The 57,515-nt window shown below is 65.1% G+C and carries 48 protein-coding genes (2 of these 48 running past the window's edge); 26 read left to right on the top strand and 22 right to left on the bottom strand.

The window, feature by feature from the left end; all coding sequences use genetic code 11:
• The 3 genes in view from BMI86_RS02945 to tkt are tightly spaced (at most 41 nt apart) and all read right to left on the bottom strand, a layout consistent with a single transcriptional unit that may run on beyond the window.
• Positions 1-301, bottom strand: the 5' portion of a protein-coding gene (locus tag BMI86_RS02945) for a lysophospholipid acyltransferase family protein (RefSeq protein WP_078539684.1). 575 nt of this gene lie to the left of the window's left edge; only the first 301 of its 876 coding nucleotides appear in the window; the start codon lies at positions 299-301; the stop codon falls past the left edge of the window.
• An 11-nt stretch (positions 302-312) separates the two neighbouring features.
• A complete protein-coding gene (locus tag BMI86_RS02940; protein WP_158522073.1) occupies positions 313-1,200 on the bottom strand; it encodes a DMT family transporter in 888 nt (295 codons plus the stop codon).
• 41 nt (positions 1,201-1,241) lie between these two features.
• Positions 1,242-3,260, bottom strand: coding sequence for a transketolase (gene tkt, locus BMI86_RS02935; protein WP_078539682.1), 2,019 nt, complete (start codon positions 3,258-3,260; stop codon positions 1,242-1,244).
• A 200-nt stretch (positions 3,261-3,460) separates the two neighbouring features.
• On the opposite strand from tkt, the gene BMI86_RS02930 reads away from it, so the two are divergent.
• Genes BMI86_RS02930 through BMI86_RS02920 form a run of 3 tightly spaced genes read left to right on the top strand, consistent with a single transcriptional unit; the run spans position 3,461 to position 4,834 of the window.
• Positions 3,461-4,045, top strand: a complete 585-nt coding sequence (locus tag BMI86_RS02930; protein ID WP_143594667.1) for a hypothetical protein — start codon at positions 3,461-3,463, stop codon at positions 4,043-4,045.
• Positions 4,038-4,415 (top strand): cell division protein ZapA, encoded by a 378-nt coding sequence (locus BMI86_RS02925; RefSeq protein WP_078519610.1) that lies wholly within the window; start codon positions 4,038-4,040, stop codon positions 4,413-4,415. Before BMI86_RS02930 ends, BMI86_RS02925 begins: the two co-directional genes overlap by 8 nt.
• Positions 4,412-4,834, top strand: a complete 423-nt coding sequence (locus BMI86_RS02920; protein ID WP_078539680.1) for an MliC family protein — start codon at positions 4,412-4,414, stop codon at positions 4,832-4,834. Before BMI86_RS02925 ends, BMI86_RS02920 begins: the two co-directional genes overlap by 4 nt.
• 68 nt (positions 4,835-4,902) lie before the next feature.
• Here the strand turns inward: BMI86_RS02920 and purF are convergent, their stop codons facing one another.
• From purF to BMI86_RS02895, 5 genes are all read right to left on the bottom strand, one after another.
• A complete protein-coding gene (gene purF / locus BMI86_RS02915; RefSeq protein ID WP_078539679.1) occupies positions 4,903-6,381 on the bottom strand; it encodes an amidophosphoribosyltransferase in 1,479 nt (492 codons plus the stop codon).
• A 105-nt stretch (positions 6,382-6,486) separates the two neighbouring features.
• On the bottom strand, positions 6,487-7,098 hold the full coding sequence (locus tag BMI86_RS02910; RefSeq protein WP_078519607.1) for a CvpA family protein: 612 nt from the start codon (positions 7,096-7,098) through the stop codon (positions 6,487-6,489).
• A gap of 22 nt (positions 7,099-7,120) precedes the next feature.
• Positions 7,121-8,485, bottom strand: a complete 1,365-nt coding sequence (gene radA / locus BMI86_RS02905; RefSeq protein ID WP_078539678.1) for a DNA repair protein RadA — start codon at positions 8,483-8,485, stop codon at positions 7,121-7,123.
• Positions 8,486-8,489: 4 nt separating this feature from the next.
• Positions 8,490-9,305, bottom strand: coding sequence for an alpha/beta hydrolase (locus BMI86_RS02900; protein WP_078539677.1), 816 nt, complete (start codon positions 9,303-9,305; stop codon positions 8,490-8,492).
• Positions 9,306-9,905 (bottom strand): 2-hydroxychromene-2-carboxylate isomerase, encoded by a 600-nt coding sequence (locus BMI86_RS02895; protein WP_078539676.1) that lies wholly within the window; start codon positions 9,903-9,905, stop codon positions 9,306-9,308.
• A 111-nt stretch (positions 9,906-10,016) separates the two neighbouring features.
• On the opposite strand from BMI86_RS02895, the gene BMI86_RS02890 reads away from it, so the two are divergent.
• The 5 genes from BMI86_RS02890 to BMI86_RS02870 all read left to right on the top strand — a co-directional run bounded on the left by BMI86_RS02890 (position 10,017) and on the right by BMI86_RS02870 (position 13,765).
• Positions 10,017-11,036: a ribose-phosphate pyrophosphokinase gene (locus BMI86_RS02890; protein ID WP_078519603.1), complete on the top strand. Its 1,020-nt coding sequence runs from the start codon at positions 10,017-10,019 to the stop codon at positions 11,034-11,036.
• Positions 11,037-11,386: 350 nt separating this feature from the next.
• Positions 11,387-12,232 (top strand): DMT family transporter, encoded by an 846-nt coding sequence (locus BMI86_RS02885; protein ID WP_078539675.1) that lies wholly within the window; start codon positions 11,387-11,389, stop codon positions 12,230-12,232.
• Between the two features lie 102 nt (positions 12,233-12,334).
• Positions 12,335-12,934 (top strand): superoxide dismutase, encoded by a 600-nt coding sequence (locus BMI86_RS02880; RefSeq protein WP_078539674.1) that lies wholly within the window; start codon positions 12,335-12,337, stop codon positions 12,932-12,934.
• Positions 12,935-13,082: 148 nt separating this feature from the next.
• A complete protein-coding gene (locus tag BMI86_RS02875; RefSeq protein WP_078539673.1) occupies positions 13,083-13,310 on the top strand; it encodes a hypothetical protein in 228 nt (75 codons plus the stop codon).
• Positions 13,310-13,765 (top strand): host attachment family protein, encoded by a 456-nt coding sequence (locus BMI86_RS02870; RefSeq protein WP_078539672.1) that lies wholly within the window; start codon positions 13,310-13,312, stop codon positions 13,763-13,765. Before BMI86_RS02875 ends, BMI86_RS02870 begins: the two co-directional genes overlap by 1 nt.
• 216 nt (positions 13,766-13,981) lie before the next feature.
• On the opposite strand, the gene BMI86_RS02865 is transcribed toward BMI86_RS02870, so the two are convergent.
• Positions 13,982-14,824, bottom strand: a complete 843-nt coding sequence (locus BMI86_RS02865) for a DUF1206 domain-containing protein (RefSeq protein WP_078539671.1) — start codon at positions 14,822-14,824, stop codon at positions 13,982-13,984.
• A gap of 133 nt (positions 14,825-14,957) precedes the next feature.
• On the opposite strand from BMI86_RS02865, the gene rarD reads away from it, so the two are divergent.
• Positions 14,958-15,899 carry an EamA family transporter RarD gene (gene rarD / locus BMI86_RS02860; RefSeq protein WP_078539670.1) on the top strand — a complete coding sequence of 314 codons (942 nt, stop codon included), beginning with the start codon at positions 14,958-14,960 and terminating at the stop codon, positions 15,897-15,899.
• Here the strand turns inward: rarD and BMI86_RS02855 are convergent.
• The gene (locus BMI86_RS02855) at positions 15,885-16,439 is read right to left on the bottom strand and encodes a TIGR00730 family Rossman fold protein (protein ID WP_078539669.1); all 555 of its coding nucleotides are present in this window, start codon (positions 16,437-16,439) and stop codon (positions 15,885-15,887) included. The genes rarD and BMI86_RS02855 overlap by 15 nt on opposite strands.
• A gap of 135 nt (positions 16,440-16,574) precedes the next feature.
• Between BMI86_RS02855 and BMI86_RS02850 the strand changes: the two genes are divergently transcribed.
• Positions 16,575-18,047, top strand: coding sequence for a LysM peptidoglycan-binding domain-containing protein (locus tag BMI86_RS02850; RefSeq protein ID WP_078539668.1), 1,473 nt, complete (start codon positions 16,575-16,577; stop codon positions 18,045-18,047).
• A gap of 137 nt (positions 18,048-18,184) precedes the next feature.
• Positions 18,185-20,032: an ABC transporter ATP-binding protein/permease gene (locus tag BMI86_RS02845; protein ID WP_078539667.1), complete on the top strand. Its 1,848-nt coding sequence runs from the start codon at positions 18,185-18,187 to the stop codon at positions 20,030-20,032.
• Between the two features lie 170 nt (positions 20,033-20,202).
• Here the strand turns inward: BMI86_RS02845 and BMI86_RS02840 are convergent, their stop codons facing one another.
• Positions 20,203-23,757: an efflux RND transporter permease subunit gene (locus tag BMI86_RS02840; protein WP_078539666.1), complete on the bottom strand. Its 3,555-nt coding sequence runs from the start codon at positions 23,755-23,757 to the stop codon at positions 20,203-20,205.
• Complete coding sequence (locus tag BMI86_RS02835; RefSeq protein ID WP_078539665.1) at positions 23,754-24,932, bottom strand: efflux RND transporter periplasmic adaptor subunit; 1,179 nt, start codon at positions 24,930-24,932, stop codon at positions 23,754-23,756. The genes BMI86_RS02840 and BMI86_RS02835 overlap by 4 nt, the downstream gene beginning before the upstream one ends.
• A 197-nt stretch (positions 24,933-25,129) precedes the next feature.
• Here BMI86_RS02835 and BMI86_RS02830 point away from each other — a divergent pair, with 197 nt between their 5' ends.
• The 3 genes from BMI86_RS02830 (at position 25,130) to der (ending at position 28,767) form a co-directional block, all read left to right on the top strand.
• On the top strand, positions 25,130-25,807 hold the full coding sequence (locus BMI86_RS02830) for a hypothetical protein (protein WP_078539664.1): 678 nt from the start codon (positions 25,130-25,132) through the stop codon (positions 25,805-25,807).
• Between the two features lie 73 nt (positions 25,808-25,880).
• Entirely contained in the window at positions 25,881-27,203 is a 1,323-nt protein-coding gene (locus BMI86_RS02825; RefSeq protein WP_078539663.1) for a PQQ-binding-like beta-propeller repeat protein, read from the top strand.
• A 49-nt stretch (positions 27,204-27,252) separates the two neighbouring features.
• Complete coding sequence (gene der / locus BMI86_RS02820; RefSeq protein WP_078539662.1) at positions 27,253-28,767, top strand: ribosome biogenesis GTPase Der; 1,515 nt, start codon at positions 27,253-27,255, stop codon at positions 28,765-28,767.
• Between the two features lie 84 nt (positions 28,768-28,851).
• On the opposite strand, the gene BMI86_RS20840 is transcribed toward der, so the two are convergent.
• The gene (locus BMI86_RS20840) at positions 28,852-29,064 is read right to left on the bottom strand and encodes a hypothetical protein (RefSeq protein WP_143594666.1); all 213 of its coding nucleotides are present in this window, start codon (positions 29,062-29,064) and stop codon (positions 28,852-28,854) included.
• A gap of 84 nt (positions 29,065-29,148) precedes the next feature.
• Positions 29,149-30,438 (bottom strand): serine--tRNA ligase, encoded by a 1,290-nt coding sequence (serS, locus tag BMI86_RS02815; RefSeq protein WP_078539661.1) that lies wholly within the window; start codon positions 30,436-30,438, stop codon positions 29,149-29,151.
• A 199-nt stretch (positions 30,439-30,637) separates the two neighbouring features.
• Here serS and BMI86_RS02810 point away from each other — a divergent pair, with 199 nt between their 5' ends.
• Both BMI86_RS02810 and BMI86_RS02805 read left to right on the top strand, forming a co-directional pair.
• Positions 30,638-31,627 (top strand): efflux RND transporter periplasmic adaptor subunit, encoded by a 990-nt coding sequence (locus BMI86_RS02810; protein ID WP_078539660.1) that lies wholly within the window; start codon positions 30,638-30,640, stop codon positions 31,625-31,627.
• Entirely contained in the window at positions 31,617-34,874 is a 3,258-nt protein-coding gene (locus BMI86_RS02805) for an efflux RND transporter permease subunit (RefSeq protein WP_078539659.1), read from the top strand. Before BMI86_RS02810 ends, BMI86_RS02805 begins: the two co-directional genes overlap by 11 nt.
• Positions 34,875-35,064: 190 nt before the next feature.
• On the opposite strand, the gene BMI86_RS02800 is transcribed toward BMI86_RS02805, so the two are convergent.
• The 4 genes from BMI86_RS02800 to BMI86_RS02785 form a co-directional block, all read right to left on the bottom strand.
• A complete protein-coding gene (locus BMI86_RS02800) occupies positions 35,065-35,826 on the bottom strand; it encodes an ABC transporter permease (RefSeq protein WP_078519584.1) in 762 nt (253 codons plus the stop codon).
• On the bottom strand, positions 35,826-36,614 hold the full coding sequence (locus tag BMI86_RS02795) for an ABC transporter ATP-binding protein (protein ID WP_078539658.1): 789 nt from the start codon (positions 36,612-36,614) through the stop codon (positions 35,826-35,828). The genes BMI86_RS02800 and BMI86_RS02795 overlap by 1 nt, the downstream gene beginning before the upstream one ends.
• Before the next feature lie 73 nt (positions 36,615-36,687).
• Positions 36,688-37,701: an ABC transporter substrate-binding protein gene (locus BMI86_RS02790; protein ID WP_078539657.1), complete on the bottom strand. Its 1,014-nt coding sequence runs from the start codon at positions 37,699-37,701 to the stop codon at positions 36,688-36,690.
• A 174-nt stretch (positions 37,702-37,875) separates the two neighbouring features.
• Positions 37,876-39,792 carry a 5'-nucleotidase C-terminal domain-containing protein gene (locus BMI86_RS02785; protein WP_078539656.1) on the bottom strand — a complete coding sequence of 639 codons (1,917 nt, stop codon included), beginning with the start codon at positions 39,790-39,792 and terminating at the stop codon, positions 37,876-37,878.
• Positions 39,793-40,026: 234 nt separating this feature from the next.
• Between BMI86_RS02785 and nudC the strand changes: the two genes are divergently transcribed.
• Together nudC and BMI86_RS02775 are read left to right on the top strand one after the other, a co-directional pair.
• A complete protein-coding gene (gene nudC / locus BMI86_RS02780; RefSeq protein ID WP_078539655.1) occupies positions 40,027-41,058 on the top strand; it encodes an NAD(+) diphosphatase in 1,032 nt (343 codons plus the stop codon).
• A gap of 64 nt (positions 41,059-41,122) precedes the next feature.
• Complete coding sequence (locus BMI86_RS02775; protein ID WP_078539654.1) at positions 41,123-41,590, top strand: SRPBCC family protein; 468 nt, start codon at positions 41,123-41,125, stop codon at positions 41,588-41,590.
• Positions 41,591-41,601: 11 nt separating this feature from the next.
• Here BMI86_RS02775 and BMI86_RS02770 read toward each other — a convergent pair whose 3' ends face one another.
• Positions 41,602-42,459 (bottom strand): prephenate dehydratase, encoded by an 858-nt coding sequence (locus BMI86_RS02770; RefSeq protein ID WP_078539653.1) that lies wholly within the window; start codon positions 42,457-42,459, stop codon positions 41,602-41,604.
• A 204-nt stretch (positions 42,460-42,663) separates the two neighbouring features.
• On the opposite strand from BMI86_RS02770, the gene BMI86_RS02765 reads away from it, so the two are divergent.
• The 8 genes from BMI86_RS02765 (at position 42,664) to BMI86_RS02730 (ending at position 55,395) form a co-directional block, all read left to right on the top strand.
• A complete protein-coding gene (locus BMI86_RS02765; protein ID WP_078539652.1) occupies positions 42,664-43,212 on the top strand; it encodes a cytochrome c family protein in 549 nt (182 codons plus the stop codon).
• Between the two features lie 152 nt (positions 43,213-43,364).
• On the top strand, positions 43,365-45,281 hold the full coding sequence (locus BMI86_RS02760) for an extracellular solute-binding protein (protein WP_078539651.1): 1,917 nt from the start codon (positions 43,365-43,367) through the stop codon (positions 45,279-45,281).
• 32 nt (positions 45,282-45,313) lie between these two features.
• The gene (locus BMI86_RS02755) at positions 45,314-46,471 is read left to right on the top strand and encodes an ABC transporter permease subunit (protein WP_078539650.1); all 1,158 of its coding nucleotides are present in this window, start codon (positions 45,314-45,316) and stop codon (positions 46,469-46,471) included.
• Entirely contained in the window at positions 46,471-47,583 is a 1,113-nt protein-coding gene (locus BMI86_RS02750; protein WP_078519574.1) for an ABC transporter permease, read from the top strand. Before BMI86_RS02755 ends, BMI86_RS02750 begins: the two co-directional genes overlap by 1 nt.
• Positions 47,580-49,190, top strand: coding sequence for an ABC transporter ATP-binding protein (locus BMI86_RS02745; RefSeq protein WP_078539649.1), 1,611 nt, complete (start codon positions 47,580-47,582; stop codon positions 49,188-49,190). Before BMI86_RS02750 ends, BMI86_RS02745 begins: the two co-directional genes overlap by 4 nt.
• Positions 49,187-50,413 (top strand): glycosyltransferase, encoded by a 1,227-nt coding sequence (locus BMI86_RS02740; protein ID WP_078539648.1) that lies wholly within the window; start codon positions 49,187-49,189, stop codon positions 50,411-50,413. Before BMI86_RS02745 ends, BMI86_RS02740 begins: the two co-directional genes overlap by 4 nt.
• Positions 50,414-50,509: 96 nt before the next feature.
• Entirely contained in the window at positions 50,510-51,985 is a 1,476-nt protein-coding gene (locus tag BMI86_RS02735) for a DNA polymerase Y family protein (protein WP_078539647.1), read from the top strand.
• Positions 51,982-55,395, top strand: a complete 3,414-nt coding sequence (locus BMI86_RS02730) for an error-prone DNA polymerase (protein WP_078539646.1) — start codon at positions 51,982-51,984, stop codon at positions 55,393-55,395. Before BMI86_RS02735 ends, BMI86_RS02730 begins: the two co-directional genes overlap by 4 nt.
• 12 nt (positions 55,396-55,407) lie before the next feature.
• On the opposite strand, the gene BMI86_RS02725 is transcribed toward BMI86_RS02730, so the two are convergent.
• The 3 genes from BMI86_RS02725 to BMI86_RS02715 all read right to left on the bottom strand — a co-directional run.
• The gene (locus BMI86_RS02725; RefSeq protein ID WP_146683994.1) at positions 55,408-55,662 is read right to left on the bottom strand and encodes a hypothetical protein; all 255 of its coding nucleotides are present in this window, start codon (positions 55,660-55,662) and stop codon (positions 55,408-55,410) included.
• Between the two features lie 289 nt (positions 55,663-55,951).
• A complete protein-coding gene (locus tag BMI86_RS02720; protein ID WP_108722301.1) occupies positions 55,952-56,863 on the bottom strand; it encodes a glycosyl hydrolase in 912 nt (303 codons plus the stop codon).
• Between the two features lie 32 nt (positions 56,864-56,895).
• Positions 56,896-57,515, bottom strand: the final stretch of a protein-coding gene (locus BMI86_RS02715) for a glycosyltransferase (RefSeq protein WP_246831658.1). Its footprint extends 1,090 nt past the window's final position; only the last 620 of its 1,710 coding nucleotides appear in the window; its start codon lies beyond the right edge, outside the window — the gene reads right to left on this strand; it ends in the stop codon at positions 56,896-56,898.

Below are 57,515 nucleotides of genomic sequence, written 5' to 3'. Positions count from 1 at the left end.
GCAGATCGTGCACGCGGGCCACGAATTCCTCGCCGGAATAAATCTCCGCCAGCATCCGGCCCAGATTGTCGGGCATCTCGCGCTGCAGCCGCTTGATTTCGTCTTCGGACAGATCCGGGCAGGCGATACGTAGGTTCTCGCGGATTTTGCGGGTGAAGCCGAGGATCGGGGCGAGCCGCGCGACCATCCGCCCCGCTGCGGGGATACGCCGCTCGTAGGGCAGGCGCTGGACCAGCCGCATCACCGCCACGAAAAGGGCATTCGAGGCGCGGTCGGACAGGGTGGGTTCGCGGTTCTTCATCGTGTCGAGTGTCAGGCTCTGGCTTGGCGCGCGGCACGGCGCTCACGCGACCAGACATAGAGGCCAGCCCCCACGATCACAAGCGCCCCGGCAATCGTGAACCCGTCGGGAAACTGCCCAAACATCAGCCAGCCCCAGAAGGACGCGAACAGCAGCCCCGAGTAACCGAAGGGTGCGAGCGTCGAGGCTTCGGCCAGCGCGAAGGCGCGGATCAGCAGAAACTGAGACAGGCTGCCCGCAAGCCCGAGACCGAGGAAAACCCAGAGATCGGACAGCGCGATCGGCTGCCAGATGAAGGGCAGGGCGAGCGACGAAAGCGCAAGCCCGGTAAAGGCGGACCAAAGCTGCGAGGTGGCCGCGCTATCGCCACGCAGGTGGCGCGTCAGCAGCACCGCGCCCGCGAAGCTGAAGGCGGCCAGCAGCGCCAGAAACGCCGCCGGATGCAGCCCGCCGAAACCCGGACGCAGGATGATCATCGCGCCCATGAAGGCCGCCAGAATGCCGAAAATGCGGTGCGGGCCCAGCCGCTCGCCCAGAAACAGCGCCGCGCCCAGCGTCACGATCACCGGGTTGAGATCGCCAAGCGCGGTGGCGGTGGCCAGCGGCACATGTTTCAGCGCGTAGAAGAAGGCCACGATCGCGCCCATCTGGAACAGCGCCCGGCCCAGCTGGAACTTCGGCTGCGCGCTGCGGAGCCTGCGCGGCAGGCTGCCGCGATAGATGAAGGCGAGCACGGCGGCATTCACCGCGAAGCGCGCCCAGACGATCAAGAGCGGGTGATAGCCTTGCCCGAGAAGCTTCGCGAAAGCGTCCATCAAAGTCAGCATAGAGAACGCGCCGAGCATCAGCGCGATCCCCATCCCGGGACGATCGCCCTCGGGATGTGAAGAGGGGGCCACGCCGGGCCCCCTCGCAGTCGCTTTCAACCCGGGCAGAGCCATCAGAGGAGGCTCTTGACCTTCTCGGCCACGGCCTCGGGGGTGATCCCGAACTTCTCGTAAAGCTCACCTGCGGGGGCGGAAGCGCCGAAGCCCTCCATGCCCACGAAGCCGGCTTTCGCCTCGCGGCCACGCTCGCCCAGAAGCCAACGGTCCCACGGCTGGCGCACGGCGGCCTCGACGGCCACACGGACCGAGTTCGGCGGCAGCACGCGCTTGCGGTAGGCCTCGTCCTGCTCGTCGAACAGCTCCATGCAGGGCATCGACACGACACGGGTGCCGATCGCTTCCTTCTGCAGCAGCTCGCGGGCTTTGATCGCGATTTCCACTTCCGAGCCGGTCGCCATCAGGATCACCTGACGCTTGCCGTCGGCTTCGGCCAGAACATAAGCGCCGCGCGCGGTGAGGTTCTGCGGCTTGTACTCGGTGCGCAGCGTCGGCAGACCCTGACGCGACAGCGCCAGAACCGAGGGCGTGCCCTCCTGGTTCATCGCGATTTCCCACGCCTCGGCGGTCTCGATGACATCGGCGGGGCGGAAGGTCAGCGTGTTGGGCGTCGCGCGGCAGATTGCCAGATGTTCGACCGGCTGGTGGGTCGGGCCGTCTTCGCCCAGACCGATGGAGTCATGGGTCATGACATAGACCGTCGGCACTTTCATCAGCGCCGAGAGACGCATCGCGCCGCGCGCGTAGTCGGTGAAGCAGAAGAACGTGCCGCCATAGGGGCGCACGCCACCATGCAGCCACTGGCCGTTCATCGCAGCCGCCATGCCGTGCTCGCGGATGCCGTAATGGATGTAGCGGCCCTTGCGGTTCTCCGGGTTGAAGACCGTCATGTCCTTCGACTTGGTCAGGTTCGAGCCGGTGAGGTCGGCCGAGCCGCCGATGGTCTCGGGGCAGGCGGCGTTGATCACGCCCAGCACCATCTCGGACGCCTTGCGGGTCGCGACTTTCGGCGCGGCTTCGGCCTGCTCTTTCTTGAACTTGCGGATCGCGCCGGTCAGCTTCTTCGAGACGCCGCCTTCCATGATGCGGGTGAACTCGGCCTGCTTGTTGGCCGAGAGCTTGCCGAAGCGCTCGTCCCATTCGCCGCGCTCAGCCGCGCCGCGGGTGCCGATGGCCTCCCATTGCGACTTCACGTCGGCGGGGATTTCGAACGGGCCGTGATCCCAGCCGTAGATCGCCTTGGTGCGCGCGATCTCCTCGTCGCCCAGCGGCGAGCCGTGGGCCGAGTAGCTGTCCGCCTTGGTCGGTGCGCCGAAGCCGATGATGGTCTTGCAGTCGACAAGAACCGGACCCTTGGCTTTCTTCGCCTTGGTCAGCGCCTCGTCGATGGAGGCCGGATCGTGGCCGTCGCAGGCAAACACGGTCCAGCCCGACGCTTCGAAGCGCTTGCGCTGGTCGGTCTTATCGGACATCGACACGCGGCCGTCGATGGTGATGTCGTTATTGTCCCACAGCACGATCAGGTTCGACAGTTCCTGCATCCCGGCAAGGCCGATGGCCTCCTGGGAGATGCCTTCCATCAGGCAGCCGTCGCCTGCGATGACCCAGGTGCGGTGATCGACGAGCTTCTTGCCCCATTGCGCGCGCAGCGCCTCTTCGGCGATGGCCATGCCGACCGAAGTCGCGAGGCCCTGGCCGAGCGGGCCGGTCGTGGTCTCCACTGCGTCGAGCAGGAAGTTCTCGGGGTGGCCGGCGGTCAGAGCGCCCGACTGGCGGAAGTTCTTGATTTGGTCGAGCGTCACCTGCTCGTCGCCGCAGAGATAGAGCAGCGAGTAGATCAGCATCGAGCCGTGGCCGGCCGACAGGATGAAGCGGTCGCGGTCAGCCCATTTCGGGTTCTTCACGTCGAATTTCAGGTGGTTCTGGAACAGAACGGTCGCGACATCGGCCATGCCCATCGGCATGCCGGGGTGACCGGAATTTGCGGCCTGTACCGCATCCATCGCCAGTGCGCGGATCGCGGAGGCAAGTTTCCAATGCTCAGGATGGGCGGCGCGCAGCTCTTCGATTTCCATGAAACGTCCTTTCGCAGGGCAGCAGTTGGATGGGTCCGCGCCCCTGATAGCAGGGATCGGCCCAAGATCAAGCGCGGCCCACAAGTGCTTGGGGCAAAAGGGTGGGCTTGCCCTGTCGCAAAAGGTTAGACTTAACGAAACTCGCAGTCGGCCGCGATTCGGTCATGGCAAGCGAAAAACATGAGGACGAGGAGGCGCGTATGAGTGACATAGCCGAATACGAACGCCGCATCGCTTTCGCGCTAGAGCGGATCGGGCGCGGGGTCGAAGCGCTCAAGCAGCGCGAAGCATTGCAGGCGCAAGCGGCGCAGGATGCCACGCACCAGCTCGAGCCGGAGACCGCAGCGCCTGCCGAGGCGGAATTGCCCCCCGTGCCGGAGGCACCACCCGAAGCGATTGCCGATCCGGCGGAAGTGGCCGAGCTGAAAGCCGCGCTCGCCGCCGAGCAGGAAGCCAATGCGCAGCTCTCCGAACGCGTCCGCGCGATCCGCGAGAAACAGGACACCACGCTGGGCGCGATGGAGCGCAAATACGGCGCCGCCGTGCGCGCACAGGAAGCCGCTTTCAAGGAAGTCGCAGCGCTCAAGCAAGCCAACGCGGCGCTGGTCGCGGCCAATCGCAAGCTGATGGACGAGGGCGTGGCCTTCTCCGAGGAGGCGCTGATGGCCGAGCTGCAAAGCCTGCGCGCCGCGCGCGACGGCGAGAGCGCCGAGCTGGAGCAGATCATCGCGGGTCTCGACCCGATCATCGAAGCGGCGAACCGCGAGGAGGAGACCGATGCCTGAGGTGACGATTTCCATCGGCGGCCGCGATTTTCAGGTCGCCTGCCAAGAAGGTGAAGAACATTTCCTGCGCTCTGCTGCCGGGATGCTCGACAGCGAGGCGCAGGTGCTTCTGGGCCAGATCGGGCGGGTGCCCGAGAGCCGGATGCTGCTGATGTCGGGGCTGATGCTGGCGGACAAGGCCGCAGGCATCGAGGATCAGCTGCGCGACGCAATGAACCGTCTGGGCGAATTGCAGGCGAAGATCGACGAGCTGCAGTCGAACCCGGCGCATGTCGAAGTGCCGATCGTGCCGCCCGAAGTGACCGAAACGCTGGCCGAGATCGCCGCGCGCGCGGAGTCGCTTGCCGACCGGGTCGAGGACGACGCGTGAGGCGGGGGCTCTTTGGCGCGGCGCTCGTAGGTGTCGCGCTGGCGGGACCGGTCGCGGCGCAGGACGCGGTGCAGGGCACAGCCCCGGATGACGGGTCGGTGGAGCGGTTGGAGCCGCTCAATCCGATTGTCGGCGACGGCCCCTCGGCGGTGGTGAACGCCACCTATCATTGCGAGCGCGGCGCGGAAGTGCACGCGGCTTATCTCAACGACACCGATCCGCAGCGCGTCGTCGTGTTTCTACAGGGGCGGCAGGTTGTGATGAGCCATATCCGCTCGGCCGATGGTGCGAAATATGCCGAGGATGGCGAGGGCGAAGCCGGTTATGTCTGGTGGACGCGCGGCGCGCAGGCGATGCTCGACTGGATCGCCGAGGATGGCGAGGTGCAACCGCTGCTCAGGGCCTGCCGCCAAGAATAAGGGCCGCAACGCGGATCAGCGCGGCGGCCCTTGTCTTGTTGGTTCGGGAAACCTGAAGCGTCGCGCGCTTACTCGGCCGCCTTCATCTCGAAACCCTTCTCCAGCTGATCCGACGGCGTGATCGGATACTCGCCCGAGAAGCAGGCATCGCAATATTGCGGGCAGGAATTGTCGCGGCCCTCGGCCTCGCCCACGGCGCGATACAGCCCGTCGAGCGAAATGAATTTCAAGCTGTCCACGCCAACCCAGTCGCGCATCTCTTCTTCGGTCATCTGCGCTGCCAGCAGCTTGTCGCGGTTGGGCGTGTCGACGCCGTAGAAGCACGGCCATGCGGTCGGCGGCGAGGCGATACGGAAATGCACCGACTTCGCGCCCGCATCGAGGATCATGTCCTTGATCTTGCGCGAGGTGGTGCCGCGCACGACGGAGTCGTCGACAAGGACCACCCGCTTGCCCCGAATGAGCGACTTGTTCACGTTGAGCTTGAGGCGCACGCCCATGTTGCGGATCTGCTCGGTCGGCTCGATGAAGGTGCGGCCCATATACTGGTTGCGCGTGATCCCGAGCGCGAAGGGAATGCCGCTTTCCTGACTGTAGCCGATCGCCGCCGGGGTGCCGCTGTCGGGCACGGGGCAGACCAGATCGGCCTCGACCGGGGCCTCGCGGGCCAGTTCCACGCCGATCGCGCGGCGAGTCTCATAGACCGAGCGGCCACCGATCATGCTGTCGGGGCGCGAGAAATAGACATGCTCGAAGATGCAGAAACGGCCGGTGGAGGGGCCGAAGGGGCGCGAGCTTTCGATATGGCCGTCCTGAATGACGACCATCTCGCCCGGATCGATCTCACGGACGAAGTCCGCACCGATGATGTCGAGCGCGCAGGTCTCCGAGCTCAGCACATAGCCATGCTCGCCCAGCTTGCCCAGCACCAGCGGGCGCACGCCCAGCGGGTCGCGCACCCCGATCAGCTTGGTCCGCGTCATCGCGACGATGGAGAAGGCGCCTTCCACGCGGCGCAGCGCATCGGCGATCCGGTCGGCATGCTTGCGCTGGATCGAGCGGGCCATCAGGTGGATGATGCATTCGCTGTCGGAAGACGACTGGAAGATCGCGCCGCGCTCGATCAGCTCACGACGCAGCGCGTCGGCATTGGTGAGGTTGCCGTTATGCGCGACCGCGCAGCCGCCCATCGAGAACTCGCCGAAGAAGGGCTGGATGTCGCGGATCACCGCACCTTTGGAGCCTGCGGTGGAGTAGCGCACATGGCCGATGGCGACATCGCCCGGCAGCGTTTCCATCAGGCTCGACTTGGTGAAGTTGTCGCGGACATAGCCGAAACGGTGGGCCGAGTTGAAGCCGGTGGCGGCGTCATGGGCGACGATGCCGCCTGCTTCCTGACCGCGGTGTTGGAGGGCGTGCAGACCGAGGGCCACGAAATTCGCGGCGTCGGAAATGCCGACAACACCGAAGACGCCGCATTCTTCCTTGAGCTTGTCGTCGTCGAAAGGGTGGGCGTAGTGGGTCTTCTGGGCGGCGGGGCAGGACATGTCATCAGCTCCGTGTGACGCTAGGGGAGGGCGCTTTGGCCCATTTATAGACAAACGCGAGAGGTGTTAACCCCTCGCGCCTGTAAAACCGTCATGTGACTGACATCAATTGTCGGTCGCCGGAGGCAGTTCGTCCGTCCGGGCCGGGGCATCCGCGCCCGGAGGAGCGGGGCAGGCGGCCACAAGTTGTTCGTAACGCTGCACGATCCAGCCGGGTGCATCGGCGGGCATCGATTCGTCGAGTTGGCCCGAGGCGCGCGAGAACACTTTGGCCGAACGCGAGTCATCGACCACCGGCACGGGGTCGTTGCTCATCACGCGGTCATAGACCACGAAGGCCACCGCCACGAGGACCACCCCGCGCAGCACGCCGAACAGGAAGCCCAGACCCTGGTCGATCCCGCCAAGCGCCGAGCGTTGCACGGCCGAGGCGAAGAGCGGCGTGAGGATCGAGAACACGACCAGCGCCACGGCGAAGACCACCGCGAAGCCGCCGATCATGCCCAGCTCGCAGCTTTGGCCGATGAACTTGTCGAGGCCGGGGATCTGCTGCACCAGAGGGCGTGCCTCGTTGGCGAAGATATAGGCGACGATCGCCGCTGCGATCCAGCCGACGATGGCCAGCGCCTCGCGCACGAAGCCACGCGAATAGGCGAGGATCGCCGAAAGAATGATGACGACCGCCACGATGGCATCGACAATGGTGAACCCGTCCATTTGCGCTCCTGTGTTCTCGGCGTTAACCGGCGCCGAACATCTCCCCGGTAAATGTCACGAGATCGCCCAGCTTGCGCAATGCCATCCCGCTCGACCCTTCGGCTTTCGTTCCCGAGGGTGCGATCGCCTGTGAAAAACCAAGTTTCGCCGCTTCTTTCAACCTGTTTTCCGCCTGACCCACGGGACGCAGAGCGCCTGACAGGCTGATTTCCCCGAAAATCACCATGTCTGCAGGCAGTGCCACATCTTCGCGCGCGCTGAGAAGCGCGGCGGCGGCGGCGAGGTCCGCTGCTGGCTCCACCACTTTCATGCCGCCCGCCACATTGAGGAACACGTCGAGCCCCGCAAACGGGATGCCACAGCGCGATTCCAGCACCGCGAGAATGGTCGAAATCCGTCCGCTATCGAGCCCGACCACGGTGCGCCGCGGCGAGGCGAGCGTGGACGGCGCAACCAGCGCCTGAATCTCTGTCAGCACAGGCCGCGTGCCTTCGATTCCTGCGAAAACCGCCGAGCCCGGTGCGGGTTGGCCGCGCTCGGACAGGAACAGCGCCGAGGGGTTGGCGACCTCGGCCAGACCCGCGCCGGTCATCTCGAAGACGCCGATCTCGGAAGCCGGGCCGAAGCGGTTCTTCACCGCGCGCAGGATGCGGAACTGGTGGCCGCGCTCGCCTTCGAAATAGAGCACCGTGTCGACCATATGCTCGATCACGCGCGGGCCGGCGATCTGGCCTTCCTTGGTCACATGCCCCACGAGGATCACGGCGGTGCCGCGCTTTTTGGCGAAGCTCACCAATTCGTGTGCGGCGGCGCGCAACTGGCTCACCGATCCCGGCGCGCTGTCGACATTGTCCGACCACATGGTCTGAATCGAATCGATGATGACGAGGTCGGGGCGCTCGGTTTCCAGCGTCGTCAGGATGTCGCGCAGGGATGTTTCTGCGCCCAGACCGACCGGAGCATCGGCGAGGCCAAGACGTTGCGCGCGCATCCGCACCTGGCTCGCCGCTTCCTCACCCGAGATATAGAGCGCCTTCACGCCTTTGCGGGCGAAGCTGGCCGTCGCTTGCAGCAGAAGCGTCGATTTCCCGATGCCCGGATCGCCGCCCACGAGAACCGCCGAGGCCGCGACCAGACCGCCGCCCAAGACACGGTCCAACTCCTCCATGCCCGATTTCACGCGGGCCGGCGGGGTTTCCTTGGTGTCGAGAGCGGTGAGCGGGATCACCTTGCCCTTCGCGCCCTTCATGCCAGAGCCGGGCGTGGTCGAGATCGGCGCTTCCTCGTGGATCGAGTTCCACGCGCCGCAGGCGTCGCAACGCCCGGACCATTTGGCATGCGTTGCGCCGCATTCGGCACAGCGGAAGATCGCGGATTGCTTGGCCATAAAGTCAGCTGCGGTCCAGATTGGCGGCGATCAGGCTCGCGCATTGCTCGGGATGGGTGGCGGGCAGCATATGGCCCGCGCCCTCTACGCAGGCGACGCCCACGTCCGGAAGACGCGCGGCGATCGCCTCGGCAACCTTCGGCATCGTCGCGGGCGAGCGGTCGCCATGGATGATCATCGCGGGCGCGTCGATCTGCTCGATCCCGTCGGGCCGCGCGATCCGTGCCGGATCTTCGAAATTGGCGCGGCTGATGTTCTCGACCATCGGCATGCACGCGGTGAAGCGCTCGCGCTGCGTCTCGGAATAGCTGTCCCACGGTTGACCGGTGCCCCAGTCGCGCATGAAGCCGCGCGCCGCCGGCTCGTAATCGCCCGCTTCCATCAATTGCTCGAAATGGTCCTGCTTGGCCCGCAGGTCCTGCCAATCTGGGTCGTGCTCGGGGAGCGCCGCGAACAGGACCGGCTCGATCAAGGTCAGCGAACGGACGGCTTCCGGCGCGCCCACCGCGATGCGCAGCGCGACCGAGGCGCCGAAGCTATGCCCGATCAGGTCCACGGGGCGCTCTATGAAGCTGGCCGCGATCCGCGTCACCAGCGTCTGGAAGCTGCCCGGCTCGCTCGTGTCGCCGCGCCAAGGGGCGGATTGCCCGTGGCTCGGCTGATCGAAGGCGACGGCGTGGATCTGCTGGCCCAGCGGTATCAGCGCCTTCGCCCAGAGGTTCGAACTGCCCAAAGTGCAGTGGATCGCGATGGCGGGGCGCTCGCCCTGACCGAAGCTTTGCCAGAATACTTCCGCCCCTTGTCGTTGATCACGCGGCATTCAGAGCGTCCCCAGATAGTCGTCGAGCAGCTCCAGATGGTCCTGACCCCAGAACCGCTCGTCGGTATCGGTCACGATATAGAAGGGCGAGCCGAAGACACCGGCCTCGACCGCGTCCTCGAGGTTCTTCTCGTAGGTGACCGCGCCATCGAAGAGACCGGTGGTCGCCAGATTGCCGTCAAAGCCGTTGGCTTCCAGCGCCGCGCGGATCACCTCGTCCGAGGCGATATCCTTGTCCTCGGCCCAGCAGGCGCGCAGGATCGCGTTGACCAGACCGCCCACATCGCCGCCACCGGCTTTTTGCGCCGCGATGATCGCGTAGGAGGACGGTGCGGGGTTCGGCGGATAGCCGGGCGGGGTGGTGTTCATCTCCATCCCGAGCCGCGCCGACCAGCGCTTGAGCTCCTGCATCCGGTATTCCATCCGGCTCTGGTGGCGCTGCGCCGGGCGCACCCCGCCGGTGCGGTCGAACAGGCCCAGAAGGTCGAGCGGTTTATAGGTGACTTCGGCTCCGTGACGCGCCGCGATTTCTTCGAATCGCGGGCCGCCGAGGTAGGCCCAGGGGCTGAACGTGCCGAAATAGTAGTCGATCCGTGCCATTCATAACACTTTCTTGACAGTCGAAATTGCCGCCACGCTACCCCGGTGCTAAGGCAGGCGCAATCAAGCGAATCCCGCCGGCACTGACCGGCGTCACGAAGGAACTGGCCCATGTCCGTCGTCACTGAACCGAAGCTCATCTCCGGAAATTCCAACAAACCGCTCGCGCAATCCATCGCGCGGCGCATGTCGATGCATCGCGGCATGTCCGTCGGTTTGGTGGATGCGCGGGTCGAGCGTTTCAACGATGGCGAGATTTTCGTCGAGGTTTTCGAGAACGTCCGCGGCGAGGATATGTTCATCATCCAGCCGACCTCGAACCCGGCCAATGACAACCTGATGGAACTGCTGATCATCACCGATGCGCTCAAACGCTCCTCGGCCGATCGCATCACCGCCGTGATCCCCTATTTCGGCTATGCCCGTCAGGACCGCCGCACCAAGGCCCGCACGCCGATCTCGGCCAAGCTGGTCGCGAACCTGCTGACCGAAGCCGGGGTCGACCGCATCCTGACGCTCGACCTGCACGCAGCCCAGATCCAGGGCTTCTTCGACATTCCGGTGGATAACCTCTACGCCTCGCCGGTCTTCGCGCTCGATATCCTGCACAACTTCAAAGGCCAGACCGACGATATCATGGTCGTCTCGCCCGACGTGGGCGGCGTGGCCCGCGCGCGTGAGCTGGCCAAGCGGATCGACGCGCCGCTCTCCATCGTCGACAAGCGCCGCGAGAAGGCGGGCGAGGTTGCGGGCATGACCGTGATCGGCGACGTGAAGGGCCAGAAATGCATCATCGTCGACGACATGGTCGACACGGCAGGCACGCTGTGCAAGGCCGCCGATCTGCTGATGGAGCACGGCGCGACCGAGGTTCACGCCTATATCTCCCACGGCGTCCTGTCGGGTCCGGCGGTTGAGCGCGTGACCAATTCGGCGCTGAAATCGCTGGTCATCACCGACTCGATCGAGCCGACCGACGCGGTGAAAGCTTGCCCGAACATCCGCATCGTGCCGACCGCGCCGATGTTCGCGCAGGCGATACTGAACACTTGGTCGGGCACGTCCGTGTCGTCGCTCTTCGAGACCGACACGCTCGTTCCGATCTACGAGGGCATGTACACCCGCGACTGATCCGCGGTTCGCCCGAGACAGGAAAAAGGCCCGGATCAGAGCGATCCGGGCCGTTTTTCATTGCGCCCGATCCCGAGCGCCGGGTTACGAGGCTTTCTTGAGCGCCTTCTTCGCCTCTTTTAGCTTCTTTTCCTGACGCTCGACCTTGGCCTTGCGCGTCTTCACTTCCTGTTTCAGCTCTTTGAGCTTCGCTTTCTTCGCCATGATCAGGCTCCTCCGTGTCAATCCCTAGCAATAGCATGGTGCGGCAACGGTCCCGCGATGTATAGGGCCGGGCGTCGAAGGCGTTGTTTTCGCGTCGGACAAAGGTCGGGCTGGACAGCGCCGCGTGGCGCGGCGATGACTTGAGCATGCGCCTTTTCGCCCTCACCGCCCTCGTCATGGTCGCCTTCGCGGCCAATTCGGTGCTCAACCGGATGGCGGTGCATGATGCGGGCTGGGGGCCCGCCGCGACGGGCTTCGTGCGGCTCGCCTCGGGGGCGCTGGTGCTGCTGATCCTTGCGATCCGGGCGAAGGGCGTACGCGGACTGCGCCTGCCGGGCGCGGTGCTGGGCGCCGGCGTCGCGACGCTGGCGCTTTATATCTTTGGGTTTTCCATCGCGAGCGGGCTGATCGACGCGGGCGTCGGCGCGTTGACGCTGTTCGGGATGGTGCAGATCACCATGTTCGCGGGCGCCCTGTGGCTGCGCGAGGCGATCTCGCTCTGGCGCTGGATCGGGGCGGGGCTGGCCTTCGCGGGGCTGGCTGTCCTGCTGCTGCCCGCCTCGGGTGCCGCCCATATCGACCCGAGGGGCTTCGCAATGATGGCTCTAGCTGGCGTTGGCTGGGGGCTCTATTCGCTCAACGGACGACGCGCCGGCGATCCGCTGGTCGCGACCGCGCTCAACTTCGCACTCGCCACGCCGCTTGCGCTGATCTGGATGCTGAGCGCGGGCGATTGGGGGCAGGGGGAAAGCTGGGGCTGGACGCCTGCGATCCTCTCGGGCGCGGTGACCTCGGGGCTGGGCTATGCACTGTGGTATCGCGTGATACCGCAAATCCCCGCGAGCCTCGCCGCCATCGCTCAACTCTCCGTGCCCTTGATCGCGGCGCTGGGCGGGGCGGTTTTGCTCGCGGAGACGCCTTCGGCACGCTTCTGGCTGGCCGCGGCGCTGGTGATCGGCGGGATCGCCCTCTCGCTGAGGCGAAAAACCTGAGCGCATCTCTCGGATTTTCGGGCCGGAAACGGCTTGACCTCGGAACCTCCAGCGCTTCTTTAGTGTTTGACACACGTACCTTCGAACTAATGAGAGGACATCATGGCTTTTGAACTTCCCGATCTTCCCTATGCCCACGACGCACTCGCGGATCTCGGCATGTCGAAGGAAACCCTCGAATACCACCACGACATTCACCACAAGGCCTATGTCGATAACGGCAACAAGGCGATTGCCGGTACCGAATGGGAAGGCAAGTCGGTCGAAGAGATCGTGAAGGGCACCTACCAGCCGAACGCGGTTGCGCAGAGCGGCATCTTCAACAACGCTTCGCAGCATTGGAACCACACCCAGTTCTGGGAAATGATGGGTCCGGGCGCCTCGGCCATGCCGAGCGAGCTGGAAAAGGCGCTGACCGAAAGCTTCGGCTCGGTCGACAAGTTCAAGGAAGACTTCGCCGCCGCAGGTGCGGGCCAGTTCGGCTCGGGCTGGGCATGGCTCGTGAAGGATACCGACGGGTCGCTGAAAGTGACCAAGACCGAGAACGGCGTGAACCCGCTGTGCTTCGGTCAGACCGCGCTTCTGGGCTGCGATGTTTGGGAGCACTCCTACTACATCGACTTCCGCAACAAGCGCCCCGCCTACCTGTCGAACTTCCTCGACAAGCTGGTGAACTGGGAAAACGTCGCCTCGCGCATGTAATTTCCGCGCGCGATACGAATTGGAAGGGCGTCCTGCGGGGCGCCCTTTTTCGTTTGGTTTTTCCGCGACGGAACGACCCTGCGCAGGAACCGCAGGGCAGACGAAATGGTTTTCTCCTCAGTGATACGAAAACGAAGAGGAGGACGACATGGCCGAGCGCATTCGCTCCAACGATGGCAGACGCGAGACCGAAGAGGTTCTTGGCGAAAAGCCCGAGAACATCGAAACCCCGGACGGGCAAGGCAGCTCGGGCGGGAACCTCAATCGCAAGGTCGGCACGCGCGACGAGAAGAAACGACTGGATGAAACCTCCGCTGGCGCCACGCGCCCGCTCGGTGGCGACGAGCGTGACAGCGGCGAAAAGGAGAAGATGTAATGACCAAACTCTCCAAGGGCACTTGGGTCGTCATCGCAGATGGTGAGAAGGCGCTGTTTCTGGAAAACATGATGGATGACGAGGATCCCAACCTCGTCGTGCGTCGCGTTGACGAGCAGGAAAACCCGCCGGATCACGAGCAGGGCACCGACAGCCCCGGCCGCATGGCCGATGACGGTCCCGGCCATCGCTCAGCTTTCCAGGAGACCGACTGGCACGAGCTGGCGAAGATGCGCTTCGCCGACGATCTGGCCGAGCGGCTCTACAAGATGGTCCACAAGGGCCGGATCGAGCGGCTGGTGATCGTTGCGGCCCCGCGTGTCTTGGGCGAAATCCGCTCTGCACTGCACAAGGAAGTCTCCGACGTGGTGGTGGCCGAGATCGACAAGACGCTGACCAATCACCCGCGTGACGAGATCGAGAAGCTGGTGAAGGAAGAGCTCGCGACCGCCTAATTCGCGCCGCGATGCGATGACAGGAAAAGCGCCGTGCGGGTCTCGTACGGCGCTTTTTCATTGGGGATTTGGGAGGCGAGTAGGGAGCTTTGCGCTGGCGGTCCGAGCGCCACAGATCGCTCAACCCGCCATGCGTCTCCGGCCGTCTGTCGCGCAACGCAAAAACGCCGCGCGAGACCCGCGCGGCGTTCGTTGGATGAGAAGGATCGAGGCGGCTCAGTCGTCGCTCTCGAGGCTCTGCTTGAGCGTCTCGATATCCGGGTCGCTGGCGCGCGGCACGATCCGATAGACCGCGTTGACGAAGCAGAACACCGCGAACCCGAGAAGCCCCACGCAGATCGCCCCGGTCAGGAACTGCCCGAACGGGTGTCCGCGCAGCCAGTCGAAGACTTTGCCGAGACCGCCCGCGCTCGAGGGATCGTAGCTGTAAGCCGCATAGACGATCAGCGCGCCCATGATCGCAATCACCACGCCCTGCGCCACAAGCCCCGCTTGCAGCACGATATTGGCGCGCCGCGTAACCTCGTTGGCTTGCAGATGTTTCAGATAGGCCTTGGTGATCCCCTTATAGAGATAGTAGCCCCCCGCGCCGATCACGATCAGCCCGATGACACCAAGTGCGATGCGCCCCATCGGCGCGCCGAGCACCGTCGAGACCAGCTTGCTCGATCCGCCGCTTTGCGTCCGCGCGACCAGAGTCGTCACCGCGATACCGCCGATGCCCAGATGCACGAGGCCGCTCACGACGAGGCCGATCCGTGCGAACCACCCCTTCATCTCGGACCCATAGGCCTCGAGATCCCAGACCGCATCCACCACGCGCCAGATCGCGTAGGCCGCCATGCCGAGCGCGATGGCGACCAGCACCACGGCGCCCCAGCCGCTCGACAGCTTCTCCAGAACCTGCTTGGTGCCCTCGGCACTGCCGCCATGAAAAAGCGACCAGAGCGAGACACCGGCGACGACGATATAGACCAGCCCGCGCCCCCCGTAGCCCGTGCGCATGACGGGCACTGCCCAAGCGAAATCGTCGGGGTCGTGGCTGTTGGTGGCGGACATTGGCGGTCTCTCTCGGTACTGTGAATTGACGCAGACCCAATGCGTGGACGAGCGCACAGGTTCCCGTGAGGCGCAGCCTTTCCTTTCGCCCGCCAATCGGTCAGGGTCGCGCGGTTGAGAGAAGGGAATTTCGATGAACGAGGCGGTCAAAGGGTTCTGGGCGATGGTGACCGCCTGCGTCATCTGGGGTCTGTCGGGCCTTTATTACAAAATGCTCGACGGGATGCCGCCGATCGAGGTGCTCGCCCATCGCACGCTCTGGTCCTTCCTGTTCTTCGCCGTGATCCTCGGGCTGAAAGGCCGCCTTGGCGAGCTTTGGGCCGCGCTGGCGGAGCGTCGCGGACGCGGGGCGCTGGTGATCGCGACGGCGGCGCTGATGATCTCGGCCAACTGGTTCACCTTCATCTGGTCGGTCCATTTCGGCCATGCGGTGCAGGCGTCGCTTGGCTATTACATCTTCCCGCTCGTGGCCGTCGTCCTCGGGCTGATCGTCTATCGCGAGGCGCTGAGCACGCGGCAGTGGATGGCGGTCGCGCTGGCGGCCACCGCGGTCATCGTCCTGACGATCGGGCTGGGCGTCGCGCCTTGGGTCTCGCTGATCCTTGCCGCGACTTTCGGCACCTACGGTCTGATCAAGAAGGGGCTGCGCGCGGGCCCGATGGTCTCGGTCTGCGCCGAGGTTCTGCTGCTTTCGCCGGTCGCTCTGATCGTGCTCTGGGGCTATCACGCGGGCTGGTGGGGCAGCGCGCCCGGCGCGGGCCATTTCGGCGGTGACTGGAAGACGACGCTGCTTCTGATCTTCTCTGGCCCGCTCACCGGCACGCCGCTCTTGCTGTTCGCCTATGCCGCGCAACGCGTGCGGATGGCGACGGTGGGGCTGGTGCAATATCTCAACCCGACGCTGCAATTCGCGGTGGCGACGCTGGCCTTCGGCGAGACGGTCACGATCTGGCACGCGATCGCGCTGGGGCTGATCTGGACGGCGCTCGCGCTCTATTCCAGCGCCAACCTGCGGATGCGCCGCCCGCAGCCTGCGGCACAGCCCGCCACGCAGCGCGGTTTAGGCGAAAGCTGAGACGAGCGCGCGTTCCAGCTCCGCCACGCTGCCGACCGTCACGACGAGATCGCGCAGCGATGCGTCCGCGAATCCTTCCTCGATGACATGGTCGATCAGCGCCTCGAGCGGCGCCCAGTAGCCCTCGATATTGAGCAGATAGATCGGCTTCTCATGCAGGCCGATCTGGCGCCATGTCAGGACTTCGAACAGCTCGTCGAGCGAGCCCGCACCGCCCGGCAGCACCACCACCGCATCGGCGTTCATGAACATCACCTTCTTGCGCTCGTGCATTGTCTCGGTGACGACGAAGGTGGTCAGGTCGCGCTTGCCGACCTCGCGCGGGAAGAGATGCTCGGGGATCACGCCGAAGGTGCGCCCGCCCGCGGTTTGCGCCGCGCGTGCGACCTCTCCCATTAGCCCGACATCGCCCGCGCCGTAAACCAGCTGCCAGTCGCGCGCGGCGAGCATCTCTCCGGTTTCCTGCGCTGCTGCCGCATAAGCAGGCTTCGCGCCCGAACGAGAGCCGCAATAGACACAGACGGAACGGGGAAGGGTCATGACGGTGTCTCCGAAAATGCATTGTTATTGAGCGGTGATACCGGGGTTGCTAAGTTCCCTCAAGGGACCGGGTGACCTAGCCGCACATAAGAACAGGCGGCAGGCTCCGAGGGATGACGTGAAGGCGGGACTTAAATGAATGAAAACGTGACGGATCAACCAGTCGAGAGCTCCGGGCTCGGGGCGGTGAAAGGGGGGGCGGTCGCGCTGCTCCTTGTGGTCTTGGGGCTGGTGCTTTGGGGCGTTCTGCGCCCGGTGGAACGCGAAGGGGCGCAACCGTCGGGGACAGATGCGACCGCCGCGACCGGGTCCGCCGGGGCGCCGCAAACGACACAAGAGGGGGGCGCGGAGACGGCCTCCGGCACCGCCGCGCCGCAAAAGCAAAGCGTGGAAACCGTGGCTCAGGAAGCGGAAGAAGCGGCGAGTGCCGTGGCTCCGCTGGCTGAGGAACCCACGGATAAGCTGGTTGAAACGACTGGTGAGACTGGTGCGAAGACATCCGCGACGGCAACCGCCACCGGGGGTGACACTGGTGCTGCCACCGCGGCCGACGGTGTCACTGCGAAGGCGGCGCCGGACGGCAAGCCGCTCGCCCAGGTGCAATTCGATGCGCTGCGCGCCGCACCCGACGGATCGGTGACGCTCGCCGGGCGGGCCGAACCGGGCGCCAAGCTCGATATTCTGGTGGATGGGAAAGTCGTGGCGAGCACGCTGGCCGATGGCGGCGGCAGCTTCGCCTCGCTCTTCGATCTGCCGCCTTCCGATGGCCCGCGCGCGCTCTCGCTGCGGGTGACCGGTGCGGATGGCACCACGCGTGACAGTGCCGAGACGCTCGTGCTGCGCGGCCAGCCGAAACAGGAGCGCCTTGCTTCGGCAGGGGAGAGTACTGCGTCCGGGACGGCAGCGAATGGTGCGACATATGGAAGCGGCGGGGCGACGGATGGTGCGGCGATGACCGGCACTGACGCAGGCGCGTCCGCCGCCACCGGGACCGACGCGGCCCCCTCGACACCCACGCCGCCGGCAGCCCCGCTCATCGCGGATGCCGATGGCGCGCGGCTGCTTGCGCCGAAAAGCGACGATCTGGTGATCGACACGATCTCCTTCGGCTCGGGCGAGGTCGCGCGCAGCGAAGGGCGCGGCGCGCCCGAGGGCACGACGCTCAGCGCCTATCTCGACGACACGCTCGTCGCCGAGGCGCAGCCGGGTGCGGATGGGCGCTGGTCGCTCAGCCTGCCTGGCTTGGGCACGGGCGAGCATAAGCTGCGGATCGACGCGCAGGATGCGTCCGGCAAGGTGGTCGCGCGGGCCGAGACCGGTTTCGACCAACCCGACGAGATTCTCGTGGCAAGCGCGGCCGATCCGACCGGTGCGCAGGCGGCTTCGGTGCGCGCGACCGGAGAGGTCGGCGACGCGGTGAAAGTGGTGCAGATCGTGAAGGGCAATACGCTCTGGGCGATCGCACGCGAGGTCTATGGCGACGGGTTCCTATATGTGCGGGTCTTCGACGCCAATCGCGACCAGATCCGCGACCCCGACCTGATCTATCCGGGGCAGGTCTTCAACATTCCCGCCCCCGATGCGCAGCCCGCCGACGCTGCGCAGTAGCGCACAGACCGCTTGCATGGCTGGACTCCTGCGCGCCGCCGAGTAGGTTGCGCGCAGGTTTGACCGGTGAGGGGCGCTGCCCCGCTCCCTGATGGGAGCCCCCGGGATATTTTCGCCAAGAGGAAGAGGAGGGCGCGATGCCTCCGGCACAGATCACGACCAAGGGCAAGATGAATGCCGAGGAACGCGCCCGCGGCTGGCGCACGATCCGCGCGGTGCTGCCCTATCTCTGGGCGCATGAAGCCCCGTGGGTGAAGCGCCGCGTTGTCTTCGCGATGGTGATGCTGGTGATCGCCAAGATCATCTCGGTCGCGACGCCCTTCGTCTATCGCGAGGCGGTCAACGCGCTCTCGGGCGAGGGCACCTCGGCGGCCTGGGCGCTGGGCATGGGGGCGGTGGCGATCACCGTGGCTTACGGCGTCGCGCGCCTGATGACGGTGGCCTTCGGCGAGCTGCGCGATGCGATCTTCGTGAAGGTGGCGCAACGCGCGCTGCGCCATCTGGCGCTGCAGACCTTCACCCATATGCATCAGCTGAGCCTGCGCTATCACATCACCCGCAAGACCGGCGGCCTCAGCCGGATCATCGAACGCGGGGTGAAAGGCGTCGAGTTCCTGCTGCGCTTCATGTTGTTCTCGGTCGGCCCGCTGATCGTCGAGCTGACGCTGGTGGCAATCATCTTCGCGGTCGTGTTCGACTGGCGCTACGCGGCGGTCGTGCTGGTCACCATCGCGGCCTATATCAAGTTCACCTTCAAGGTCACCGAATGGCGCGTGAATATCCGGCGCGAGATGAACAAGGCCGATACGGCGGCGAACCAGAAGGCGATCGACAGCCTGCTGAACTTCGAGACGGTGAAATATTTCGGCGCGGCCAAACGCGAGGCCGAACGTTACGACGACTCGATGAAGGGCTACGAGGCGATGGCGGTGAAGACCGGCCAATCGCTCGCGGCGCTCAATGCGGGCCAGACGCTGATCATCACGATCGGGCTCGTGACGGTGATGGTCATGGCCGCGATGCAGGTGCAGGCGGGCACGCTGACGGTCGGCGATTTCGTCATGGTGCAAGCCTACATGATCCAGATCACCATGCCGCTGGGCTTCCTCGGCACGGTCTATCGCGAGATCCGGCAGGCGCTCGTCGATATGGGCGAAATGTTCGATTTGTTGCAGCAACCGGCTGAAATTCAGGACAAAGAGGATGCAGACGTTCTGAAAGTGAAAGGCGGGCATATCAGCTTCGACCATGTCGAATTCGCCTATGACCCGACGCGGCCGATCCTGAAGGGGATTTCCTTCGACGTGCCCGCTGGCCAGACCGTGGCGCTGGTCGGGCCCTCGGGCTCGGGCAAATCCACGATCGGGCGCCTGCTGTTCCGCTTCTACGAGGTGACCGGCGGCGCGATCCGCATCGACGATCAGGACCTGCGCGATGTGACGCAGGAGAGCCTGCAGCAGTCGATCGGCGTGGTGCCGCAGGATACCGTGCTGTTCAACGACACGATCCGCTACAACATCGCTTACGGGCGCGCCGATGCCTCGGACGAAGAGATCGTGGCGGCGGCGAAGGCCGCGCGCATCCATGACTTCGTGCTCAGCCTGCCCGAAGGCTATGACACGGCCGTGGGCGAGCGCGGTCTGAAGCTCTCAGGCGGCGAGAAACAGCGGGTGGGCATCGCGCGCACGATCCTGAAGAACCCGCCGATCTTGTTGCTCGATGAGGCGACCTCGGCGCTCGATACGCAGACCGAACGCGATATCCAGATGAGCCTGAAGGCGATGGGCGAGGGGCGGTCCGTGATCACCATCGCGCACCGCCTGTCGACCATCGCGGATGCCGATCAGATCCTTGTGCTCGACAAGGGCGAGATTATCGAGCGCGGCCGCCACGAGGAGTTGCTGGCACAGCGCGGGCGCTATGCCTCGATGTGGGCGCGGCAATCGGCGGAAGAGGAAGACGAGGCGGAGCAGGGGGCGGCATAGGTGAGAGGGCGGCGCCCGACCCTTGGGTGGGCGCGTCGCTCCCTAGAAGGCTTGGCGCTTTATCTCTAAAGCCCGCAGGTCGGTCGTGCCTGCGCCCAAATCGCCAATGCGCCCTCCCGGGGGGAGGGTCGGGCGCGGCCCGGGCTAGCCGCCCGGGCATTTTCGTAGCTTCATTCCGCCGCGTCGGGCCGTGTCACCAGATGCGGCTTCACGCCGCCTTCGGGCGCATCCTCGTCCCAGATGATCTCGCGCCCTCGCATTTTGCGCATCGCGCGTTCCAGCGCGAGGTCGCGCGCAGCCCGGCTGTCGATGCCCTGCATCAGTGCCGAAAGCGCCTTGGTCCCGCGATAGGCGCCGGTCTTGAACCAGACCCGGATCGCCAGCAGCGCGGGCGTCAGAACCAGCGTCAGCACGGTCGCGGTGCCGAGGCCGAACACCACTGCGGTCGCCAGTTGCTTCCACCAGAGCGCGGTCGGGCTATCGATCGAATAGCCGCCATTGAAGAAATCGAGCGACAGGCCGAACATCATCGGCGCGAGCCCTGCCATCGTGGTGATCGTGGTCAGCAGCACGGGCCGCAGGCGGGCCTCGGCGGTGCGGATGATCGCCTCGAGCTCGGGCATGTAGCGCGAGAATTCCTGATAGGTGTCGATCAGGATGATGTTGTTGTTCACCACGATCCCCGCCAGTGCGACGATGCCGACGCCGGTCATGATGATCGAGAATTGCTGGCCCATCACCAGCATCCCGATCAGCACGCCTGCGGTGGACAGTACGACCGCCAGCAGCACCAGCACCGAATTGTAGAAGCTGTTGAACTGCGCGAGCAGGATCACGAACATCAGCGCCAGCGCACCGCCGAAAGCGGTCATCAGGAAGTCTTGGCTCTCGTTCTGCTCGACCAGATCGCCGGACCATTCGTAGCTGACGCCCGGCGGCAGCGCGGCCTCGTTATCGAGCCACTCCCCCAGTGCCGCGATCCGTTCGTTGCCGGTGATCGGCTGGCCGTCCTCATTGGTGAGGCCCTCTTCGACCCCCGCCTTGATGTCGTAATAGCGGGTCTGGTCGATCCGGTCGATCTGGCCCAGCTTGGGGGCGGGCGTGCGGGTGATGAAATTCGCGAGCGGCACCAGCCCCTCGGAGGTGCGCAGCTTCAGCGTGTCGAGGGTCGACAGCACCCGGTCTTCCTCGGGCAGGCGCACGCGGATCTCGATCTCCTCGTCAGATGAGGGCACGCGCATCGTGTCGAGCAGGATGCCGCGCGTCACCAGCTGCACCATCCCGCCCACCGTCGCCACATCCGCGCCGAAACGGCCCGCGCGGGTCACGTCCACGTCGATCACCCAGTCGATGCCGGGCAGGGGGCGCGTATCCTCGATCGCGGTGACGCCCTTCATATCCGCCATATGCGCCTCGACCTGCCGCACGGCCTTGTCGAGCGCTGCGAAATCGTCGCCCTCGAGCCGCAACTGGATCGGCTTGCCGGAGGACGGCCCGCGATCCTGGGCGAGATATTCGGACTGGATGCCGGGGATCGTGGCGATCTTCGCCATGATCTTCTCCATCACCACGTCGCCATCGAGCGCCGGGTCGTCCTTGCGCTCGGCCCAGGGGATCATCTCGACCTGAATCTGACCGATCGTGTCGCGCGGCGCGCTGGCCCCGCCATTGTTCTGGTTCAGCCCGCCTTCGCCCGCGAAGGAGAAGACCGCGCCGACGCCGGGCGTGCCGATCACCATGTTCTCGGCTTCCTGCAGCAGCGCGTCCTTCTCGGTCAGCGAGAGGTTGCCGCGGCCCCGGATATAGACGATCGCCTGTTCGACCTCGCTATCGGTGAAGAACTGGGTGCCGTTATTGTTCCTGCCGTAATAGCCGAAGGTCATGACGACGCCGGTCACGATCACCGCGACCACGATCAGCGGCATGATCGGATTGCCCGCGATAGCGGCGGTGAAATGGCCGAAGGGGCGGCGGCGATAGCCCGCCTCGATGGGCTTCGGTTTGCCTTGCGGCTTGGCCGCCGTGAAGGTGATCGAGCTGAGCAGCGTAGCTATCACGAAGAGGATCACGCCGGGCAGCGAGGCCAGCAGATTGCCCGAGGCGGTATGCGTGCCCGAGAAGAAGGCCGGGTTGAGTGTCAGGAGCGCGCCGAGGAAGACGAGTCCGGCCGAGGCTACGGCAAGCAGCAGGCGCAGCCCGTACGGCCAGCCCTTGATGACCCGCGCGCCCATGTCGAGACGACGGCTCATCCGGCCCGCGACGCCGCCCACGACGGGCAGGTAGATCAGCGCCACGACCAGCGAGGCCGAGAGCACGAAGATGATTGTGACCGGCAGCATCCCCATGAACTCGCCCGGCACGCCCGGCCAGAACAGCATCGGCAGGAAGGCGCAGAGCGTCGTCGCAGTGGACGACACCACCGGCCAGAACATGCGCTTGGCGGCTTCGGTGTAGGCGGCCATCGGGCCGGAGCCTTCGGAAATCCGCTTGTCGGCATATTCCACCACGACGATCGCGCCATCGACCAGCATCCCCACCGCGAGGATCAGGCCGAACATCACGATATTCGAGATCGGCACGCCCATTGCGCCCAGCAGCAGGAAGGTCAGCAGGAAGGAGGTCGGGATCGCGAAGCCCACCAGCAGCGCCGAGCGCGTGCCCAGCGTCGCCAGCACCACGATCATCACCAGCGCGATCGCGGTCAGAACCGAGCCTTCCAGCTGGCTGACCATCGCGCCCACGGTTTTCGATTGATCGAGCGAGATGCCCACATCGACCGCGCGTTGCAGCGGCTCGGGCCATTTGCTCTCGGTCTCGGCCACAGTCTTGCGCAGCAGGTCCACCGTGTCGATGACGTTGTAGCCCTTGCGCTTCACGATCTGCAGCGCCACCGTCGGCTCGCCGTTGAAGCGCGCGGTGCCGGTGCGGTCCTCGAAGGTCAGGCGGATATCGGCCAGATCGCCAAGCGTCACGACGCTCTCGCCGTTCTTCTTCACTGGCAGGGCGTAGACATCCTGCGCGGTCTCGAAGGTGGCGGGGATCTTCACCGAGAAGGCGCCGCCATCGGTCTCCACCTCGCCCGCCGCGATCAGTTGGTTGTTGGCCTGCACGACATTGATCAGCTCGGGGGCGGTGACGTTATAGGCCTCGAGCTTCAGCGGATCGATCACGACTTCCAGCATCTCGTCGCGCTGGCCCGCAATCTGGGCTTCCAGCACCGGCTCCAGCCCCTCGACCTCGTCCTGCAATTCGCGGGCAAGCTGTTGCAGGGTGCGTTCGGGCGCATTGCCCGAAAGCGTCACCACGACGATCGGGAATTCGGAGAAATTGATCTCGTTGATCGAATATTTCTCGGCCCCGTCCGGGAACTTGCCCTCGGCGGTGTTCATCGCATCGCGCACATCGGCGATGATCTTCGTCTTGTCCCAGCCGAAGTCGAATTCGAGCATCAGCCCCGCGTAATTCTCCTTCGCGATGCCGGTCATCTTGTCGAGCCCGTCGAGGCCCGCCAGTTCCGTCTCCATCGGCTTGACCAGTAGCTTCTCGGAATCGGTGGCCGAGATGCCGGGGAAGGGGACCGAGATGAACAGCATTGGGATCTCGATATCCGGCTCGCCCTCCTTGGGCAGGCTCAGATAGGCGGTCAGCCCCGCGAGGATCGAGATCGCCACGAAGGCGATCACCATCCGCGCGCGCGCTGCGGCCCAATCGACGATGCCGGTCATTGCGCGGCCCCGTCGGCGGCGTCTGCGGCACCGCCATCAGACTGCGGGGCGGGCGTCATGGGCGCAGGCGCGTCATGGGCCGCATCCCCCGGCGCGTGATCGACGAGGGTCACGGCCACGGGCGAGCCCTCTGTGACGTAGTCCTGTCCGACCACGATCACCGTCGCGCTCTCCGGCAGGCCCGCCAGCCAGACGCCCTCGGGCGTGTCACGCAGGAAGTCGACCGGGGCGAAACGGGCCACGCCGTCCACCGCCAGCCGCACGCCCAGCTTGCCCTGATCGTTCAGCGTCATCGCGGAGGCGGGCAGGAAATGCGCCTTGGTCCCATCGGCGGCGACGATCATCTCGACCGTCTGCCCTTCGCGGATCGAATGGTCGCCATTGGGCGCTTCCGCCTCGATACGGAAGGTGCGCGTGGCGGCATCCGCCGATTGCGAGACGAAAGTGACCTTGCCCATCACCTCGCGCCCGGTCGCAAGCCGTGCGCCGACCATCGCGCCGGACTGCACACGGTCGATCTCGGTCTCAGGGACGTATCCCACCAGCTTGATCGGATCGAGCTGGATCACGGTGGCGCACAGCCCGCCCGCCGAGAGCAACGAGCCCAGTTCGGCGGTGTCTTCCTCGATCATCCCGGCAAAGGGCGCAGTGATCTCGAGCCGCGCCAGTTCCGTCTGCGCGGCCTCAACGGCGGCGCTGGCCGCTTCGAGCGCCGATTGCGCGGAGGCGGTGGAGGTCTCCGACCGGTAGCCGCCTTCTTTCAGCTTCTCGGCAGCAGTGGCGTTGAGCCGCGCTTCCGCCAGCCGGGCCTGCGCTTCGGCCAGTGCCGCGGGCCGCGTGCCGGGATCGAGCTTGCACAGCAGTTGACCTTTTTCGACCTGCGCGCCCTTGCCGAGCGGTTCGGAAATCACCTTGCCGGTCGTCTCGGAGCGCACCTCCACGCGGCGCGCGGCCTCGGTCTGCCCGCGCGTCAGAACGCCCTGATCGAGCGGTTGTGCGGTCGAGACCATCGCCTGCACCGGCACGGCGGGGGTGCCGGCCTCCTCCATCTGCTGCGCTTGCTCGGCAGGCGTCGCGGCATCGCCGAGATAGCCCATCAGGCGGTCGCGCTCGAACACCAAAAGGTAGAGCGCGACAAGAACGAGGATCGCGTTAAGGATCGGGACCGGACGCATCGGCGGGCTCCTGTATGTGGGCACGGCGTCTCGCCAAAATGGGGACTGAACCGCAGCGTTCAACTTACCGAGAGCGGCGCGTGATCTCAAGGCTTGCATTCCTCAGGGATCCGCGTGACCAGCGCGGTCCGTGCGGCCCTTGGCAGCGCCGGGGGAGCCGTGTAAGAGGGGCGCCAAAGCTACGAGGAGACCCGCGCGTGAGTGATACCGACAGTTTCATCGACGAAGTCACCGATGCCGTGCGTCAGGACAAGCTCTGGGCGGCGTTCAAGAAATGGGGCTGGATCGGCGCGGTGATCATCCTCGCGATCGTCGGCGGCACCGCTTGGAATGCGTGGCAGAAGGAAAAGACCGAGGCCGATGCGCGCGCCTTTGGCGATCAGGTGATGGCGGCCGTGAACGGTGACGCCACCAGCGCCGATCTCGCCAAGGTAACGCCCGACGGTCCCGGCCGCACCGCGGTTCTCAAGATCATGCAGGGCGACGCCGCGATCGAGGCGGGCAAGCCCGACGAGGCGATCAAGTTCTTCGACGCGGTCAGCGCCGAGCAGGGCCTGCCGCGTTCGATCAGCGATCTCGCGAAGCTCAAGGCGGTGATCGCGGCGGGCGACAAGATGGACGCCGCCAAGCGCGATGCGACGCTGCAGGAACTGGCCACCCCCGGCGCACCCTACCGCCTTCTGGCGATGGAGCAGCAGGCGGCCGCAGCCGTCGCATCCGGCGACACGGACGGCGCGATCTCGATTGCCCAGCAAATTCTTCAGGACGCCGGCCTCACGCCGGGCTTGCAACAACGCGCGACAGAGTTGATTGTGGCGCTGGGTGGCGAAGTGCCGACCCAGCCGGGGCAGACCGCTCCGGCACCGCAAGAGTAAAGGGTTGAACCGGCGCGTCTTTATCGGGCGTGCGGGCACTGCAAGAGAGCCGAGACAGGCAGGGGGAACGGGCGTGAAGCTGAGCAAGACGATCTGCGTGCTGAGTGTGGCGGCTTTCGTGGCAGGCTGTACCAAGGAAACGATCCTTCCCGGCGAGCGTCTCTCGCCCCGCGACGCGCTGCGCGCCGAAGAGGGGCTGCCGCCGGCCGACGCGCCGGCCCAGCAGTCGCTGCCGATCTCGCTGCCGCGTCAGGTGGGCAATGCCGAATGGCCGCAGCGGGCTGGCTCGGCGACCCATAGCCTGTTCAATGCGGCGCTCGGCAACGGCACGACGCCGGTCTGGTCCGCCGATATCGGGTCGGGCAATGCGCGCCGCTACCGCATTACCGCCGATCCGATCGTGGGTGGCGGCAAGGTCTATACGCTCGACAGTCAGGCCCGTGTCACCGCGACCGCGACCAATGGCGGGCGCGTCTGGCAGACCGACATCACGCCTCCGGGCGACCGCGAGGGCGATGCTTCGGGCGGCGGCGTGGCCTATGCCAACGGCACGGTCTACGTGACCTCCGATTTCGCTGAGCTCGTCGCGATCGACGCAGCCACCGGCGGCATCAAGTGGCGGCAATATTTCGACGCTGGCATCGGCGGTGCGCCGACCGTGAAGAACGGTGTGGTCTATGTGGTCGCGCGCGATTCCTCGGCCTGGGCGATCCGCGCCAGCGACGGCAAGGAAATCTGGCAAGTGCCGGGTGCGCCGTCGGCTTCGGGCATGACCGGCGTCTCCTCGCCTGCGGTGACCGACCGCATGGTGATCTTCCCGTTCCCCTCGGGCTTCCTGAGCGGCGTCCTGCCGCAAAGCGGGATGCAGATGTGGAACTCCAAAGTGCCGGGCGCACGTCCGGGCGTGGGCTATGCCAATATCGTCGATCTGACCGGCGATCCGGTCGTGGTGGGCGATACCGTCTATGCGGGCTCCTCGGCGGGCAAGCTCGCGGCCTTCGACGTGAATTCCGGCGAGCGGATCTGGACCGCGACCGAAGGGGCCAACAGCCCTGTGCAGGTTGCGGGCGGCTCGATCTTCCTCGTCTCGGATCAGGGCAAGATCGTGCGTCTCGATGCCAAGACCGGCGATCAGATCTGGTCGAAGGATCTGCCGTACTACACCAAGGACAAGCCGAAGCGGCAGCGCGACATCGTCGCGAGCTACGGCCCGGTTCTCGCTGGCAACAAGCTGTTCGTCGCGTCTTCCGACGGCGTTCTGCGCGTCTTCAGCCCGATCGACGGCAGCCTGATCGGGCAAGCGAAGATCCCGGGCGGGGCTGCGACCGATCCGGTCGTGGCGGGGCGCACCCTCTACGTCGTCGGCGGCGATGGGAAACTGCACGCTTTTCAGTGAGCCCTTTAGGGTGTAAGGGGGCCGCTTACGACCGCCCAAGGAGGGCATCATGAGCTTTACCCTGGCCATCGTGGGCCGCCCGAATGTCGGAAAATCGACGCTGTTCAACCGGCTTGTCGGCAAGCGACTCGCGCTTGTCGATAACATGCCCGGGGTCACGCGCGACCTGCGCGAGGGCGATGCGCGTCTGGGCGATCTGCGTTTCATCGTGATCGACTCGGCCGGTCTGGAACTGGCCGAAGACGACAGCCTTCAGGGCCGGATGCGCCGCCTGACCGAGCGCGCCGTGGAAGAGGCCGATATCTGCCTCTTCATGATCGACGCACGTGTGGGCGTGACCCCGGCCGACGAGATTTTCGCCGATATCCTGCGCAAAAAGAACGCCAACGTCATCCTCGCGGCCAACAAGGCCGAAGGGGCGGCGGGCGATGCGGGCGCGATGGAGGCCTGGAGCCTTGGTCTGGGTGAGCCGCTGCGGATCTCGGCTGAGCATGGTGAAGGTCTCGACGATCTCTACACCGCGCTGGTGCCGCTGGCCGACGAATTCGCCGAGCGCAACGCCGCGAACGCCCCCGTCACCGATATCGTGATCGAGGACGAGCTCGAGGAAGGCGATATTCCCGCCTACCAGCCGCCCTCCGCCGCGAAGCCGCTGCAGCTAGCTGTGATCGGGCGCCCGAATGCGGGCAAGTCGACGCTGATCAACAAAATCCTGAACGAAGACCGCCTGCTGACCGGCCCCGAGGCTGGCATCACTCGTGACGCGATCTCGGTCACCGCCGATTTCATGGGCACGCCGATGCGGATCTGGGACACGGCGGGGATGCGCAAGAAGGCGCGCGTCACCGACAAGGTCGAGAAGCTGAGCGTGGCCGATGGCCTGCGCGCCGTGCGCTTCGCCGAAGTGGTCGTGGTGCTGCTCGACGTGAATATTCCCTTTGAAACCCAGGACTTGCGGATCGCCGATTTCGCCGAGACCGAGGGGCGCGCGGTCGTGGTCGCCGCGAACAAATGGGATCTCGAAGAAGACAAGCCCGAGAAGCTGAAGGAGCTGCGCGAGGCGTTCGAGCGTCTGCTGCCGCAGCTGAAAGGGGCGCCGCTGGTGACCGTCTCGGCCAAGACCGGCAAGGGGCTCGACCGTCTGCACAATGCGATCCTGAAGGCCCATGAGGTCTGGAACCGCCGCGTGCCGACCGCGAAGCTGAACAACTGGCTGACCGCGATGACCGAGGCGCACCCGCCGCCGGCGCCCGGCGGCCGTCGGATCAAGCTGCGCTACATCACGCAGGCGAAGACCCGTCCGCCGGGCTTCGTGGTGAAATCGACCCATACCGACAAGATCCCCGAAAGCTACGAACGCTACCTGGTCAACGGTCTGCGCGAGAGCTTCGACATGCCGGGCACGCCGATCCGCCTCTACATGCGCGATCAGGGCAAGACGAACCCCTATAAGGATCGCAAGAAGTCGATCCCGTCGCGCCTGAAAAAGCACGTCGATGCGAAGAAGCGCTCGGCCCACAAGGAATCGGCGCGGAAAGCGCGCGAGGCGAAGAAGGGCGAGTAAGGCTCTAATCCTAAAAGAAAACGCCCGCCGGAGGATGTCGAAATCTCCGGCGGGCGTTTTTCGTTTCGGCGATGTCGGCGCGCTTTACAGAAAGCCCAGCCGATCGAGGGCCGCTTGGGCGCGTGCGCGCTCTTCGGTCGAGTCCGAAAGCGCGCTCGCATTGATCTCCGCCATCAGTTTCGACAGCGTCTTTTCCCGGCGCATCGCGATGATCTGCGCGGGGATCTGGTCTTCGCCGATCTCGAGGATACGGCTCATCAAGACGCTATTCCGCTTGTGCGTGACTGTTACGGACATGTGCAGCTCTCCCGGCGACTCACTTCGAACACGGAAACGTTAACAACGTTCCCGGCCGGAGTCTTGCGTCGCCGGGTCGCAGCTTCAGGCCAGCTTGCCGTCGACCAGCCGCGTCTTGCCACCCAGATAGGGATGCAGGCAGGCGGGCAGGGTGACCGAGCCGTCCTCTTCCTGACCGTTCTCCAGCACCGCGATCAGGCAGCGTCCGACCGCGAGGCCCGAGCCGTTGAGCGTCGCGATGAATTCGGGCTTGCCGCCGCCCTCGGGCTTGTAGCGCCCGTTCATCCGCCGCGCCTGGAAAGTGCCGCAGGTGGAGACCGAGGAAATCTCGCGATAGGTGTTCTGGCCCGGCAGCCAGACCTCGAGATCGTATGTCTTCTGCGCGCCGAACCCCATGTCGCCGGTGCAGAGCACGATGCGACGATAGGGCAGCTCCAGCGCCTCCAGCACCGCCTCGGCGCATTTGGTCATGCGCTCATGTTCGTCGATCGCGGTCTCGGGCGTGCAGAGCGTCACCATCTCGACCTTCTCGAACTGGTGCTGACGCAGCATCCCCGACGTGTCCTTGCCTGCGGACCCGGCTTCCGAGCGGAAACAGTTGGTGTGGGCGCACATGCGCTGGGGCAGGGCGGCAGCGTCCATGACCTCGCCATTGGCGTAGTTGGTCAGCGTCACCTCGGCGGTGGGAATCAGCCACCAGCCATTGGTGGTCTGATAGCTGTCCTCGGCGAATTTCGGCAGTTGCCCGGTGCCTATCATCGCCTCGTCGCGCACCAGCACGGGGGTGATGTTCTCGGACAGATCGTGTTTGTCGACATGCAGGTCGAGCATGAATTGCGCGAGCGCCCGGTGGACGCGGGCGACCCCGCCCTTGAGCACCACGAAACGCGAGCCCGACAGCTTTGCCGCCGTCTCGAAATCCATCTCGCCACCCACGGCGGACAGCTCGAAATGCTCTTTCGGATCGAAGGCGAATTCGCGCGGCGTGCCCCAGCGGCTCACTTCGACATTCTCGTCCTCATCTGCACCATCGGGCACATCGGCCAGCGGCAGGTTCGGGATCGTCATCAGCAGATCGCGCAGCTTGCCGTCGAGCTCGCCCGCCTCGGTCTGCATCTGCGCGACTTCGGCTTTCTTCTCGGTCACCAGTGCGCGCAGGCGCTCGAATTCGGCCTCGTCGCCTTTCGCCTTCGCGGCGCCGACTTGCTTCGACGCGGCGTTCTGATCGGCTTTCGCGGTCTCGGCAGCGTGGATCGCCGTGCGGCGCGCCTCGTCCATCGCGAGAATCTCGGGCGAGAGCGGCGAGAACCCCCGCCGCGCCAGCTGCGCGTCGAATTCTTCGGGGTTTTCGCGGATTGCGCGGATATCGTGCATCTCACCATCTCCAAGACTGTTGCGGGAAAGGCTTTAGCGCATGAAAGTGAAAGCGAAAACCCCCGGCGATGCGGCCATGACACAGGTCAATGAATTCGAGCCTGTGGAGTGGTTGTATTCTGTCGGGTGAATACATATTCAATAACCGGAATATAAATTGCAGGCGCAGGGGCGCGCCGGTAAGGGAAGGGAACCCGAGATGACGTTGAAGCTTCTGCCGTTGGCATTCGCCGCGTTGATCCTGCCGGGAATCGCGTTGGCGCAGGACGGGGCGATTACGGTCGAACCGCAGGTCGTGACCGATTGGAAGTCTGTCTACGGGCAGGTCGAGGCAAAGAACACGATTGCAGCGCGTGCGCGGATTTCCGGCACGATCACCGCGCTTGACGTGACCGAGGGCGACGAGGTCAAAGCCGGTCAGGAGATCGGCAAGATCACCGACCAGACGCTCGATTATCAGATCGGCGCGGTCGATGCGCAGATCAATGCGCTCGAAGCGCAGCTGGAAAACGCGAAGACCGAGCTCAAGCGCGGGCAGGAATTGCAGGCGCGCGGTGTCTCGACCTCGCAGAATGTCGATCAGCTTCAGACGCAGGTGAATGTCTACGAGGGCCAGATCGCGGCGCAGAAAGCGCAGCGCAAGGTCTATGAGCAGCAGCAGGAATTCGGCACCGTGACCGCACCGATCGACGGCAAGGTCGTGACCGTTCCGGTCACCAAGGATGCCGTCATCATGGGCGGCGAGACGATCGCGACGATCGGCGGCGGCGGGTTCTTCCTGCGTCTATCGATCCCCGAGCGTCACGCCGACACGCTGCACATGGGCGACACGATCATGATCACCGATCCCGACGGCAAGGAAATCGAGGGCAAGCTGGCCAAGATCTACCCCGAGATCGAGGGCGGCCGTGTCCAGGCCGATGTCGAAGTGCCCGATCTGGATTCGCGCTTCGTCGGCGCGCGGCTTCTGGTGAAGCTGCCGATGGGCGAGCGTGACGCGATTGTCATCCCGCAGGACTATGTCTTCAACCGCACCGGGCTCGATTTCGTCCGCGTGAAAGAAGCGGACGGCACCTATCTGCGCACGGTCGTGCCGGGCGTTAAGGTCAATATCGACGGCCAGGACATGGTCGAAGTTCTTACCGGTCTGAACGCCGGCGACACGGTGGTGCCGAACGATGAGCAATAACCAAGGCACCGGGCCCGAGACGCCCGAAGACGACGAAATCCACGTCAAGCTGGGGATTGCGGGCGGCCTCACGAAGTCCTTCATTCGCTCGGCGCTGACGCCGCTGATGATCCTCGCCGCAATCGCGGTGGGTCTGGTCGCGCTGATCTCGCTGCCGCGCGAGGAAGAGCCGCAGATTTCCGTGCCGATGGTGGATATCCACCTGCAGGCGCCGGGCCTGAAGGCGCAGGACGCGATGAAGCTGGTGACTGAGCCGATGGAAACCATCGTGCAGGGCATCAACGAGGTCGAGCACGTCTATTCGCGCACGCAGGACGATTATTCGCTGGTGATGGCGCGCTTCAAGGTTGGCACCTCGTCGGATGCCGCGATCCTGCGCGTGCATGAGAAAGTCCGTGCGAATATGGACAAAATCCCGAAAGGCATCCCCGATCCGGTGATCGTGGGCCGCGGGATCGACGATGTGGCAATCGTCTCGCTGACGCTGACCGGCAAGGACGGCGCGCAGGTCGACAGCGACGAGCTGACCCGTGTCGCGCGCGAGCTGCAGACCGAGGTCACGAAGATCCAGAACGTCGGCCTGACCTATCTGGTGGGCGACGCCACGAGCGAGATCCGCATCGAGCCCGAGCCCGACAAGCTCGCGCTCTACGGCGTGACGCTGCAACAGCTCTCGAACAAGGTCACGCAGGCGAACCGCGCCTTCAACACCGGCAATATCCGTCATGAGGGCAAGCAGATCAGCCTGTCCGCGGGCGAGACGCTGACCGCACCCTCCGAGATCGCGGGCCTTCTGCTGACCACGCGCGACAACCGCCCCGTCTATGTGGCCGATGTCGCGAAGGTCTCCTATGTGCCGGACGCCTCGGACCATATCGTCTCCAACGTGCAGCGCGACGCCAATGGCAAGATCGAGCGCTCGCCTGCCGTGACGCTGGCCATCGCCAAGCGCGCAGGCTCCAACGCCGTGGTCGTGGCCGAACATATCCTCGACCGCGTGCACGAGCTGCACGGCCAGCTGATCCCCGACAATGTCGAGGTGAAGGTCACCCGCGACTATGGCGAGACCGCGAACGAGAAGGCCAACGAACTGCTGTTCCACCTTGGCCTCGCGACGGTCTCCATCGTGGGCCTCGTGCTGGTCGCGATCGGCTGGCGGGAATCCATCGTGGTCGCGGTCGTCATTCCGGTGACGATCCTGCTGACGCTGTTTGCGGCCTATATCATGGGCTTCACGCTGAACCGGGTGTCGCTCTTCGCGCTGATCTTCGCGATCGGTATTCTCGTCGATGACGCCATCGTGGTGATCGAGAATATCGCGCGACACTGGGCGATGAAGACGCCCGGAAGTCGTGTGACCAAGGCGATCGAGGCCGTGGCCGAAGTGGGCAACCCCACCATCGTCGCCACCCTGACCGTTGTCGCCGCGCTGCTTCCGATGCTCTTCGTGTCGGGGCTGATGGGGCCCTACATGTCGCCCATTCCGGCTGTCGCCTCGGCGGCTATGATCTTCTCCTTCTTCGTGGCGGTGATCATCACCCCGTGGCTGATGGTGAAGGTCGCGGGCAAGGCGCAGCTGCATGGCCATCACGGCGATGACGACGCCTATGGCGGCGAACATGCGGGCGGCAAGCTCGGCCGGATGTACAGCGCTGTGGCGCGTCCGATCCTGAAGACCAAAGGCCGCTCGGGTCTGTTCCTGCTGGTCGTGTCGGTGCTGTCCTTCGGCTCGCTGGGGCTGCTCTACACCAAGCATGTCACGGTGAAGCTGCTGCCCTTCGACAATAAATCCGAACTCTCGGTTGTGGTCGATATGCCTGCGGGTACCTCGGTCGAGGGCACGGATGCGGTCGCTCAGCAAGTGGCCGAGATCGTGACCAAGCTGCCCGAGGTGCTCTCGGTGCAGACCCATGCGGGCACCTCCGCGCCGTTCAACTTCAACGGGCTCGTGCGCCACTACTACCTGCGCGCGCAGCCCAATCAGGGCGATGTCGAGCTTCAGCTTGCGCCGAAAGGGGAACGCGACCGCACCAGCCACGAGATCGCGCTGGAGATCCGCGAAAAGATCAAGGCGATCAAGCTGCCCGAAGGCGCGAGCCTGAAGACGGTCGAACCGCCGCCCGGTCCGCCGGTGATCGCGACGCTTCTGGCCGAGGTCTATGGCCCGACGCCCGAGATGCGCCGTGACGCGGCCCGCCGTATCGAGAAGGCGTTCAAGCAGGTGCCCTATATCGTCGACGTGGATAACAGCTTCGGCATCCAGCCCGACAAGCTGCGCGCCACGGTCAATTCCGACGATCTGGAGTTCTACTCGGTCTCCGAAGGCGATGTCTGGGACACGCTCGGGATGCTGAACGGTTCGACCACGGTGGGCTATTCCCATCGCGGGCAGGAGCGCCAGCCGATCCCGATCGTGATGGAGCGCTCGAAGTCGAACAAGGTGATGAACGAGGCAACGCTCTCGACGCCGATCCCCGCCAATGTCCTGCCCGGCGCGCGCGGCGTGGTGGAACTTGGCGACGTGGTCAGCGTCGACAAGGAGAAGGCGTCCTATCCGATCTTCCGCCATAACGGGCGCGAGGCCGAGATGGTCACCGCAGAGCTCGCCGGCAAGTTCGAGGCGCCGCTCTACGGGATGCTCGCCGTCGATGATGCGATCAACAACATGGACTGGCCCAAGGGCGAGAAACCGGTCGTGTCGCTGCATGGCCAGCCACAGGACGAAAGCCATGTGACGCTTCTGTGGGACGGCGAATGGGAGGTGACCTGGGTGACCTTCCGCGACATGGGCGCGGCCTTCGCCGTGGCGCTTCTGGGAATCTACATCCTCGTCGTCGCACAGTTCGGCTCGTTCCGCCTGCCGCTGGTGATCCTGACCCCGGTGCCTCTGACCTTCCTCGGGATAATGCTCGGCCACTGGATCTTCCACGCGCCGTTCTCGGCCACGTCGATGATCGGTTTCATCGCGCTGGCGGGGATCATCGTGCGTAACTCGATCCTGCTGGTGGACTTCATCCGCCATGGCAGCCACGAGGGGAAATCGCCGACCGAGGTGCTGATCGAGGCAGGGGCCATCCGCTTCAAGCCGATCCTGCTGACCGCGATCGCGGCGATGATCGGTGCGGTGGTGATCTTGGCCGACCCGATCTTCCAGGGTCTCGCGATCTCGCTCCTGTTCGGTCTGCTCAGCTCGACCCTGCTGACGGTGCTCGTGATCCCGGCGATCTACCGGATCTTCAAGACCTGATCCGGTCACCGACCTGAAACGCAAAACCGCCCGCACGTCTCTCTCGTGCGGGCGGTTTTCTTTATCGGATCGCGGAGCGGCACCCCCTTCGCCTTGGCGAAAATATCCCGGGGGTGAGGGCAAAGCCCGAGGGGGCAGAGCCCCCTCCTTGTTAAGTGTTGTCGCCCTCCGGCGACGGGGGCAGAGCCCCTTAACCCGGTTGCCTCTCAGCCCAGCCTGCGAAGATCTTCTCCAGCGCGACGACGGCGTAGTAGAGCAGGATGCCCAGGAAGGCCAAGGCGATCAGCACCGCGAACATCAGCGGGTAATCCCCGTTGGTCTGGCCCGACAGGAACAGCGCGCCGAGGCCTTTGCCATGCGGCGAGATGATCTCGACGAGGTTGGTGCCGATGAAGGCCAGCGTCACCGAGACCTTCAGCGCGCCAAAGAACTCGGGCAGGGTTTTCGGCAGGGCAATCTTGCGGAAGATGGTGAATTTCGAGGCCCCGAGCGCGCCGAGAATATCGCGATATTCGGGCTCCAGCGTGGACAGACCGATCCCCACCGACACGGCGATCGGGAAGAAGGAGATCATGAAGGCCATCAGCACGGTGTTGAAGTCATGCGCGCCGATGAAGAGAAGCGCGAGCACTGGCACCACGGTCGCTTTCGGCACTGCGTTGAAGCCCACCAGCAGCGGATAGAGCGCATCGCGGGCGGTGCGCGAAAAGCCCATCACCATCCCGAGGAACGTCCCGAAGACGATTGAGATCGCAAGCCCCGCCACGGTGCGCCACAGCGTCTGCCAGCTATCGATCAGGAACAGGTTCCAGTAGCGCATATAGGCGGCGGGCAGGTCCGAGGGCGAGGCCATGACGTAATTCGGCCAGCCATTCGCCCAGACGATGAATTCCCAGATCGCGAGGAAGGCGATGATCGACAGGATCGGGGTGAGGATTTTCTTGAAGTCCATCAGTGCATCTCCTCGTCGCGGCCCTGAGCGATCCGGATCTGGTCGCGCAGCAGATGCAGCATGTCGACGGCTTTCGGCTCGTAGAGAACGTCGATCGTGCGATCCTTCGGCAGGTCCACATCCAGCACATATTGCGTATGCGCCGGGCGGCCCGAGAGTACGATGACCTGATCGCCGAGGAAGACGCTCTCGCGCAGGTCATGGGTGATCAGCACGGCGGTGAAGGGCTCGGCGGCGCGCAGGTCGCGCATCGTCTGCCACAGATCCTCGCGGGTGAAATTGTCGAGCGCGCCGAAGGGCTCGTCCATGATCAGCACGTCGGGCTTATGCACGATGGCGCGGCAGAGCGAGGCGCGCTGCCGCATCCCGCCGGACAGCTCGGAGGGTCGCTTAGTCTCGAACCCTTTCAGGCCCACCATCTCCAGCAGATGTTCGGCGCGCGCGACCTTCTCGGATTTTGCCATGCCCGGAGCCACGATCTCCAAGGGCAGCATGACGTTCTCGATGATCGAGCGCCATTCCAGCATCACCGGGTTCTGGAAGGCCATGCCGACGGTCTTGCGCGGGCTGGTGACCTTCTCGCCATGCAGCCAGACCTCTCCCTGATCGGGCTTCATCAAGCCCGCCACCAGACGGGTGAGGGTGGATTTCCCGCAGCCCGACGGGCCGACCACGGCGCAGAACTCGCCCTGCGGCACGCGGATGTCGAGATGATCGAGCACGGGCAGGGGGCCATGCTTGGTTTGATAGGCGTGGGTCACGCCGCGAATGTCGATGAGGTTTTCCATGAGGGTCCGGCGCGAGAAGGCAGAGAAAAGGGGCGGGCGCGTCTGCGGCGCCCGCCCCCGAGACGGTGACGGATCAGTCGATCTTCAGCTCTGCCGCGTCGGGCAGGTATTCGCTGTCGAAATAGAGCGCCGCGTCAGGCGTGTTCTGGAACTCGTAGACGGTCTTCGTCTGCTCGATTGCGGTGGCCATACGGTCCGCGTCGATCCCGCCCATGCCGTTTTCCTTGACGTAGTCGGTCAGCACATTGGCATCGATCGCCATCTGCAGGCGCTCGGTCTCCAGATCCTTGTCGGCGGCGGGGTTGCGCTTGAGAAGCGCGTCCACGGCCTTGCCCGGATCGGCGACGGCGGCTTTCCAGCCCTCGGCGGTCGCTTTGATAAAGCCCGTGATCTCTTCGGGATGCGCCTTCGCGTAATCGGTGTTCACGATGATCGCGTTGCCGTAAAGCGCCACGCCGTAATCGGCCATCAGCAGGATCGACTGGTCATCCATGCCGACACCGAGGCGCTTGAGGTTGAGCGTCGAGGAGAAGGAGAAGCCGGTGACCGCATCGACCTTGCCCTCGGCCAGCATCGGCTCGCGCGTGGGGAAGCCGACGGGCTCGACCTTGATCTTGTCCATGTCGAGGCCGGTCTCCTTGGCGAAGATCGGGAACTGCGCCCAGGCGCCATCCGGCGGCGGCGCGCCCAGCACCTTGCCTTCGAGGTCTTTCGGTTCGTTCACGCCAAGCGACTTGCGGCCGACCACGGCAAAGGGCGGCTTGTCATAGACCATCATCACCGCGGTGACGGGGGCGCCGGGGTTCTGATCGAGGAATTTCATCAGCGAGTTGATATCGGCGAAGCCCACCGGATAGGCGCCGGTCGCCACTTTCGGAATCGCGTCGAGCGAGCCCTTGCCCTCTGCGATCTCCACGTCGAGCCCGGCCTCGCCGTAATAGCCCTCGTCCACGGCGAGGAAATAGGGCGCCGAGGGGCCTTCGAATTTCCAGTCCAGCGCGAAAGGCATCTTGGTTTCGGCCTGTGCCAGCGTGGCCGAGAGGCCAAGCGCGAGCGCCGCGAAAAGCCCCGGTTTGATGTGCAGCATGATATCCCTCACTTCGTTAATCCGTTTTCGCCCCGATCCTGACCGGCGGCGCGCGGGGGTAAACTCAAACCGCGCGCGCCATGCGAGCAGGCGAGGCGCTCACGGTTTCGTGATTAAGTTTTGGGCGGTGTGCTGCGAGAATGCAAGAAAATTAGGCGCGGCATCGGCGAGCGCTCAGAGCAAAATCTCGAGGGGCAGAAACCCGGTCGCGTCGACCGGTCCGGAAGACGCGCGCAGCCCCGCCTGTTCCAGTTCGCAGAGATAGGCCGCGGCGCCGGGACCCGTATGGTAGAGCGCACGCGCACCGGGCAGGGGAGAGAACCGCCAGATCGGTGGGGCGTCGAGATGCAGCGGCCCCACTTGTGCGTCGATCTCTTCGAGCAGCAGATCGCGCACCAGCACCGGCTCCGGATCGATTGGAACGGGACGGCCCCGCCGCTTGAAGCCGCCGCCGCCCGACAGGCGGAAATCATTGCTCACGACGATGAAGCGGTCGGTGTTGCTGATCCGGGCGCCCTCATGGCGCAGGTCGCGGATGCGCCCGGGCGCGGCGGGCCGCAGGCTGCCATCGGGGCGGAAACGCGGGGGCTGAGAGAGGTCGATCTCGTAGGTGATCCCCGAGATCACGTCGAAATGGTAGCTCGCGAAGGTGAGGTCGCAAAGCATCCGCAACTGCCCATCGGGATGCTGTTGGTTGTAGATCGAGGCCGCCTGTTCGAGCCAGTCGCGTAGCTCCGCGCCGTTCAACTCCACCGCGCCGACGGTATTGTTGAACAGGTAGATATCATCGACATGGCTCATCCGCAGCGGGCCGGGGGGGATGTCGATGAAATGGGCCGAGCCCGCCGCGCCGCCCGATTTGAAGCTCGACGCAGCGCCGAGGAGCGGCAGGTCCGCCTCGGGGCGACCGGCGAGCCGTTCGCGGGCGAAGCGCTGTTTCGCCGCGCTGATCAGCGCGAGCGTCCGGTCCGGCGCGATCTGTGTGAAGTAGCTGTGCAGCGGCTCCGCAGTGGTGCCGATGGGACGGCGGATGTGATCGAGCGTGCGGCGATGGGCACGATCGGAGGCGGCAAGCACCGCCGCACTGTCCGGCCCGGCCTCGTGCTGCGCCGGGCGCAGTTCCGCCCGATGCGCTGCGAGGCTCCAGCCGTCCTGCGTCTGTTCCAGCACGAGGTCGAGCACCCCGAGATGTGTTCCGCGCGCGCCCGCATTGAGCGCGGGCTTGCCGTGAAGCGTGCCGAGAACGGGGTCGATCCCCGCGAAGGCCGGTCGTGTGGCATCGGGAAAGCCGTGGTGGTCATGCCCGGCCAGCACGACGTCGACCCCGTCCAGCCGCGCGACCGCAAGCGCCGCCCGTTCGGCAGAGTTTTCGGGGTCTTGCGATGCCTCGTCCCCCGGCGGCAGCGGCGAAATCCCGGTATGGGCGAGGGCGATCACAAGATCGGCGCCCGAGGCGCGGATCAATTGCAGCTGGGCCTCCGTCGCCTCCAGAAGCGAAGAGGTCGAAAGCTCGGCCCCTGGCCGGGTCTCGAGCCAGGCGAGGCTGGGGGGCGGCAGCACGCCGATCACCGCGATGCGCAGGGTCCGCTCGATGCCGTGACTGTCGAGCAGGCGGCGTTCGAGCATTGCCCAGGGGCGGATCGGCGTGCCGATGGAGGCGCGCAGATTGGCGCAGAGGATCGGGAACCTAGCAGCTTCCAACGCTTGAACGAGCGGCCCGATCCCGAAATCGAACTCATGATTGCCAAGCGCCGCCGCGTCGTAGCCCAGAGCGTTCATCGCCGCGATCATCGGATTTTCGCCGTCGTGGCAGCCTGCGATCTTGCATGGCTCGCTCCAGAGCTGCGTCAACGGCGTGCCCTGAAGAAAATCGCCGCAATCGAACAGAAGGCAGTTCGGGGCTTCGCTGCGCGCTTGCGCGATTTCCGAGGCCAGCGCTGCCAAGCCTCTGCGCGGGGCAGGGCGGTCATTGAAGTAATCGTAGCCCCGAGCTTGACCATGCAAATCGGTCGTCTCAAGAAGCCTCAGCGCGAGCGTGACGCGCTGATCCGAAAACTGGCCGGGCCAATCCCGGTCAGACAGTTTTCCCATATGATCCCCTTGGCCCGAAATTGACCTTTTATCGTTGTAATGCCGCCATTTGGCGGTCGCGTGTCCCCATACGCAACCTAGAGTAGTGGCTCGTCCCTTGCCAAGTTTTAAATTGACGTGACGTACTCGCGAGGTAAGGCGGGTGGCGAATGTGGCCGATGCGCGTCACCTGATCGGCACTGGTCTCGGGTCGCCGGCTCGTGGCATGGGTAGGGCGTTCCGCAGGAGTTTTTCATGCCGCCCGATTCCCTCGCCGAGACCCAGCAACCGATTTCGCAGCCCGCCCGACTGTCTCAGGGGCGCGCGCTCGACCCCCGTGGGCTGGCCTTCGCCGAAGCGCCGGGCACGCTCGAGCGGGCGGCCCATCTGCGGGGCGATGCAGAGCGGCTCGCGGAGCTGCGCGCGGGCAAAACTGCGCGGGTGGTTGCGCTTTGGCGCGGGCGTCCGCTGTTCGGCCCCAAGGGGCTGCATCTTCTGCGCGCGGGCGAGACGGCGCTCGAGGCGATGCCGGGACCGGAGATATTCCTCGGGTGTCACGACGGGTGTGCGCTGTTTTCCCGCGATGTCTCTGCCTTCGAACCCGAGGGCGAACGACCCGACGGGGCTGCCTTCTTCGACGCCTCCGAGCAGCGCCATCCCGATCTGCCCGACGATATCGTCTTTGCCGAGCTGCGCGGCCGAATGGGGATTCTCAGCCCGGTTGAGGCGGAGATCGCCGCCACCGCGCGCGGGCTCGTCGAATGGCACCGGACGCATCGCTTCTGCTCCACCTGCGGCGCCGAGAGCGAAGCCGAACAGGCGGGCTGGCACCGGCGCTGCCCGGTCTGCGAGCGGCACCATTTCCCGCGCACCGATCCGGTGGTGATCATGTTGATCACCCATGGCAACCGGCTCTTGCTAGGGCGCGGCCCGCATTGGCCCGAGACGATGTATTCCTGCCTTGCGGGGTTCATGGAGCCGGGCGAGACGGTGGAGGCCGCCGTGCGCCGCGAGGTCTTCGAGGAAGGCGGCGTTGAAGTGGGCGAGGTCTCTCTCGTGGCCTCGCAACCCTGGCCGTTTCCGGCCTCGCTGATGCTGGGCTGTCGCGGGGTGGCGACGACCACCGAGATCACCATCGACCCGGTCGAGATCGCCGATGCGCGCTGGATCAGCCGTGAGCGGCTGCTGCAGGTGGTGGCGGGGCGCGATCCTGAGATATCTGCGCCACGCCAAGGCGCGATTGCCGGTTGGCTCATGCGCGAGTGGCTTGCAGATCGGCTGGAATGAGGCCAGTTTGCCCCGCACGGTGCGCCACTCCCCGGCCTCCGATCTGCCCTGAGGAACTCGCCTGATGAAATTGTCGACCCGCACCGATATATCCGCGCCCGCCGGTTTCGTCTTCGAGCGGCTCGCGGATTTCGGCAGCTTCGAGCGTGTGGCGATGCGGCGCGGGATCACGCTGAAACGGCTCGACACGCTGAGCGAACCCGGCGCAGGCATGTCCTGGGATATCGGCTTTCGCTTTCGCGGCAAGCAGCGCCAGATGATCACCGATGTGAAGCAATTCGAAGTGCCGGAGCTGATCGTCTATGAGGGCGTGTCGAACAGTTTCGAGGCGGTGATGGATTTCGATCTGACCGATCTGTCGAAGACGCGCACGCGGTTGTTGGTGGGGTTGGACCTGAGGCCGCGCAGCCTCGGCGCGCGGCTGATGATCCAGTCGGCCAAGCTCGGCAAGGGCAATCTGGAACGCCGCTTCAAGGAGCGGATCGACCAGTTCGCGCAGGATATCGAGCGTCAGCACGAGAAGTCCGCCTGACGCCCTGATCCTCAGCCGTCGCGTTCGGGGGCGGCCGGATAGACGCCCAGAATTTCCAGATAGCTGGTGAAGTAGTCGAGTTCTTCGAGCGCACGCGCCAGCGCCGGATCGTCCGGGTGGCCTTCGACATCGGCATAGAACTGCGTCGCGGTGAAATGCCCGCCGACCATGTAGCTTTCCAGCTTGGTCATGTTCACGCCATTGGTCGCGAAGCCGCCCATCGCCTTGTAGAGCGCGGCCGGGATGTTGCGCACCCGGAAGACGAAGGTGGTCATCATCTTCTCGCCGCGCGGGCGGGTGTCGGGCTCGGTGCCCATGATGAGAAAGCGCGTGGTGTTATGCGCGTGATCCTCGATATGGCGGGCGAGTATGTTGAGCCCGTAGGTCTCGGCGGCCATGTCGGAGGCCAGCACGCCGACGCTCCGGGTCTGCGCCTGCACGAGTTCGGCCGCGGCGCCCGCGCTGTCGGCGGCCGCCTCGCCACGGATGCCGTAGCGCGCAAGGAAGCTCGCCGCCTGCGGCAGAAGCACCAGATGCGCGCGGACCTTTTCCAGCTCCTCGATCTCGACGCCGGGCAGGGCCATCAGACTGATATGCACACGCACGAAGGCCTCATCGAGAATATGCAGCCCCGATTCCGGCAACAGGCGGTGAATGTCGGCCACCCGCCCGTAGGTGGAGTTCTCCACCGGCAGCATCGCGAGATCGGCATCGCCTTTCTTCACGGCGGCGATCACGTCCTCGAAGGTGCGGCAGGGGACCGGCTCGAGGTCCGGGCGCGCGTCGCGGCAAGCCTGATGCGAATAGGCGCCCAGCTCGCCCTGAAAGGCGATCCGTCCGGTTTTCGGCGATTGTCCTTGGCGGCTCATGTGCAATCCCCCGCACTGATCTTGTCTTGCGCCCTGCCTAGCCCGTGCTCGCGCGGAAGGGAAGGGCCGGGGCGCGGGAGGCTCACGCTGCGTCATTCATTATCCACCCTCTGAAAATCCGATCACATCTGGTAAAGTTCCCTTGATCTGAAAGGCCCTGTGCGGATAGATGCGCGGGACGACGACGCATATCAGGGACGAGACATGTTCAATACCATGACCTTTACCAAGGCGGCGGGCGCGTTTCTGGGCGCGTTGCTGTTCTTCCTGCTCACGGCCTGGGCCTCGAGCGCGCTCTATACCGTTGGCGAGAGCCACGACGCTTCGGGCGGCAGCGAGCACGAAATGAAGGACATGATGTCCGCAGCGCCCGGCGACCTGCTGGCGACTGAGGACGCAGGCGATGGCGCGGCTCAGGAAGAGCAAGTCGCACAGATCGAGCTTGGCACCGGCGACGCGGCCAAGGGCGAGAAGATCTTCGGCAAGTGCAAGGCCTGCCACTCGATGGAAGGCAAGAATGGCGTTGGCCCGCATCTCGATGGTGTGGTCGGTCGCGCAGTCGCCTCGGTCGGGGACTTCTCCTATTCGGACGCCCTCAAAAGCCACGGTGGCGAATGGACGCTCGAAGCGCTCAACTCGTGGCTGGAGAACCCGAAAGACTACATCCCGGGCAACAAGATGTCCTTTGCCGGTCTGAAGAAGCCCGAAGACCGCAACGACGTGATCGCCTATCTGCAAGAGAATTCGAACTGAGGCAAATCCCTCTCGAATCTTCTCAAGGCCGCCTCTTTGGGCGGCCTTTTGCATTTCCCGTCCTGCTTTACAGATTCGTAACTTGCTCCCTGCGCACTTAGGCTTTTAGCTAGGCAGACGCGAAAACGCTTTGGAGCAGGGAGCAGGTGTGCATGGCAAAAGCGCGAGTGGCGAGTAAAGCGATCGATACGGATTGGACGCAGGTGGCGCCGCGCGCGCTGAGCGGGCTGGTTGCAGCGGGTCTGATCTGGGCGGGACTGGCCTTCGGCGCACATGCACAAGACAGCACGCAAAGCGGCGATACGATCACCTCCTACGGGATCGCGACGCTCGGACATCTGAAATATCCGGCGGATTACACCCATCTCGACTACGTCAATCCGGACGCGCCGAAGGGCGGAGAAATCTCGGAATGGGCGCCGGGCGGGTTCGACAACTACAATCCCTATTCGATTCAGGGCCGGGCCGCCGCGCTGTCCTCGGTTCCGCTGGAATCGCTGATGGAGGGCACCGCCGATACGGTTGGGGAGCTGTATTGCCTGCTCTGCAAAAGCCTCGAATATCCGCCGAGCAAGGACTGGGTCGTCTTCACGCTGCGCGACGGGATCAAATTCTCCGACGGCACGCCGCTGACTGCGCAGGATGTGGTCTTCTCCTATGAGCAGCTGCGCGACAAAGGGCTGAGCTCCTTCCGCGCGGTGATCGCCCAGCAGGTCAAATCGGCCGAGGCGATCGACGACACGCACATCCGTTTCGAGTTCCAGCCCGATTACCCGCGCCGCGATATCATCCAGTCGGTGGCGTCGCTGCCGATCTTCTCCAAGGCGCAGTTCGAGAAGGAGAACATCGATCTGTCGGAGACCTCGCCGGTGCCCTTCATCGGCTCGGGCCCCTACGTGTTCGACAGCGTCAAAAGCAATCGCGCGATCACGTGGAAGCGCAACCCCGACTATTGGGGCAAGGACCTGCCGATCAACAAGGGGCGCTCGAATTTCGACAAGATCCGCGTCGAGTATTTCGGCGATTACCAATCGGCTTTCGAGGGCTTCAAATCCGGCACCTACACGTTCCGCAACGAGGCCAGTTCGATCATCTGGGCCACCGCCTACGACTTCCCGGCGATGCAGACGGGCGAGGTCGTTAAGGCGGAGCTGCACAACGGCAACATCGCCTCGGGGCAGGGCTTCGCGATCAACCTGCGCGAGCCGAAATTCGACGATCTCCGTGTGCGCGAGGCGCTCGATCTGGCGTTCAATTTCGAATGGTCGAACGACACTCTGTTCTACGGGCTCTATGACCGGGTCGAGAGCTTCTGGGAAAACTCCAAGCTGCAGGCGCAGGGCAAGCCCTCGGCGGAGGAGAAGAAAATCCTCGAGCCGCTCGCCAAGGACCTGCCCGACGGCATCCTGACCGACGATGCGGTGATCCAGCCGGTCTCGGGCAAGCGCCAGCTGGACCGCAAGAACATGCGCAAGGCGGCGAAGCTGCTGGAAGACGCGGGCTGGGTCGTCGGCGATGACGGCATGCGTCGCAACGCCGAGGGCGAGAAGCTGACCGTGGCGATCCTCAACGACAGCCAGACCTTCGACCGTGTCATCAACCCTTATGTGCAGAACCTGCGCGCGCTCGGCATCGACGCCAGAATGGATCGCGTGGATGACAGCGAATATGAGAACCGCCGTCGCAGCCACGACTTCGACATGATCACCACCCATCTGGGGCAGGACGAAATCCCCGGCTCGAACCTCCAGCAGTATTTCGGCTCGGGCTCAACCGATGATGTGTTCAACGCGATGGGGCTGAAGAATCCGGCCATCGACAAGATGATCCGCATGGTCGAAGAGGCGAATACCGAAGAAGAGCTGCTGCCGCGCGTCCATGCGCTGGATCGCAGCCTGCGCGCCCTGCGCTTCTGGGTGCCGCAATGGTTCAAGCCCACCTATACGGTCGCTTACTACGATATGTACGATCACCCGGAAAACTTGCCGCCCTACGCTCTGGGAGAGCTGGATTTCTGGTGGTATGACGCCGACAAGGCCAAGAAACTGAAAGCGAGCGGCGCACTCTGAGCGACCGCCGATAAACGAGCAGAGGGCCGGACATGGGCGCCTATATCCTGCGGCGATTGCTGATGGTGATCCCCACCTTGCTGGGAATCATGATCATCAACTTCACGCTGACGCAATTCGTCCCCGGCGGGCCGATCGAACAGGTCATCGCCCGTGTGCAGGGCGAGGCGGATTCGATGCGCAATATCTCGGGCGGTGGGGATGCGGGTACGCAGAACCAGGGCGGCGTCGAGGATAGCGGCTATCAGGGCGCGCGCGGCATCTCTCCGGAGCTGCTCAATCAGCTCGAGGTGCAGATGGGCTTCGCGCGGATCGTCTGCGATGACGGGTTCACCGGCACGCCCGATCTGGCGGACCCGGCCTGCCACAAGGAGAAGATCCCCGCCTGGCAGCGCTTCGCGATCATGATGAAGGGCTATCTGACCTTCGATTTCGGCAACAGTTTCTTCCGCAACGAGAGCGTCGTGAACCTCGTGATCGACAAGATGCCGGTTTCGATCACGCTGGGCCTGTGGTCGACGATCCTCGCCTATATCATCTCGATCCCGCTGGGCATCCGCAAAGCGGTGCGCGACGGCACGCCCTTCGACACATGGACCTCCGGCGCGATCATCGTGGGCTACGCGATCCCGGGCTTCCTGTTCGCGGTTATGCTGATGGTGCTGTTCGCCGGCGGCAGCTATTTCAAGATATTCCCGCTACGCGGCCTGACATCGGATAATTTCGACCAGCTGACGATGATCGGCAAGGCGCTCGATTACCTGTGGCACATCGCGCTGCCGGTGACGGCGACGACCATCGCGAGCTTCGCGACGATGACGCTGCTGACGAAGAACTCCTTCCTCGACGAGATCAACAAGCAATACGTGATGACCGCCCGCGCCAAGGGCCTGTCCGAGAAGAAGGTCCTCTACGGTCACGTCTTCCGCAACGCGATGCTGATCGTGATCGCGGGCTTCCCGGCGCAGTTCCTCGGCATCTTCTTCGGCGCGTCGATCATAGTGGAGACGATCTTCTCGCTCGACGGTCTGGGCTTGCTGGGCTTCCAGGCGGCGGTGGAGCGCGACTACCCTGTGATCTTCGGCACGCTCTACATGTTCGGGCTGATCTCGCTCGTCGTGAACATCATCTCCGACATGATGTATGTCTTCGTCGACCCGCGGATCGATTTCGAGAAGAGGTCCGGCTGATGGCATTGTCTCCTCTCAACCAACGCCGCTGGCGCAACTTCAAGGCCAATCGCCGCGCCTTCTGGTCCGCGATCATCTTCGCCGTGCTCTTCGTCCTCGCGATGTTCGCGGAGTTCATCGCGAACGACAAACCCATCGTGGTCAGCTACCGCGGCGAACTGTACTTCCCGATCTATAACTTCTACCCCGAGACCGCCTTCGGCGGCGATTTCCGCACCGAGGCGATCTATCGCGACCCGACCGTGCAATGCCTGATCGAGACCGGCGGCACCGAGGGCTGCTTCGACGCGGACGACCCGAAGGCCTTCGCGAACGAGGCGCTGCAGGCGGGCGAGGTCGATGGCGAAAAGATCGAGAAGGGTTGGCTCCTGTGGCCGCCGATCCCCTACAGCTACAACACGATCAACGATGTGGGCACCGCGCCCTCGGCCCCCGATGCCGATCACTGGCTGGGCACGGATGACACCGCGCGCGACGTGCTGGCGCGGGTGATCTACGGCTTCCGCACCTCGGTGCTGTTCGCGCTGATCGTGACCGGGATCGGCTCGATCATCGGGATCGCGGCAGGCGCCGTGCAGGGCTATTTCGGCGGCAAGGTGGACCTGTTCTTCCAGCGTATTCTGGAGATCTGGTCTTCCACGCCCGCGCTTTACGTCATCATCATCCTCTTCGCGATCCTGGGGCGAAGTTTCTGGCTGCTTGTCATGGTCTCGATCCTCTTCGGCTGGCCCGCGCTGGTCGGCGTCGTCCGGGCCGAGTTCCTGCGCGCGCGCAACTTCGAATATGTCCGCGCCGCCCGTGCGCTTGGCGTTTCGGACCGGGTGATCATGTTCCGCCACATCCTGCCCAATGCGATGGTGGCCACGCTGACCATGCTGCCCTTCGTGATCACCGGCGCGATCGGCGCGCTCGCCTCGCTCGATTATCTGGGCTACGGGCTGCCGTCGTCGGCGCCGTCGCTTGGGGAACTCGCGCTGCAGGGCAAGCAACACCTGCAAGCACCGTGGCTGGCCTTCTCGGCCTTCTTCACCTTCGCCATCATGCTCTCGCTTCTCGTCTTCGTCTTCGAGGGTATCCGTGACGCGTTCGATCCCAGAAAGGTGTTCCGATGAAACCGGTTCTCGAGGTCGAAAACCTGAAGGTCGCCTTTAGCTCCGAGGGCAAATTCACCCCCGCCGTGAAAGGCGTGAGCTTTACCGTAAATGCGGGCGAGACCGTGGCACTCGTGGGCGAGTCCGGCTCGGGCAAATCGGTGACCGCGCTATCGACCGTGGCGCTGGTCGGCGGCAATTCCAAGGTCGAGGGTTCGATCCGCTACGAGGGCCGCGAGATGGTCGGCGCGACCGAGCGCGAGCTGATGCAGGTGCGCGGCAACGATATCAGCTTCATCTTCCAGGAGCCTATGACCTCGCTGAACCCGCTGCACACGCTGGAAAAGCAGATCGGCGAAAGCCTCGCGCTGCACCAGGGCGTGACCGGCGAGCAGGCCAAGAAACGCATCATCGACCTGCTCGACAAGGTTGGCATCCAGAACCCGGCGGACCGGCTGCAGGACTATCCGCACCAGCTCTCGGGCGGGCAGCGCCAGCGCGTGATGATCGCGATGGCGCTCGCGAACGGGCCCGATCTGCTCATCGCGGACGAACCCACGACCGCGCTCGACGTGACGATTCAGGCGCAGATTCTCGAACTGCTGGCCGATCTGAAGCGCGACATGGGGATGAGCCTTCTGTTCATCAGCCACGACCTCGGCGTGGTGCGGCGCATCGCGGACCGGGTCTGCGTGATGCAGCATGGCGAGATCGTGGAGCAGGGGAAGACCGAAGACATCTTCGCCAATCCGCAGCACCCCTATACGAAGAAACTGCTGGAGGCCGAACCCACCGGCCGCGCCGAACCGGTCCCCGAGAATGCGCCCGAACTGGTGCGGACCGAGCATCTGAAAATCTGGTTCCCGATCCAGCGCGGTCTGCTGCGCAAGACCATCGGCCATGTGAAGGCGGTCAACGACGCCTCGCTGTCGGTCAGGGCAGGGGAGACGCTGGGCATCGTGGGAGAGTCCGGCTCGGGCAAGACCACGCTCGCGCTCGCGATCATGCGGCTCATCGCCTCCGAAGGGCCGATCATCTACGAGAACCAGGACATCTCCAGCTGGCAGGCGAATAAGCTGCGCGCGCTGCGTCGCGACATGCAGATCGTGTTCCAGGACCCGTTCGGCTCGCTCTCGCCGCGCATGACGGTGGAGCAGATCATCGGCGAGGGGCTGACTGTCCACGGCGTCGATCCGGGCCGCAACCGTCGCGAGATGGTGGCCGAGATCATGGAGGAGACCGGGCTCGATCCCGCGATGATGGAGCGCTACCCCCATGAATTTTCGGGTGGCCAGCGCCAGCGGATCGCCATCGCCCGCGCGATGATCCTGCGTCCCAAGGTCGTGGTGCTGGACGAGCCGACCTCCGCGCTCGACATGACGGTGCAGGTGCAGATCGTGGACCTGCTGCGCGACCTGCAGAAGCGCCACGGGCTCGCGTATCTGTTCATCAGCCACGACCTTCGGGTGGTGCGCGCGCTCAGCCACAAGATCATGGTGATGAAGCGCGGCGACGTGGTCGAGGCGGGCAACGCGGCGGAGGTCTTCGCCAATCCGCAGACCGCCTATACCCGCCAGTTGATGGTGGCCGCCTTGGGGGAGAGTTCGCTGACCCCCGAGATTGCATGAATATCCTCTTCGTTCACCAGAACTTCCCGGGCCAGTTCGTACATCTGGCACCGGCTCTGGCCGCGCGCGGGCATGACGTTCTGGCCCTGACGGTCGAGACGAACCAGCGCCCCTCGCCGGTGAAGGTGGTGAAATACCGTAAGCCCGAGCCGGTCGAGATGTCCTCGCGGCTCACGCGCCTCTACGCCGAAAGCGCGGCGCGCGGGGCAAAGGTCGCGCTCGCCGCCCGGCAGCTGCGCGACAAGCACGGCTATGTGCCGGATGTGATTTTCGGCCATTCCGGCTGGGGCGAGACGCTGTTTCTGCGCGAGGTCTGGCCCGAGGCGAAGCTGCTGGTCTATGCCGAGCTGATGTATCGCACGACCGGGATGGACACGGATTTCGACGCGGAGTTCCAGCGCCCCGGCCTCGAGACCCGGATCTCCACCACCGCGCGCTCGGCCCATCTGATCCAGTCGATGGTGCAGGCCGAGGCGGGGCTTGCCCCGACCGAGTTCCAAGCCGAGACCTTCCCGCCGGAGCTGCGCGCCAAGCTCACCATCTGCCATGACGGCGTCGATTGCGCGCGGCTCGCGCCGAACCCTCAGGCGCGCTTCACCGTGCCAGAGACCGCGCTCACCTTCCGTCCTGGCGACGAGGTGCTGACTTTCGTGAACCGCTCGCTCGAACCCTATCGCGGCTTCCATTCCTTTATGCGCGCGCTGCCCGATGTGCTCGCCGCGCGGCCCGAGGCACATGTGCTGATCGTGGGCGAGGAGGGGCAAAGCTATGGCGCTCCGCCGAAGGACGCCAAAAGCTGGAAGCAGAAATTCCTCGACGAGGTGCGCGACCGGCTGGACATGAGCCGCGTGCATTTTCTGGGCCGCATCCCTTACGGCGATTACGTCGACATGCTCCATGTCAGCCGCACCCATGCCTATCTGACCTATCCCTTCGTGCTCAGCTGGTCGCTGATGGAATCGATGGCCGCCGGCTGCGCCATCGTGGCCTCGGATACCGCGCCGGTGCGCGAGGTGATCACCGACGGGCAGACCGGGCGGCTGGTGGATTTCTTCGATATCCCCGGTTGGTCGAGGGCACTGACCGAAGGGCTGGCGACCCCGCAAAAATTCGCCCCGATGCGCGATGCGGCCCGCGCCCATATGTGCGAGCGTTACGACCTGCGCACCCATTGCCTGCCGCGCCTGATCGCCTTCGTCGAGGGCGCGATCGCCACACCCTGATACGCGCCCGTCCGCGAGACGGACTCGACTCCGCGTCCTGCGAGACTTAAAAAGAACAAAGCACGAACAGATGACTCGAACCCTAGGCTCAGCGACATGCTCGACGGGCGCACACGGCGTATTCTCACCCTCTGGTTTCCCCGGCTGGCGAACGACCGGGTTCTTCGGGCACAACCGATTGAAGGGCCCTTCGCGCTGGTCCTGCGTGAGGGCAATACCGACCGGCTGCACTGCCTGAACGCCGCCGCCGAGGGGCAGGGGCTCGCGCGCGGCATGGCGCTGTCCGAGGCCCGCGCCTTCTGCCCCGCGCTGCAGACCGCGCCCGCCGATCCTGCCCGCGAGGCGCAATTCCTCGAAACCCTGCGCCGCTGGGCCACGCGCTACTGCCCTTGGGTGGGGCTGGAGGACGAGGGTCTGGTGCTCGACATCACCGGCTCGGATCACCTCTGGGGCGGAGAAGAGCCGATGATGGCCGAGATGACCGCCCGGCTGGAACGTGCCCGGATCACCGCGCGGCTGGGCCTCGCCGATACGCGCGGCGCGGCTTGGGCGCTGGCGCATTTCGCCCCCGGCCGGGCCGCGCCGGGCGCGCGGCTCTCGGCACTGGGCAAGCTTCCCGTCGCCGCGCTGCGCCTGCCGCATGACACGGTCACGGGGCTGCAGCGGCTGGGCCTGCGCGAGATCGGCGATCTGACCCGCACACCGCGCGCGCCGCTCGTGCGTCGCTTCGGGGCGGGGCTGATGGCACGGCTCGATCAGGCCTTGGGCGATCTGCCCGAACAGGTCTCGCCCGTGGCCGATCCGCCCCATTACGGCACTCGCCTGACCCTGCCCGAACCGATCGGCCAGCAGGACGACGTGATGGCGGGGATCGAGCGGCTGCTCGACCGGCTCTGCGCCAAGCTCAAGGAAAACGAGACCGGCGCGCGGGTGCTCTGCCTCACCCTGCGCCGCGTCGATCAGGCCAGTCAGGAGGTCGAGCTGCGCCTTGCCACTCCGCTCCGTGACCCCGCCCGGATCGCGGCCCTCTTCGCGCGCGGCATCGAGGATATCGACGCGGGCTTCGGCATCGACCAGATGCGCCTCGCCGCCACGCAGGTCGAGGCGCTCCCCGCCCGTCAGGTCGGCGCCATCGCCACCGAGCGGCGCGATAAGCTGGGCGATCTCATTACCCGGATCGGGCTGCGCATCGGGCTGGAGAACGTCCAGCGCTACCTGCCCGCCGACAGCCATATCCCCGAGCGCAGCTTCCTGATCGCGCCCGCCGCCTTCACCGAGCCCGAGGGCAACTGGCACCAGCCGCATCCCCGCCCGCTGCGGCTGTTCCCGCCCGAGCCGCTGATCGCGGATGCGCCCGATCCGCCGCGCCGCTTCCGCTGGCGACGGCAATCGCTCAGCGCGGAACGTATCGAGGGGCCGGAGCGGCTGACCCCGGAATGGTGGTTCGACGATCCGAACTGGCGGCGCGGGATGCGCGACTATTGGCGCGTCGAGACCGGGCAGGGGCTGCGGTTCTGGATGTTCCACACGCCACAGGATCCCGGCTGGTATGTCGAGGGGATCTTCGCATGATCGCCCCCTTCCTCTTGGCACAAATATCCCGGGGGGCGCCCGACGGGCGCGGGGGCAGCGCCCCCTCGGCGGTCGTGACCACCGCCAACACCCCCGCCATTCCGCTCGCCTATGCGGAGCTTTGCACCACCTCCAATTTCACCTTTCTCACCGGGGCGTCGCACCCCGAGGAGCTGATGGTGCGCGCCGCCGAGCTGGGCCTCGAGGCCATCGCGATCACCGACCGCAATTCGCTCGCGGGCGTGGTCCGGGCGTTTTCGGCGCTCAAGGAACTCAAGCGCGAGATCGGCGAGGCGCTGCGCATCCGTTCGGAACTGCAGCGCGACGAAAGCTCTCGCCAGCCCATCGGCTCGCCGCAGGATCTGGCCCGACCCACAACCGCGAAACTGCCGAAACTGATCGTCGGTGCGCGGCTGGTGCTGACCGATTGCCCGGTCGAATGGGTGGCGCTGCCCACCGACCGCGCGGCCTATCACCGGCTGAGCCAGCTTCTGACCCGCGGCAAGCGCCGGGCGGGGAAGGGGGAGTGTCACCTGACCCGCGCGGACCTGCTGGAGGGTTGCGCGGGGATGATCCTGATCGCCCTGCCGCCTGCCGATCTGGCCCGTGCCTATCGCCCGCTGCAGGAGATGCGGCGGCGCTTTCCGGGGCAGGTCTTCCTTGGCGCGCCGCCGCGCTATGATGGCTCGGATCAGCGCTGGTTCGACGCCTGCGCGGCGCTCGCGCTGAGGGCCTCGACGCCGATGGTCGCGACCGGCGACGTGCTGATGCATCGCGGGTCGCGCCGGCAACTGGCCGATGTGTTGACCTGTCTGCGTGAGGGCTGCACCATCGACGCGCTTGGCACCCGCGCGCTGCCCAATGCGGAACGCCGCCTGAAAGGGGCCGAGGACATGGCGCGGCTCTATCGCCGCCACCCCGCCGCCCTGCGTCGCAGCTGCGAGATCGCGGCGCGCTGCGGCTTCGATCTCGACGAACTCAGCTACGAATATCCCGATGAGGTCGCGCAGAACGAATCCGCGCAGGACCGGCTCGACCGGCTTGCCCGCGAGGGGCTGGCCCGGCGCTCTCCGGGGGGCATCTCGGAACGTCATGCGGGGTTGCTGGAGAAGGAACTGCGCCTTGTCTCCGAGCTGGGCTTCGCCGCCTATTTCCTCACCGTCCATGACATCGTGGGCTTCGCTCGCAGCCGCGGCATCCTGTGTCAGGGGCGCGGCTCGGCGGCCAATTCGATCATCTGCTGGGCGCTTGGCATCACCGATGTCAGCCCCGACCAGATCGGCATGGTCTTCGAGCGGTTCATCTCGAAATATCGCGGCGAGCCGCCCGATATCGACGTCGATTTCGAGCATGAGCGCCGCGAAGAAGTCATCCAGTGGATCTACGAGCGCTACGGCCGCGACCGCGCGGGCCTTTGCGCGACCGTGATCCATTTCCGCACCCGCGCCGCGATCCGCGAAGTGGGCAAGGTGATGGGGCTGAGCGCCGATGTCACGGCAAGCCTCGCGGGCCAGATCTGGGGGATCTCCGGCAAGGGGCCGGATCACGCGCGGATGGGCGAGCTGGGCCTCGACCCCACCGATCGGCGGCTGTCGCAGACGCTGAAACTGATCGGCGAGATCATCGGATTTCCGCGCCATCTCAGCCAGCATGTCGGCGGCTTCGTCATCACGAAAGGCCGCCTCGACGCGCTTTGTCCGATCGAGAATGCCGCGATGGAGGGGCGCACCTGCATTGAATGGGACAAGGACGATATCGACACGCTGGGCATCCTGAAGGTCGATGTTCTCAGCCTCGGGATGCTCACCTGCATCCGCAAATCATTCGACCTTCTGGCGGGTCACGAGTCGCTCGAGATGTCGCTCGCCACCGTCCCGCAGGAGGATGCGCCGACCTATGACATGCTGTGTCGCGCCGATGCGGTGGGGGTGTTTCAGGTGGAAAGCCGGGCGCAGATGAACTTCCTGCCGCGGATGCGCCCGCGCACCTTCTATGACCTCGTGATCGAGGTCGCCATCGTTCGTCCCGGCCCCATTCAGGGCGGCATGGTCCACCCCTATATCAACCGCCGTCAGGGCCGCGAAAAGGTCGATTTTCCCTCCAAGGAACTGGAAGGCGTGCTGGGAAAAACCCTCGGCGTGCCGCTGTTCCAAGAACAGGCGATGCAGATCGCGGTGGTGGCTGCAGGCTTCACGCCGGAGGAGGCCGACCGCCTGCGCCGCTCGCTCGCGACCTTCCGCAAGATGGGTACGATCGGCACTTTCCGCGACCGCTTTGTCGAAGGCATGCTGGCGCGCGGCTACACGCCCGATTTCGCCGATCGCTGCTTTTCCCAGATCGAGGGCTTCGGCGAATACGGCTTCCCCGAAAGCCATGCGGCCGCCTTTGCGCATCTCACCTATGTCTCCTCCTGGCTGAAGTGCCACCACCCCGCGATCTTCGCCTGCGCGCTCCTGAATTCGCAGCCGATGGGGTTTTATGCGCCCGCCCAGATCGTGCGCGATGTGCGGGAACACGGGGTCGAAGTGCGGCCTGTTTGCGTGAACCATTCGGGCTGGGACAGCTCGCTGGAACGCCGCGCGGACGGAGCCTTGGCGCTGCGTCTGGGCTTTCGCCAGATCAAGGGATTTCGCGAGGAGGACGCAGGCTGGATCGTCGCCGCACGGGGCAATGGCTACCCCGATCCCGAGAGCCTCTGGCTGCGTGCGGGCACGCCGCCGCATGTGCTCGAACGGCTCGCCGAGGCCGATGGATTTACCGGAATCGGCCTCACGCGGCGCGATGCGCTCTGGGCCGTGAAGGCGATCCGCGCGCCCGCGCCGCTGCCGCTTTTTGCCGATCCGATGGACGGGGAAGGGGGGCGCGAACCGGCCGTGGAGCTGCCCGCGATGCATCTGGGAGAGGAGGTCGTGGAGGATTACGTGGCGCTGCGCCTGTCGCTGCGCGCCCATCCGATGGAGCTGCTGCGCCCCTCGATTTCCGGTCTCACGCCACATTGCGAACTGGTCGGCACGCGGCAAAATCGGGTCACCGTTTGCGGCCTCGTGATCACCCGACAGCGCCCCGGAACGGCCTCCGGGGTGATCTTCATCACCCTCGAAGACGAGACCGGTGTGAGCAATGTCGTGGTCTGGCCGAAGCTCTATGAGCGGTTCCGCCGGGCGGTGATGGGCGGGCGGTTGCTGCGGGTCTCGGGGCGGCTCGAACGGGAGGGGGTGGTGGTCCATCTGATCGCCGAAAAGATCGAGGATCTGTCCCCGCGACTGGCCGATCTGGGACACCCGCTCGACGACGTTCTGGGCCTCACCACACCCCAGGCGGACGACGCTCCACGTCCCCGTCCGCAGACCACCGCGCGCCATCCGCGCGAGCAGGCGAAACGGCTTTTTCCGAGCCGAGATTTCCATTGACTGGAGAAGAGCTCAGCGCTGGAAGCAGCTTGCTTTCTTGCCGAAACCGGCGGGCGAGCAAATCCATTTGCCCTTGCCGATGAACCGGGTCTGCACGACGCGCGGCGTGGCTTGCGCTTTGCTGGTGCGACCGGCGAGCCAGTCAAATTTTGCGCCGCCCTGACCGGCGGTGCTTTTGGCGGAAACACGGATTGGTTTGAGGTCCAGCATGCCGGCTTGTTGCGCATGGGCGCTGCTCAGCGGGGCTGCAAAGATCAGGCCGGCCACGACAAGGCGGGCCGCTTTCACGGATAAAAACGTCATCGGAACTGTAATCCTGTCTGCTCACGTTGCGGTCTGACCCCTCCCGTCTGCGCGGAAGAGGGCCGATTGCGTCCTCGTGCCAGCAGGATTGGTCGATCTCAGCCTACGGGTCAAGTTGGTAGGTGACGTGGCGGGAAGCAGGCGGATTTGTGGCGAAATGCAAAGAGGCTGCGCGAGAGAAATTCCCGCGCAGCTTCAATGTCTTGTCTAGCAGTGGTGTTGTAGGCGAAAAATCGCCACTACCTATGGTGGCTCAGGTCAGAACTTGGTTCTTGATTCGCCAATCCGGCGCGCCGAAGCCTTCGGGCCACGGGTAAACCTCGCGCTGGTTGAAGTAACTGACACCGACGAGGCTCGGATAGTCGGGCAATTCCTGACGCACCCGGTCGCGCCACATCGAGACATAGGACTGGTTTCCGACATAGCCGAGCTCGGCCACCGCAACCGGTTTGCCATAGGTTGCAGCCCGCGCGTAGCGGGGCGCGAAGATGTCGTCGAAGGTCTGATCGCGCCCGAACTTGGCCTGATCCCAGGCTTGCAGCCCGAAGACCGTGAGGCCCACGATGTCGGCGTAGTCGTCACCCGGGTAATAGTCGCCCATGTTCTCGTCGCCCAACGGGGACCACATCAAATTGATCTTCGGCGCCCGGTCGCGGGCGACGTCGGTCATCCGGCGATAGGCCGCGATGTAGTCGTCGGGGTTCCAGTCCGACCAGATGAACTGGCCGGATTTATCGTCCATCTCATGAGCGAAGCGCAGCGTGACCGGGCTTTGCAGCGTCGCCAGCACATCGGCTACCGCGATCATGTTGGCGTCGTATTCGCCCCGCTCGATGCCGCGGCGCAGATATTGCGCCGTGTTGCGCTCCGAGCGCGACCATGTCCAGGGCTCCAGCGTCACCAGAAGCGCGCGGTTGCGTTCGAGCGCGTAGCTGTCGGCATCATTCAGCGAGGGAAGGAAAACGTCCTCCCAGGGCAGGAACAAGTGCTCGATCACCACGCCCGAAAGATCCGCAAAGTCACCATCGGGATCATAGACCCCGAACGGCAAGGAGCCGGGCGGCACGCTGACATCCGCAGCGAACGCCGGCCGCGCCGATACTGTCAGTCCCAACGCCGCGGCACCGGCCATCATCTCGCGACGGGTCATCAAATCATTAGCCATGTCAGTCTCCTCCTTTTCAGTGCGAAGCCCCGTCACTTCCAGCTCGGTTTGACGTGGAACTTCGCTTGTCCCGGAGCGCCCATGCCGGCCCCCGAGACGATGTATTCGACCTTTGCGAGCTGAACCGATTTCAGCCCGATCATGAGCGCGTAGACGCTTTCGCCGCCGCGGAGCCAAAGGGCTCCGAAACTGAGCGAGACGATGACGCTCAGCGTGCCCATCTGAACCGCCATATCGCGCGGCCAGCCGCGCCAATCGATCTGAACGCAGCGCGCGCGCGCGCCGAAGATCACACTCAGCAAGACGAAATAGAACGCGGCGTTGAACATGGAGAGGAGGTAAAACCCGCGCGCCTCGATGACGTCGTCGATCAAGAGCACTGGCAGCAAGGCCCCCAGGGCCAGCCCGCCGTAAACTGCGATGATCCGCTCCGGCAGCATCGTCGAGGCGGCTTCGCCTTTCGGCGTGATCCGGAAATCGACGAACTTGCCCGAGAGCCGGTCATAGACGGCCATGACGCATCCCCAGAGCACCCAAGGCCATTGCATCATCACGAAGAGTGCTTTCTCCCACGCGATGATCTTGGCGTCGCGCGGACGGAAGAATTGATCGCGCCGCAGCATGAAGGCGAAGATCAGCGTCACCGTGCCCG

Origin of the sequence: Thioclava sp. DLFJ5-1 (genome assembly GCF_002020115.1) — a bacterium.
In the GTDB taxonomy this organism is placed as follows: Bacteria; Pseudomonadota; Alphaproteobacteria; order Rhodobacterales; family Rhodobacteraceae; genus Thioclava; species Thioclava sediminum.
Note: the sequence above shows the minus strand (reverse complement) of the source record. Positions and strands in the feature narration are given on the sequence as shown.

Excerpts from the sequence above, each read along its gene's own strand:
- BMI86_RS02885 (WP_078539675.1), top strand. The coding sequence starts at position 11,387 with ATGCGCCTTTTCGCCCTCACCGCCCTCGTCATGGTCGCCTTCGCGGCC.
- BMI86_RS02805 (WP_078539659.1), top strand. The coding sequence starts at position 31,617 with ATGAGCAATAACCAAGGCACCGGGCCCGAGACGCCCGAAGACGACGAA.
- BMI86_RS02745 (WP_078539649.1), top strand. The coding sequence starts at position 47,580 with ATGAAACCGGTTCTCGAGGTCGAAAACCTGAAGGTCGCCTTTAGCTCC.
- tkt (WP_078539682.1), bottom strand. The coding sequence starts at position 3,260 with ATGGAAATCGAAGAGCTGCGCGCCGCCCATCCTGAGCATTGGAAACTT.
- BMI86_RS02735 (WP_078539647.1), top strand. The coding sequence starts at position 50,510 with ATGCTCGACGGGCGCACACGGCGTATTCTCACCCTCTGGTTTCCCCGG.
- BMI86_RS02800 (WP_078519584.1), bottom strand. The coding sequence starts at position 35,826 with ATGGACTTCAAGAAAATCCTCACCCCGATCCTGTCGATCATCGCCTTC.
- BMI86_RS02870 (WP_078539672.1), top strand. The coding sequence starts at position 13,310 with ATGACCAAACTCTCCAAGGGCACTTGGGTCGTCATCGCAGATGGTGAG.
- BMI86_RS02895 (WP_078539676.1), bottom strand. The coding sequence starts at position 9,905 with ATGGCACGGATCGACTACTATTTCGGCACGTTCAGCCCCTGGGCCTAC.
- BMI86_RS02810 (WP_078539660.1), top strand. The coding sequence starts at position 30,638 with ATGACGTTGAAGCTTCTGCCGTTGGCATTCGCCGCGTTGATCCTGCCG.
- BMI86_RS02740 (WP_078539648.1), top strand. The coding sequence starts at position 49,187 with ATGAATATCCTCTTCGTTCACCAGAACTTCCCGGGCCAGTTCGTACAT.
- BMI86_RS02720 (WP_108722301.1), bottom strand. The coding sequence starts at position 56,863 with ATGGCTAATGATTTGATGACCCGTCGCGAGATGATGGCCGGTGCCGCG.
- BMI86_RS02865 (WP_078539671.1), bottom strand. The coding sequence starts at position 14,824 with ATGTCCGCCACCAACAGCCACGACCCCGACGATTTCGCTTGGGCAGTG.
- BMI86_RS02835 (WP_078539665.1), bottom strand. The coding sequence starts at position 24,932 with ATGCGTCCGGTCCCGATCCTTAACGCGATCCTCGTTCTTGTCGCGCTC.
- BMI86_RS02775 (WP_078539654.1), top strand. The coding sequence starts at position 41,123 with ATGAAATTGTCGACCCGCACCGATATATCCGCGCCCGCCGGTTTCGTC.
- BMI86_RS02875 (WP_078539673.1), top strand. The coding sequence starts at position 13,083 with ATGGCCGAGCGCATTCGCTCCAACGATGGCAGACGCGAGACCGAAGAG.
- BMI86_RS02855 (WP_078539669.1), bottom strand. The coding sequence starts at position 16,439 with ATGACCCTTCCCCGTTCCGTCTGTGTCTATTGCGGCTCTCGTTCGGGC.
- BMI86_RS02770 (WP_078539653.1), bottom strand. The coding sequence starts at position 42,459 with ATGAGCCGCCAAGGACAATCGCCGAAAACCGGACGGATCGCCTTTCAG.
- BMI86_RS02925 (WP_078519610.1), top strand. The coding sequence starts at position 4,038 with ATGCCTGAGGTGACGATTTCCATCGGCGGCCGCGATTTTCAGGTCGCC.
- BMI86_RS02760 (WP_078539651.1), top strand. The coding sequence starts at position 43,365 with ATGGCAAAAGCGCGAGTGGCGAGTAAAGCGATCGATACGGATTGGACG.
- BMI86_RS02850 (WP_078539668.1), top strand. The coding sequence starts at position 16,575 with ATGAATGAAAACGTGACGGATCAACCAGTCGAGAGCTCCGGGCTCGGG.
- BMI86_RS02840 (WP_078539666.1), bottom strand. The coding sequence starts at position 23,757 with ATGACCGGCATCGTCGATTGGGCCGCAGCGCGCGCGCGGATGGTGATC.
- BMI86_RS02765 (WP_078539652.1), top strand. The coding sequence starts at position 42,664 with ATGTTCAATACCATGACCTTTACCAAGGCGGCGGGCGCGTTTCTGGGC.
- radA (WP_078539678.1), bottom strand. The coding sequence starts at position 8,485 with ATGGCCAAGCAATCCGCGATCTTCCGCTGTGCCGAATGCGGCGCAACG.
- BMI86_RS02790 (WP_078539657.1), bottom strand. The coding sequence starts at position 37,701 with ATGCTGCACATCAAACCGGGGCTTTTCGCGGCGCTCGCGCTTGGCCTC.
- nudC (WP_078539655.1), top strand. The coding sequence starts at position 40,027 with ATGCCGCCCGATTCCCTCGCCGAGACCCAGCAACCGATTTCGCAGCCC.
- serS (WP_078539661.1), bottom strand. The coding sequence starts at position 30,438 with ATGCACGATATCCGCGCAATCCGCGAAAACCCCGAAGAATTCGACGCG.
- BMI86_RS02750 (WP_078519574.1), top strand. The coding sequence starts at position 46,471 with ATGGCATTGTCTCCTCTCAACCAACGCCGCTGGCGCAACTTCAAGGCC.
- BMI86_RS02755 (WP_078539650.1), top strand. The coding sequence starts at position 45,314 with ATGGGCGCCTATATCCTGCGGCGATTGCTGATGGTGATCCCCACCTTG.
- rarD (WP_078539670.1), top strand. The coding sequence starts at position 14,958 with ATGAACGAGGCGGTCAAAGGGTTCTGGGCGATGGTGACCGCCTGCGTC.
- BMI86_RS02785 (WP_078539656.1), bottom strand. The coding sequence starts at position 39,792 with ATGGGAAAACTGTCTGACCGGGATTGGCCCGGCCAGTTTTCGGATCAG.
- BMI86_RS02845 (WP_078539667.1), top strand. The coding sequence starts at position 18,185 with ATGCCTCCGGCACAGATCACGACCAAGGGCAAGATGAATGCCGAGGAA.
- BMI86_RS20840 (WP_143594666.1), bottom strand. The coding sequence starts at position 29,064 with ATGTCCGTAACAGTCACGCACAAGCGGAATAGCGTCTTGATGAGCCGT.
- BMI86_RS02730 (WP_078539646.1), top strand. The coding sequence starts at position 51,982 with ATGATCGCCCCCTTCCTCTTGGCACAAATATCCCGGGGGGCGCCCGAC.
- der (WP_078539662.1), top strand. The coding sequence starts at position 27,253 with ATGAGCTTTACCCTGGCCATCGTGGGCCGCCCGAATGTCGGAAAATCG.
- BMI86_RS02900 (WP_078539677.1), bottom strand. The coding sequence starts at position 9,305 with ATGCCGCGTGATCAACGACAAGGGGCGGAAGTATTCTGGCAAAGCTTC.
- BMI86_RS02880 (WP_078539674.1), top strand. The coding sequence starts at position 12,335 with ATGGCTTTTGAACTTCCCGATCTTCCCTATGCCCACGACGCACTCGCG.
- BMI86_RS02890 (WP_078519603.1), top strand. The coding sequence starts at position 10,017 with ATGTCCGTCGTCACTGAACCGAAGCTCATCTCCGGAAATTCCAACAAA.
- BMI86_RS02930 (WP_143594667.1), top strand. The coding sequence starts at position 3,461 with ATGAGTGACATAGCCGAATACGAACGCCGCATCGCTTTCGCGCTAGAG.
- BMI86_RS02910 (WP_078519607.1), bottom strand. The coding sequence starts at position 7,098 with ATGGACGGGTTCACCATTGTCGATGCCATCGTGGCGGTCGTCATCATT.
- BMI86_RS02795 (WP_078539658.1), bottom strand. The coding sequence starts at position 36,614 with ATGGAAAACCTCATCGACATTCGCGGCGTGACCCACGCCTATCAAACC.
- purF (WP_078539679.1), bottom strand. The coding sequence starts at position 6,381 with ATGTCCTGCCCCGCCGCCCAGAAGACCCACTACGCCCACCCTTTCGAC.